The 48,277-nt window shown below is 57.8% G+C and carries 44 protein-coding genes and 1 pseudogene; 22 read left to right on the top strand and 23 right to left on the bottom strand.

Translation table 11 applies throughout. The features are described 5' to 3' along the window. Together VJ956_RS08755 and VJ956_RS08760 are read left to right on the top strand one after the other, a co-directional pair. Window positions 1-379, top strand: a pseudogene (locus VJ956_RS08755) (FAD-dependent oxidoreductase); the annotation flags it as partial. Window positions 380-419: 40 nt separating this feature from the next. After that, window positions 420-1,277 carry an acyl-CoA thioesterase II gene (locus VJ956_RS08760; RefSeq protein ID WP_324083881.1) on the top strand — a complete coding sequence of 286 codons (858 nt, stop codon included), beginning with the start codon at window positions 420-422 and terminating at the stop codon, window positions 1,275-1,277. Window positions 1,278-1,329: 52 nt separating this feature from the next. Here the strand turns inward: VJ956_RS08760 and VJ956_RS08765 are convergent, their stop codons facing one another. After that, window positions 1,330-1,776: a flavodoxin domain-containing protein gene (locus VJ956_RS08765; RefSeq protein ID WP_324083883.1), complete on the bottom strand. Its 447-nt coding sequence runs from the start codon at window positions 1,774-1,776 to the stop codon at window positions 1,330-1,332. Between the two features lie 363 nt (window positions 1,777-2,139). Between VJ956_RS08765 and VJ956_RS08770 the strand changes: the two genes are divergently transcribed. Next, window positions 2,140-2,406, top strand: a complete 267-nt coding sequence (locus VJ956_RS08770; protein WP_324083885.1) for a hypothetical protein — start codon at window positions 2,140-2,142, stop codon at window positions 2,404-2,406. Window positions 2,407-2,431: 25 nt separating this feature from the next. Here the strand turns inward: VJ956_RS08770 and panP are convergent, their stop codons facing one another. The 4 genes from panP to VJ956_RS08790 all read right to left on the bottom strand — a co-directional run bounded on the left by panP (window position 2,432) and on the right by VJ956_RS08790 (window position 6,953). Continuing rightward, window positions 2,432-4,108, bottom strand: a complete 1,677-nt coding sequence (gene panP, locus VJ956_RS08775) for a pyridoxal-dependent aspartate 1-decarboxylase PanP (RefSeq protein WP_324083887.1) — start codon at window positions 4,106-4,108, stop codon at window positions 2,432-2,434. Window positions 4,109-4,276: 168 nt separating this feature from the next. Continuing rightward, entirely contained in the window at window positions 4,277-4,615 is a 339-nt protein-coding gene (locus tag VJ956_RS08780) for a DUF503 domain-containing protein (protein WP_324083889.1), read from the bottom strand. A gap of 32 nt (window positions 4,616-4,647) precedes the next feature. Continuing rightward, a complete protein-coding gene (locus VJ956_RS08785; protein ID WP_324083891.1) occupies window positions 4,648-6,318 on the bottom strand; it encodes an acyl-CoA dehydrogenase family protein in 1,671 nt (556 codons plus the stop codon). Window positions 6,319-6,320: 2 nt separating this feature from the next. Continuing rightward, window positions 6,321-6,953 carry a TetR/AcrR family transcriptional regulator gene (locus tag VJ956_RS08790; protein ID WP_324083893.1) on the bottom strand — a complete coding sequence of 211 codons (633 nt, stop codon included), beginning with the start codon at window positions 6,951-6,953 and terminating at the stop codon, window positions 6,321-6,323. A gap of 255 nt (window positions 6,954-7,208) precedes the next feature. Between VJ956_RS08790 and VJ956_RS08795 the strand changes: the two genes are divergently transcribed. The 4 genes from VJ956_RS08795 to VJ956_RS08810 all read left to right on the top strand — a co-directional run bounded on the left by VJ956_RS08795 (window position 7,209) and on the right by VJ956_RS08810 (window position 12,126). Beyond that, on the top strand, window positions 7,209-7,430 hold the full coding sequence (locus VJ956_RS08795) for a hypothetical protein (protein WP_324083895.1): 222 nt from the start codon (window positions 7,209-7,211) through the stop codon (window positions 7,428-7,430). Window positions 7,431-7,564: 134 nt separating this feature from the next. Then, window positions 7,565-8,575: a porphobilinogen synthase gene (hemB, locus tag VJ956_RS08800; protein WP_324083896.1), complete on the top strand. Its 1,011-nt coding sequence runs from the start codon at window positions 7,565-7,567 to the stop codon at window positions 8,573-8,575. 78 nt (window positions 8,576-8,653) lie between these two features. Next, on the top strand, window positions 8,654-10,798 hold the full coding sequence (ppk1, locus tag VJ956_RS08805) for a polyphosphate kinase 1 (protein ID WP_324083897.1): 2,145 nt from the start codon (window positions 8,654-8,656) through the stop codon (window positions 10,796-10,798). 32 nt (window positions 10,799-10,830) lie between these two features. After that, window positions 10,831-12,126 carry a DUF945 family protein gene (locus VJ956_RS08810; RefSeq protein WP_324083900.1) on the top strand — a complete coding sequence of 432 codons (1,296 nt, stop codon included), beginning with the start codon at window positions 10,831-10,833 and terminating at the stop codon, window positions 12,124-12,126. Here VJ956_RS08810 and coaD read toward each other — a convergent pair. Next, entirely contained in the window at window positions 12,109-12,609 is a 501-nt protein-coding gene (gene coaD / locus VJ956_RS08815) for a pantetheine-phosphate adenylyltransferase (protein ID WP_324083902.1), read from the bottom strand. The genes VJ956_RS08810 and coaD overlap by 18 nt on opposite strands. A gap of 129 nt (window positions 12,610-12,738) precedes the next feature. Then, complete coding sequence (locus VJ956_RS08820; protein ID WP_324083966.1) at window positions 12,739-14,187, bottom strand: coniferyl aldehyde dehydrogenase; 1,449 nt, start codon at window positions 14,185-14,187, stop codon at window positions 12,739-12,741. Window positions 14,188-14,348: 161 nt separating this feature from the next. Between VJ956_RS08820 and VJ956_RS08825 the strand changes: the two genes are divergently transcribed. Continuing rightward, the gene (locus VJ956_RS08825) at window positions 14,349-15,038 is read left to right on the top strand and encodes a TetR/AcrR family transcriptional regulator (RefSeq protein ID WP_324083904.1); all 690 of its coding nucleotides are present in this window, start codon (window positions 14,349-14,351) and stop codon (window positions 15,036-15,038) included. A 201-nt stretch (window positions 15,039-15,239) separates the two neighbouring features. On the opposite strand, the gene yihA is transcribed toward VJ956_RS08825, so the two are convergent. Continuing rightward, complete coding sequence (gene yihA, locus VJ956_RS08830) at window positions 15,240-15,860, bottom strand: ribosome biogenesis GTP-binding protein YihA/YsxC (protein ID WP_324083906.1); 621 nt, start codon at window positions 15,858-15,860, stop codon at window positions 15,240-15,242. A gap of 172 nt (window positions 15,861-16,032) precedes the next feature. Between yihA and VJ956_RS08835 the strand changes: the two genes are divergently transcribed. From VJ956_RS08835 to VJ956_RS08845, 3 genes are all read left to right on the top strand, one after another. Continuing rightward, a complete protein-coding gene (locus VJ956_RS08835; protein ID WP_324083908.1) occupies window positions 16,033-16,641 on the top strand; it encodes a c-type cytochrome in 609 nt (202 codons plus the stop codon). Between the two features lie 161 nt (window positions 16,642-16,802). Continuing rightward, a complete protein-coding gene (locus VJ956_RS08840; RefSeq protein ID WP_324083910.1) occupies window positions 16,803-17,426 on the top strand; it encodes a thiol:disulfide interchange protein DsbA/DsbL in 624 nt (207 codons plus the stop codon). Window positions 17,427-17,455: 29 nt separating this feature from the next. Continuing rightward, entirely contained in the window at window positions 17,456-18,316 is an 861-nt protein-coding gene (locus VJ956_RS08845) for an endonuclease/exonuclease/phosphatase family protein (RefSeq protein ID WP_324083912.1), read from the top strand. A gap of 81 nt (window positions 18,317-18,397) precedes the next feature. Here the strand turns inward: VJ956_RS08845 and rpmG are convergent, their stop codons facing one another. The 3 genes from rpmG to radC form a co-directional block, all read right to left on the bottom strand. Further along, on the bottom strand, window positions 18,398-18,553 hold the full coding sequence (rpmG, locus tag VJ956_RS08850) for a 50S ribosomal protein L33 (RefSeq protein ID WP_324083914.1): 156 nt from the start codon (window positions 18,551-18,553) through the stop codon (window positions 18,398-18,400). Between the two features lie 11 nt (window positions 18,554-18,564). Further along, complete coding sequence (gene rpmB, locus VJ956_RS08855; RefSeq protein ID WP_324083916.1) at window positions 18,565-18,801, bottom strand: 50S ribosomal protein L28; 237 nt, start codon at window positions 18,799-18,801, stop codon at window positions 18,565-18,567. Window positions 18,802-19,002: 201 nt separating this feature from the next. Then, complete coding sequence (gene radC, locus VJ956_RS08860; protein WP_324083917.1) at window positions 19,003-19,677, bottom strand: RadC family protein; 675 nt, start codon at window positions 19,675-19,677, stop codon at window positions 19,003-19,005. 194 nt (window positions 19,678-19,871) lie between these two features. On the opposite strand from radC, the gene coaBC reads away from it, so the two are divergent. The 7 genes from coaBC to argA all read left to right on the top strand — a co-directional run bounded on the left by coaBC (window position 19,872) and on the right by argA (window position 29,027). Next, the gene (coaBC, locus tag VJ956_RS08865) at window positions 19,872-21,104 is read left to right on the top strand and encodes a bifunctional phosphopantothenoylcysteine decarboxylase/phosphopantothenate--cysteine ligase CoaBC (RefSeq protein WP_324083918.1); all 1,233 of its coding nucleotides are present in this window, start codon (window positions 19,872-19,874) and stop codon (window positions 21,102-21,104) included. Window positions 21,105-21,120: 16 nt separating this feature from the next. Beyond that, window positions 21,121-21,582 (top strand): dUTP diphosphatase, encoded by a 462-nt coding sequence (dut, locus tag VJ956_RS08870; RefSeq protein ID WP_324083922.1) that lies wholly within the window; start codon window positions 21,121-21,123, stop codon window positions 21,580-21,582. Window positions 21,583-21,664: 82 nt separating this feature from the next. Next, window positions 21,665-24,292 (top strand): phosphomannomutase/phosphoglucomutase, encoded by a 2,628-nt coding sequence (locus VJ956_RS08875; protein ID WP_324083925.1) that lies wholly within the window; start codon window positions 21,665-21,667, stop codon window positions 24,290-24,292. A 30-nt stretch (window positions 24,293-24,322) separates the two neighbouring features. Beyond that, window positions 24,323-25,219 carry an acetylglutamate kinase gene (argB, locus tag VJ956_RS08880; RefSeq protein ID WP_324083927.1) on the top strand — a complete coding sequence of 299 codons (897 nt, stop codon included), beginning with the start codon at window positions 24,323-24,325 and terminating at the stop codon, window positions 25,217-25,219. Window positions 25,220-25,268: 49 nt separating this feature from the next. Next, window positions 25,269-26,492 carry an acetylornithine deacetylase gene (locus VJ956_RS08885; protein WP_324083929.1) on the top strand — a complete coding sequence of 408 codons (1,224 nt, stop codon included), beginning with the start codon at window positions 25,269-25,271 and terminating at the stop codon, window positions 26,490-26,492. Between the two features lie 33 nt (window positions 26,493-26,525). Further along, window positions 26,526-27,686, top strand: a complete 1,161-nt coding sequence (gene argE, locus VJ956_RS08890) for an acetylornithine deacetylase (RefSeq protein ID WP_324083931.1) — start codon at window positions 26,526-26,528, stop codon at window positions 27,684-27,686. Window positions 27,687-27,701: 15 nt separating this feature from the next. Next, window positions 27,702-29,027, top strand: coding sequence for an amino-acid N-acetyltransferase (gene argA / locus VJ956_RS08895; RefSeq protein ID WP_324083933.1), 1,326 nt, complete (start codon window positions 27,702-27,704; stop codon window positions 29,025-29,027). Here the strand turns inward: argA and VJ956_RS08900 are convergent. Next, complete coding sequence (locus VJ956_RS08900) at window positions 28,983-30,065, bottom strand: aminopeptidase (protein WP_414674413.1); 1,083 nt, start codon at window positions 30,063-30,065, stop codon at window positions 28,983-28,985. The two genes, argA and VJ956_RS08900, sit on opposite strands and share 45 nt — an antisense overlap. A 150-nt stretch (window positions 30,066-30,215) precedes the next feature. On the opposite strand from VJ956_RS08900, the gene VJ956_RS08905 reads away from it, so the two are divergent. Next, window positions 30,216-34,022, top strand: a complete 3,807-nt coding sequence (locus VJ956_RS08905) for a DUF1631 family protein (protein ID WP_324083936.1) — start codon at window positions 30,216-30,218, stop codon at window positions 34,020-34,022. 30 nt (window positions 34,023-34,052) lie between these two features. Here VJ956_RS08905 and VJ956_RS08910 read toward each other — a convergent pair whose 3' ends face one another. The 3 genes from VJ956_RS08910 to VJ956_RS08920 form a co-directional block, all read right to left on the bottom strand. Next, window positions 34,053-34,910, bottom strand: a complete 858-nt coding sequence (locus tag VJ956_RS08910) for a pirin family protein (RefSeq protein WP_324083938.1) — start codon at window positions 34,908-34,910, stop codon at window positions 34,053-34,055. A gap of 150 nt (window positions 34,911-35,060) precedes the next feature. Beyond that, window positions 35,061-35,852, bottom strand: coding sequence for an adenosylmethionine decarboxylase (gene speD, locus VJ956_RS08915; RefSeq protein WP_324083940.1), 792 nt, complete (start codon window positions 35,850-35,852; stop codon window positions 35,061-35,063). Window positions 35,853-35,952: 100 nt separating this feature from the next. Next, window positions 35,953-36,375 (bottom strand): OsmC family protein, encoded by a 423-nt coding sequence (locus VJ956_RS08920; protein ID WP_324083942.1) that lies wholly within the window; start codon window positions 36,373-36,375, stop codon window positions 35,953-35,955. Window positions 36,376-36,631: 256 nt separating this feature from the next. Between VJ956_RS08920 and crp the strand changes: the two genes are divergently transcribed. Continuing rightward, complete coding sequence (gene crp, locus VJ956_RS08925; RefSeq protein WP_324083944.1) at window positions 36,632-37,273, top strand: cAMP-activated global transcriptional regulator CRP; 642 nt, start codon at window positions 36,632-36,634, stop codon at window positions 37,271-37,273. Window positions 37,274-37,306: 33 nt separating this feature from the next. Here crp and VJ956_RS08930 read toward each other — a convergent pair whose 3' ends face one another. The 5 genes from VJ956_RS08930 to VJ956_RS08950 form a co-directional block, all read right to left on the bottom strand. Further along, a complete protein-coding gene (locus VJ956_RS08930; protein WP_324083946.1) occupies window positions 37,307-38,044 on the bottom strand; it encodes a glutathione S-transferase family protein in 738 nt (245 codons plus the stop codon). 119 nt (window positions 38,045-38,163) lie between these two features. Next, on the bottom strand, window positions 38,164-39,024 hold the full coding sequence (locus VJ956_RS08935) for a substrate-binding periplasmic protein (RefSeq protein ID WP_324083948.1): 861 nt from the start codon (window positions 39,022-39,024) through the stop codon (window positions 38,164-38,166). Window positions 39,025-39,146: 122 nt separating this feature from the next. Beyond that, window positions 39,147-40,205 (bottom strand): betaine/proline/choline family ABC transporter ATP-binding protein, encoded by a 1,059-nt coding sequence (locus VJ956_RS08940; RefSeq protein WP_324083951.1) that lies wholly within the window; start codon window positions 40,203-40,205, stop codon window positions 39,147-39,149. A gap of 11 nt (window positions 40,206-40,216) precedes the next feature. Beyond that, window positions 40,217-41,251, bottom strand: a complete 1,035-nt coding sequence (locus tag VJ956_RS08945) for an ABC transporter permease (protein WP_324083953.1) — start codon at window positions 41,249-41,251, stop codon at window positions 40,217-40,219. Window positions 41,252-41,352: 101 nt separating this feature from the next. Beyond that, on the bottom strand, window positions 41,353-42,321 hold the full coding sequence (locus tag VJ956_RS08950) for an ABC transporter substrate-binding protein (protein ID WP_324083955.1): 969 nt from the start codon (window positions 42,319-42,321) through the stop codon (window positions 41,353-41,355). Between the two features lie 292 nt (window positions 42,322-42,613). Here VJ956_RS08950 and VJ956_RS08955 point away from each other — a divergent pair, with 292 nt between their 5' ends. Both VJ956_RS08955 and VJ956_RS08960 read left to right on the top strand, forming a co-directional pair. Next, window positions 42,614-43,231, top strand: coding sequence for a glutathione S-transferase family protein (locus VJ956_RS08955; protein ID WP_324083957.1), 618 nt, complete (start codon window positions 42,614-42,616; stop codon window positions 43,229-43,231). 2 nt (window positions 43,232-43,233) lie between these two features. Next, window positions 43,234-43,845, top strand: a complete 612-nt coding sequence (locus VJ956_RS08960) for a DUF4202 domain-containing protein (protein WP_324083958.1) — start codon at window positions 43,234-43,236, stop codon at window positions 43,843-43,845. Between the two features lies 1 nt (window position 43,846). On the opposite strand, the gene VJ956_RS08965 is transcribed toward VJ956_RS08960, so the two are convergent. From VJ956_RS08965 to trpD, 3 genes are all read right to left on the bottom strand, one after another. Next, window positions 43,847-45,934, bottom strand: coding sequence for a TonB-dependent siderophore receptor (locus VJ956_RS08965; protein WP_324083960.1), 2,088 nt, complete (start codon window positions 45,932-45,934; stop codon window positions 43,847-43,849). A 129-nt stretch (window positions 45,935-46,063) separates the two neighbouring features. Further along, entirely contained in the window at window positions 46,064-46,876 is an 813-nt protein-coding gene (gene trpC, locus VJ956_RS08970) for an indole-3-glycerol phosphate synthase TrpC (RefSeq protein WP_324083962.1), read from the bottom strand. A gap of 173 nt (window positions 46,877-47,049) precedes the next feature. Continuing rightward, window positions 47,050-48,078: an anthranilate phosphoribosyltransferase gene (gene trpD, locus VJ956_RS08975; RefSeq protein ID WP_324083964.1), complete on the bottom strand. Its 1,029-nt coding sequence runs from the start codon at window positions 48,076-48,078 to the stop codon at window positions 47,050-47,052. Window positions 48,079-48,277 lie beyond the last annotated feature (199 nt).

The raw sequence follows: 48,277 nt of genomic DNA on the forward strand, positions 1-48,277 counted from the left end.
TGTGGTGAACCGGGCACTGGAAACCTCGGCACCGGATGTCTACGCTCTGGGCGATTGCGCCGAGGTTGACGGCATGGTGCTGCCTTATGTGATGCCCCTGATGGCCTGTGCCCGTGCCCTGGCCAGAACTCTGGCTGGTGAAAGAACCGAAGTGGCCTATGGCGTCATGCCGGTTATCGTCAAAACTCCCTGCTGTCCTGCCGCCGTTTATCCCCCGCCTGCTGACGCAGAGGGCGAGTGGGAAGTGGAAACGGACGGCGAGAATGTACAGGCCCTGTTCAGAGCCGGCGACGGACAACTGCTGGGGTTCGCTGTGACCGGCCGTTACGTTTCGGAAAAACAGGCGCTCGCAAAGGAAGTACCGCCGATCCACTGCTAGGCGGAGCTGGCAAACAATCGTGTGCTCAACAGGAGAAGTAATGCTCGACGTAACCCGCAGGCTGGTGGAATTACTGGACCTTGCCGAAACCGGCAACGATCACTTTCAGGGTGACAGTGAAGACCTCGGCTTTCCCAATGTGTTCGGCGGCCAGGTACTTGGCCAGGCGTTGATGGCGGCCAGCCGCAGCGTTGAAAATCGCGGGCCGCATTCAATGCACGCCTATTTTTTGCGGCCGGGTAACCACCAGCTGCCTATTGATTACGAAGTCCAGCGGGTACGGGATGGCGGCACTTTCTCTGTGCGCCGGGTGATCGCCCGTCAGCGGGGAAAAGAAATCCTCACCGGCTCGATGTCGTTTCAGGTCGCGGAGGAAGGCTTCGATCATCAGTTTGATAAACCGGAAACGCCGGGGCCCGAAGAACTCGGGTCAGAGCAGGATTACGGAAAAATTCTGGCGCCGGATGTGCCCGAGCATAAGCGGGCAAAGCTTACCCGCAACCGCCCGATTGAAATCCGGCCTGTGAATCCTGTCAGTTCGCTGCAGCCGGATCCGCGCCCGCCTTACCAGCAGAGCTGGTTTCGCGCCCGGGGGGAGCTGCCGGATGACCCTATGCTGCACTGCTGTCTGCTGGCCTATGCCTCGGACTTTGAGTTTCTGGGTACCTCGCTCGGCCCCCACGGGGTAACGATTCTGAGCCGGGGGCTGCAGCTGGCCAGCCTGGATCACGCCATCTGGTTCCATCGCCCGTTCCGGATGGATGAGTGGCTGCTTTATGACATGGATAGTCCCAGCGCCTCTGGTGGGCGTGGTTTCAATCGTGGCAGCTTTTACGATACGGCGGGCCGGCTGGTGGCGTCCACCGCCCAGGAGGCCCTGATCCGCAAGCGCGGCTAGCCCGGTTGCCGGAGAGAGCCTTCAGCGCTGTTAAGAGAGCCTTCAGCGCTGTTTACAGCTGCGCCAGCCACGTCCTCAGCCATGGCAGAGCTTCGTCAGCGGGTTCCGGGGTTTCCAGGGCATCGATTTTCAGAGTATCGCCGGTTTTGCGGGCACCGGTCTCCAGCAGTGCCTCCTCGAGAAGATCGCCCGCGCCACAGAAGGTGTCGCCATAAGAGCTGTCGCCCAGCACGATGACACCGAAAGGGCGACCGGGTTGCTGGGGAAGGGTATCACGCAGTTCCAGGTAGAATGGCAGAAGGTTGGGCGGTACCTCACCCTGACCGGTCGTCGATGTGCAGACAAGAAGCGGGTCCGTATTGTTGGTGATGTCCGACAGCTCCGGCTGCTCGTTGATTATCAGGGTGTGGCCTTCGGGTTCGAGGCTCTTTTTCAGTTCTCTGGCGGTCATCAGCGCAGTGCCGTAAACGCTGCCCACCAGAATCCGGATTGAGGCCATATTGCATCCTTAGATCGCTTTTCTGGTTTGCTTGAAATTCGTAGGCATACTAATGAATAACAAAGTAAGTGGACAGGTCTTTTCAGGACCTTAGGCGCGGCGCAGGAACAATAAGCGCTAAAGGGCGGAGGCCGAGCGTACGGGGATCTGTCCGATAGCCAGAGGCAATCCGGGAGTCATTCAGAGGCTCCTTAACGCAAAAGACAGGTTATTGTAGTGGCTTTGAGCACTGGCGTGCCCTGGTCCGGTTTTATCAGGCGGGCGACAACAGGGTCTGGCACAGGTTGGGGCATTTGGCCCATACTAGGGCATGTCAGAGCGGGGCTGTTTGCTTCGAAATGCTTTTTGCAAGGGGATGGATAAATGAGTTCAGCTTCAGAAAGCCGTCAGTCAAAAGTCATTGGCGAGCTCAGGGTGTTTATCAAGAAGGTCCTCAGCGATCCCACGATTGCGGTCAAATCCGTTGAAATTGCCCGTAAATATCGTGACCAGCAGGACGCCGACGAGAAAATTGCGCGGGAAATCAGCGCCAACACCACCATCCGGATTCCGGAAAACTGGAGCGACGCTGATCGCATGTTTCTGGATATTCTGGACGAGGTGCTGGACGACGAGGAAGCGCTTTACTGAGCCTGTCTTACGCTACATCGGGGCCTCAGGCGTGCTTCAGGCCATGCCCGGGACCCTGCAGAACAGCCTCTGCCATTTGCTGAAGGATGGTGATTTCGTCCTGAATACTCTCTTCTTTTGCCAGTTCCCGCTGCTCTGCCAGAATGTCCGTCAGGATATCGGGGGTGGTCAGCGGATTGGCGAGAACCACCCGGAATACGATACACGGGAAATGGCTGTAGCGGGCTGGTTCCAGTCGGGTCCGTGAAACGAAGGCCTTGCCGCGTTCCCGCTGGGTTTTCTGGAGGAACTTGGTGATGCGGTTCAGGCAGGTGTTCAGCTTTTCCAACTGGTCTGGGGTGGCACTTTGCAGCGCCTGCTGCACGTTTTCAGGACAATAGCGATAGGTCAGAATGTTCAGCTCCGGCCGGGTAACAAGCTCGAAATCCGGTTCGTCGTCAATCATTTCCGCAAAGGTCCGGGCCTTTTCTATGCCCTGATCAATCAGGATTTCGTAGCCTTCCCGCGCCAGAATCTTGAGGCCGGAATGGATCAGCATGCACATACCGGGGCGGGAGCCTTCCAGCGTGTTGCTGCCCAGATCCCTTGAGCCCTTGCGGATTATGTACTGGGCATGGTGCTCCACTGCGCTTGCCAGCGCCGGATCCCGGAATACCACCAGGCCCGCACCCATGGGAACGTAAAGTTGTTTGTGGGCGTCAAAGGTTACCGAGTCGGCCCGCTCGATGCCCCGCATCAGCCCGCGGTAGGTGCGTGAGAACAGCGTCGGGCCGCCCCAGGCCGCGTCCACATGGAAGTGGGCGCCAAATTCCTTGGCAATGTCTGCCATCGCGTCCAGTGGATCTATATTGCCGGTTTCGGTGGTGCCTGCGATGCCACAGATGGCCATCACCCGGATTTTCTGGCGGTGCAGTTCGAGGCATTTTTTCCGCAGGGCATCGGTATTGATCCGGTTGTCATGGTCAGTGTCAACCGCCACCAGGAATTCACGGCCCAGGCCGAGTACATCCGCCGCCTTGCGGAGCGAATAGTGGCCCCGGCGGGACACCAGAATGGCGGCGCCCTCACAGCCGTAGTAACGCAGGGCCCGGAACAGGCCTTCCTGATGGATGCCCCGGAAACTGCCTTCTGCGGGGAAGGCGTTATTGCGGGCAACCCAAAGGGCTGTCAGGTTTGCAACAGTGCCGCCGGAGCACATGGCGCCGAGAGCATGGCCGGGGTCATGCATCCACTTGCGGTAAAAGGCACCGTCCTGCTGGTAGACCAGCCGGTGAATCATGCCCAGCACCTGTCTCTCCATGGGCGTGAAGGCCTTGGAGGTTTCGGTTTTCACCAGATTCTGGTTAAGGGCAATCATTATCTTCGACAGCGGCAGCATGAAATAAGGCAGTGCCGACGTCATGTGGCCGAGAAAGCTCGGGGACGCAGTGTGAACCGAATTGGCCACCAGTTTTTCCAGCAGGAACTGCGCCTGCTCCGAGACGAAAACGGGCTTTTCCGGGATGTCGTATTCGGAAAAGTCTTTTTCAACCTCGGCCAGGTCCCGTTCAACCGCGACAATGTGTTCCTGAAGAAACCCGGCCAGATTGCGGGAGATGTTCTGATCGATGCGGCTAAGGGTTGATTCCGGGGCTTCAGGCACCGTGAACACGCGATGCATGGCTTCAACCGAGGCCTGGGCTGACTTTTTCTTTCCGTTCATAGGGGCCACACACTTTGAGTGGTCAACCACAGGCCCATCCCGGGTGCCTTGTGGAAGGTAAATGCAATCTGTTGTTGACCGGCGGGCATGGACGCCGCTCTCCCTTGAGGGCCCGTAGTATACGGCGCCACGCGGTCAGACGCCACAGCGAGCCGGGCCGGCACAGGATCAGAGAATTTCCCGGTGTACATCGAGAATAGCCGCGTCCACCCGTTCTTCGATGGCTTTTTCAACCTGATCCAGACGCTCGGAAATTTGCCGCGAGGACCCGCCCAGTGCGGCAATGGTCCAGGTGGCGCAATCCAGCGCTTCCTGATCCGCTGTTTCGGCAACGGCCAGGTCGGGCTCTTTGCCCCATATTGCTTTCAGTGCGGTGAAAACCTTGCGCTTTGCCTTCAGATCCTCACATCCATAAAGCTGAAAATGCAGGGTGAGAACGCCCACATGGGGAGTAATCACCGGCGGGGAGTTTTCGGTGTTCAGAAGCTTGCGCAGCGCATCGGACATGAGCGTTCACTGTGTTGGAAGGTGCCTTTCGGTCAGTCTACTACAGGAGTTGCCCGGCGGATAATGCGCAAAGTGTCCAGCCCCGGGGGAAGGTTGCCATAGTTCAGTCCGCCGGTGTAAGCCAGTCGCGAAGCACAGAAAGCGTCGGCCGCCGCAGGGTCGGAATGGCGCAGCATCAGGGCAGCCTGCATCAGCAATGCCAGCCGGTCTACCAGATTGCGGGCCCGGTACTCGAAGTCGCCGATATCGGTAAAGTCGTGCTTCAGCCGGGCCAGAAACCGATCAAAGTGCGGGTCGGTACCGCTGGCGATGCTGGCCTCGCTGAAGAAGGCGTCCAGGGTGTCCGGCTCTTTCTGTAATGCTCTCAGAGTATCCAGACACTGCACATTGCCACTGCCCTCCCAGATGGCATTTACCGGTGATTCCCGCAACAGCCGTGGCATGATGCAATCTTCGATCACGCCGTTGCCACCCAGGCACTCCATGGACTCATAGGCATGATTGGGGGTGCGTTTGCAGATCCAGTATTTGCCGACGGGGGTGGCCAGTCTTGCCAGCAGGCGTTCGTGTTCCAGATGCTGGTTGTCGAGCGCGCGGGCAACTCGCAGGGTGTAGGCCATCGCCGCTTCGCTTTCCAGTGCCAGATCGGCCAGTACGTTCTGCATCAGCGGCTGTTTGTTCAGGTGTTGACCAAAGGCGCTGCGGTGGCGGCAGTGGTGTGTTGCCTGCGCCAGGGCCTGGCGCATGCCTGCTGAACTGCCGATCATGCAGTCGAAGCGGGTCATGGCGACCATTTCGATGATGGTGGGCACGCCACGGCCTTCTTCGCCCACCATCCAGGCCAGCGCACCCCGCAGTTCGGCTTCGCTGGAAGCATTGGCCACATTGCCCATCTTGCTTTTCAGGCGCTGGACCTGCCAAGGGTTCTTGCTGCCATCCGGACGCCAGCGGGGCATCAGGAAACAGGACAGCCCGCCGCTGGTCTGGGCCAGCACCAAAAATGCATCGCACATCGGGGCCGATACGAACCACTTGTGGCCGACCAGTTCATAGGCCTGACCGGGGCCGCTGGTTCCGACCGGGTAGGCCTTGGTGGTGTTGGCGCGCACGTCACTGCCGCCCTGTTTTTCGGTCATCGCCATGCCGATGGTGACCGACTGCTTTTTGGTGTCCGGGCAGTTGGCCGGATCATACTGGTTGGCCAGGATTTTCGGTTCCCAGAGTGCCGCCAGTTCCGGCTGCTTGCGGATCGAAGGTACGGCTGCGAAGGTCATGGTAATCGGGCAGCAGTGGGCGGCTTCAACCTGGGAATGCATATAGTATTTTGCGGCCCGTGCTACGTTGGAGCCCTCGCCAGGGTGAGTCCAGGGACTGCTGTGCAGACCTTCCTCCACGGCTTTTGTCATCAGCTGATGGTACGCCGGATGAAAGTTGACCTGATCAACCCGGTGGCCAAAACGATCGTGGGTATCGAAGCCGGGCTTGCTGGCATTGGCCTGGAATCCCAGCTCAATGGCGCCTGCCGAGCCTGCCCAGGCGCCAAAGCGGTCGAGGTCCGCAATGGCGGCCACTGCGCCCTCACGGGCAACCGCTTCCTGTAGGGCCGTATCCTGTTTGAACAGATTGTAGTTTTCCAGGGCCGGAGGCTGATTGAGTACCTCGTGGGTCTGGGCATAGCCGGGCGCTGGCTGGCGGGCGTTCATATTTACCTCCGATTGCCAGTCAGCCCCTGCATGCAAAAACATATGATGGAGTCGACCAGCGGCTGACTGTCGTTATTACTGGCCAGGGATTGTGCATTCGCCACTGACGGCGATAACGGCCCTACCAGACTTTCGGCGATTGCGCCTACCAGGCAGGCACTGCTCCGGGATGCCTGTTGCTGCGGCAGACTCCCTTCGGCCATGCCCTGTTCGATGGCGCTTTCCAGTAACTCCGCGTAAGCGCGGCGGAATTTGAGTCGCTCTTCTTCAACTTTCGGGTCGACCGGCTCGGCAATCAGTGCCCAGGCGACGGTCGGGCTTCTCAGGGCTCTGACCGCAAACTGACGTAAAGCTCTTTCCAGCCTGAGGACGGCGTTGCCCTCGCTCGCCAATGCTTCGGCTACCTTGTCGACTTCTATCTGGGTCGCGATGCGGAAGATTTCGGCAAACAGGTCTTCCTTGGACTCAAAGTGCCGGTATATGGTCCCGGTGGCCACCCCGGAGCCTTCGGCAATGCTGGTAACGCGGGCATTGCGAAAGCCGCCTTCGGCAATGCATTGCTGCGTACATTCGATGATGCGCCGGCGAGCCTGAGCTTTGCGATTGCGCATCTTTTCAGTTTCACGATAGGGCATCCTGCATTCCTGTAACTAGTGAACCATTATTCATTTCTTCCGTCAACGCATGAATTCAGTCCAGAGCTTCGGTTTTATCTTTTTAAAACAGTTTCATGAAACATGTTACAAAAAATTACAAAAAAGACTTCGGGAGGAAATAGCGCCGTCACTGAAACCGCATTATAAAGATGCCAAGACGGGGGTTGTACAGGATTTCCGTTGATTCGGGCGTAAAGACGCCCGGTTTACTGTTTTCGTTGCAGGAGAGACGCCATGAGCGAGTTCGACGAAAGCAATCTGGAGCATTCCGGAAACTGGTTTCTTGACAGTGAGGACACTCATACCGTTGCCGGTCGCGCCCGTATCAGGGCCCAGCTGCAGCGTGACATTGAGGCTTTTCTCAGTCGGGGCGGCAGGATTGAGGAAGTGAACACGGCTTTCAGAAACGACGCACCCAGAAAGGTCGAGATCAGTTTTAACAGCCATTCGCTATAACCAGCCGGCTACCGCTGGAACCCGCTCCGGCCCGACGGAACCATTTGAGGGAACCGGTTGACTGGCCTGCCCTGACTCCTTGTGGCCGTGTATGATGGAGGTAGAGACTTTCATCAAGGCAGAGGAGAAACTGTGTGAGTTCACCGGTCAACCGTCGTTACCCCGGTACCCGTCTACGTCGAAACCGTGCTGATGACTTTTCCCGCCGAATGACCCGGGAGAACCGGCTGAGCGTCGACAACCTGATTTTTCCGGTGTTTGTGCTTGAGGGGGAAGAGCAACGGGAAGCCGTGGCATCCATGCCCGGTGTCGAGCGCCTGAGCATTGACCTTCTGCTGGAACAGGCGGGTGAGCTGGTGTCGCTGGGGGTTCCGGCGATTGCCCTGTTTCCGGTGGTAGCTGCCGAGCGCAAGGACCTGTCCGGCTCCGGCGCCTGGGATCCGGAGGGCCTGGCGCAGCGCGCTGTCAGAGCGCTCAAGCGTGCGTTTCCGGACCTTGGCGTAATCACCGATGTGGCACTGGACCCGTTCACCACCCACGGCCAGGACGGCATTATCGACGATCAGGGCTATGTGCTGAATGATGTCACGATTGAGGCGCTGGTTCGTCAGGCTCTGTCCCATGCGGCCGCCGGTGCGGATGTTGTGGCGCCGTCTGACATGATGGATGGCAGGGTGGCCGCCATCCGTGAAGCGCTGGAAAATGCAGGCCATGTAAACACCCGTATTCTTGCCTATGCTGCGAAATACGCCTCCAGCTACTACGGGCCCTTCCGCGATGCGGTCGGCTCGGCAGGCAATCTGGGCAAGGGCAACAAGGCGACCTACCAGATGGACCCGGCCAACAGCGACGAAGCGATTCATGAAGTTGCAATGGATATCGCGGAAGGTGCCGACATGGTCATGATCAAACCAGGCATGCCTTATCTGGATATTGTCCGCCGGGTGAAACAGGAACTGCAGGTTCCGACATTTGTCTACCAGGTCAGCGGTGAATACGCCATGCATATGGCCGCAGCGGAAAACGGCTGGCTGGACGGTGATGCGGTGATGATGGAAAGCCTGATAGCCATGCGAAGAGCCGGTGCTGATGCCATCCTGACCTATTTTGCGGTAAGAGCAGCCCGGCTGATGAAATCAACCTGAGCAGCCTGATATCGAAAGCTTCAGGCCAGGCCCTCCCCGGTAAGCCGGAATGCGGAGCAACAGTGGAATGAATGAGCAATGACGACGGAATCAGCGAATCAGGACAGCGCATCCCGGCCCGATAGCGTGCCGGCGCCGGTAGAACTGCCAGAGCCCGGTGGTGACGTTAACGTGTCTGCCCGGCAGAATTATTTCAACCGGGAACTGAGCCAGCTCCAGTTCAACTACCGGGTGCTGAAACAGGCCCTCGATACCACACACCCGCTACTTAACCGGCTGATGTTCTGCTGCATCTTCAGCAGCAACATGGATGAATTTTTCGAAATCCGGGTGGCGGGGCTGCGCCAGCAGATCAAATACGGCCGTGAAACCCTGGGTTCCGACGGCATGATGCCGGAAGAGGTGCTTGGGGAAATCAGCCGGGTGGCCCACGAGTACATCCGCGAACAGTACGAGATTCTGAACGATATTCTGATCCCGGAAATGGAGCGGGAGAACATTCATTTTGTCCGGCGCCGGGAATGGACCGCAGAGCAGGCCGAGTGGGTGCGCCACTACTTTGAGGACGAGATTCTGCCAGTGGTGAGCCCGATCGGGCTGGACCCGTCCCATCCATTCCCGCGACTGGTGAATAAAAGCCTGAACTTTATTGTCGAGCTGGATGGCAAAGACGCCTTCGGCCGCGAGACCGGTATGGCAATCGTGCCGGCGCCCCGTTCCCTGCCGCGACTGGTGCGGCTGCCGGATGATATCTGCAGCGGCGGCGAGAACCTGGTGTTCCTGTCGTCGATGATTCACGCCCACGCCGAAGAGCTTTTCCCGGGTATGGAAGTTAAGGGCTGCTATCAGTTCCGCCTGACCCGGAACGCCGACCTCGAGCTGGAGGACGACCTGGAAGATCTGGCGTCCGCCTTGCGGGGTGAGTTGCTCAGTCGTCGCTTTGGTGATGGTGTGCGACTGGAAGTGGCGGATAACTGCCCGGAAGAACTGGTGCGTTTCCTGTTGCGGGAATTCGGCCTGACCGATAGGGATCTTTACCTGGTTCATGGTCCGGTAAACCTGACGCGCCTGATGGCGGTCGGTGGCCTGGTGGACCGGCCGGACCTGACCTATTCCAATTTCTCGCCGTCGATACCCCGGTCTATCCGCAGCAAGGACTCCATGTTCGATGCGATCCGCAAACGGCCTTTGTTGCTGCTGCACCCTTATGAAAACTTCAGTCCGGTGGTGGATCTGTTGCGCCAGGCCGCCAAGGATTCCCAGGTGCTGGCCATCCGCCAGACTCTTTACCGTACCGGTGCGGATTCCGAGATCGTCGAGGCATTGATGGATGCCGCCCGGCGCGGCAAGGAAGTGACGGCCATCATCGAGCTCAGGGCAAGGTTCAGCGAAGCCGAAAACCTGGAGCTCGCCAGCCGTCTGCAGGAGGCCGGGGTGATCGTGGTTTACGGTGTGGTGGGCTACAAGACACACGCCAAGATGATCCTGATTGTGCGACGGGAGGAAGGGCGTCTGCGCCGGTATGTTCACCTGGGTACAGGCAACTATCACGCGGGCAATGCCAGGTTGTACACGGACTACAGCTTCATGACCTGCGACGAGTCCATCAGCGATGACGTGAACAAGCTGTTCCAGCAGCTGACGGGTATGGGCAAGGCTCTGAAAATCAAGAAACTGTTTCACTCGCCCTTCACGCTTCACGCTCGTCTGCTGGCGCTGGTGGATCGCGAAGCCGAACTGGGTGACAAGGGCCGGATCATTTTCAAGTTCAATGCCCTGACCGAACGTGAACTGATCAAGGCGCTTTACCGCGCCTCCCAGGCCGGGGTCAAGATTGATCTGATTATTCGCGGCGTGTGCTGTCTGCGACCCGAAGTGCCGGGTCTGTCCGAGAATATCCGGGTGCGTTCGATCATTGGTCGTTTTCTGGAGCATACGCGGGTCTATTATTTCGGCAACGATGGCCATCCTGACGTTTATTGTTCAAGCGCCGACGGCATGGAGCGGAATCTGCTGAGCCGGGTCGAGACGGCGTTTCCGATAGAAGATCCGTCGCTTTCGGCGCGACTGCGGGAGGATCTGGACACTTACCTTGCGGACAATTGCCAGTCCTGGATCCTGCAGTCCGACGGCAGTTACATTCAGAACCGGCCGGCGGAGGGCGAGGAGCGTCTGGCGTCGCAACTGGTTCTGCTGGACCGGCTGACCGGTACATCACAATAACCGACGGCCGGGCGCTGCAGGGAGAACGGAATTTGAAAACACGATGGCTGGTGGTCGGCATTTTAACGCTGGGAGTCGCTGCTGCCGCCCCCTGGGGTGTTGGCTATTATACCGAGCGCCAATGGCAGGGCGTGGCGACCGGGTTCAATAGCGCCCAGGATGTTCTGCGGCTGGAAACCCGGGACTACGACCGTGGTTATCTTGACGCCAGTGTCCGTGGCTATGTCACGCTGGTGGTGCCGGACAGCGGGGAAATCCGGCGGATTGAGTATCAGGCCCGGGTCAGTCACGGTGTTACCGGTAGCCTGATGGATTTTTCCACTGCGGACAGTGCGACAGCCGATGTCGAGAAATTCTTTCCCGATGAAAAACCTCGCCTGACTCTCGAAACCCGCATCTGGGGCACCGCAACTGTGGAAATAACAGTGCCCGCGGTAGACGTCGCTGACCGGGACACCGATGAGACACTGACCAGTGCCCGGGCCTATGGTCGTGCCGATATCGGCTCGGCGGGCACTGAAGTGGATATCCGGGTGCAGTGGCCGGGCCTGACCCTGGCCGGGCCCGATGTAAAGATTGCCATGACCGATTTCCGGGTGGAACAGACGATGGAGCGCCTGACAGGCAATCTCTGGCTCGGCAGCGGCAGAGTCGAACTGGCCGGCCTCGGTTTTGAGCTGCCACAGCAATCCCCTGTACGTTTCGAAGGTTTGTCTGTGGTCAGCAGTTCCGATGTCTCAGATGCGGGCGCGCGGCTGAACGGAGAATCCAGCATCCGCCTGGACAAGCTTACCGTCGATGACCGGGATTCCGGCCCGCACGAAATTCAGGTCATGTTCGACGGTCTGGATGTGACAAGTCTTGATGAAATCTCATCGGCCGTTAACGACATGCAGCAGGCGGCCGTGAACCCGGCAGCTGAGACGAATCCCCGGGCCGTGATGGAACAGCAGATGCAGTCCTTTCAGCGGGTCAACGCTGCCATCCTGGGGCTGGCAGCGGAAGGCTTCAGTTTCGGGTTGCCGACGATTGATCTGAGCACGCCGGAAGGACCGGTCAGGGGTGAACTGATGATTCGCCATCCGCAACTGTCGGAGCAGGAAAAATCCCGGGCGATGATGGTAATGCAGGGACTGACCGGCAATTTCGATATCAGCATGCCGGCTGCTCTGGTGGACAATAATCAGGCCCTCGCTCTGCAGATAGCTCCCCTGGTCGAGGATGGCATGGTGGTGCAGGAAGGGAATCGTCTGCGCATGGCCGGCACGCTGGAGGATATGGCGCTGACCATCAACGGAAACGTGTTGCCACTACCGCCCATCTTCTGAGGGGCGGTCGGCGAATTTCTTCCGCAGGGCTTGCTGAACCGCCGGGTCGACAAACTCGGAGACATCGCCGCCCAGAGAGGCAATTTCGCGGATCAGCGTCGAGGAGATGTAGGACAGGTGATTGGCCGGCGTCAGAAACATGCTCTCGACCTCTGGTGCCAGCCGGCGGTTCATGTCGGCGAGCTGGAATTCAAATTCAAAATCCGAGACCGCTCTTAACCCACGCATTATGACGGTCGCGCCCTGTTCCCGAACGAAATCCGCCAGCAGGTTGCTGAATCCGGTCACGGTCACATTGGGCAGGTGGGCGGTGGCGGTTGCCACCAGTTGGCAGCGTTCATCCAGGTTAAGAAGCGGGGATTTTTTCGGATTGTAGGCAATGGCAACGACAACTTCGTCAAAAAGCCGGCCCGCACGCTCAATCAGGTCCGTATGGCCGTTGGTGATGGGGTCAAAAGTGCCGGGGTAGATGACTTTTGTCATTTGGTGCTCCTTGTTCATCAATACCGGCAGGATAGCACCCCTCCCCGCGAACCAAAACGACGATGGCAGCTTCCCGGGCAGGGTCGTCTGTACTCCGCATTTCCCTTCCCCTTGTTGCCGTGCCGGTATTTAGCGGATAAACAGCTTGTATATCAACTTGTGGGCAGCCGTACCATGCGGTGCGTAAACAAATTTGCCACTGTTGAAACGTTGTTTGCTGAAAATGGCCCGATGATGGGAAAAGGTCATGAAACCTTCCTTGCCATGATAGTGGCCCATGCCGGAATCACCCACGCCGCCGAAGGGCAGGTCGTCCTGGGCAACGTGCATGAGTGCATCATTGATGCACATGCCTCCGGAGTGGGTGTTGTTGGTTACGTATTCCTGATGTGACCGGTCATAGCCGAAGTAGTACAGCGCCAGTGGGCGGGGCCGGTCATTGATGTAATGAATGGCCTCGTCCAGGTTGCCGTAGCTGATGACGGGCAGGATCGGCCCGAAGATTTCATCCTGCATCAGCTTCATGTCCGCCGTGGTGTTCAGCACCAGAGTAATCGGCATCTTGCGGGTGCCGTCCTTCATATCTTCCTGCGCCGGGTTTATCTCGATCAGCTCGGCACCCTTGGCTCTGGCATCTTCCAGGTACCCCTGGAGCCGGCTGTACTGCCGCTCATTAATAATAGCGGTGTAATCATCGTTATCCCGCAGGGTCGGGTACATGGCAGTGAACTGGTTGCGGAATTCGTCCACGAAGGCCGGTATCCGGTCGGTGGGACAAAGTACGTAATCCGGCGCAACACAGGTCTGGCCCGCATTCAGCGCCTTGCCGAAGCCGATACGCTGGGCAGCATCTTCCAGGGGCACGTCAGCGGCAACAATCGCCGGTGATTTGCCACCAAGCTCCAGGGTCACTGGTGTGAGGTTTTCCGCCGCGGCCTTCATTACCAGTTTGCCCACGGTCGTGGAGCCGGTGAACAAAAGGTGGTCGAAGGGCAGGGCCGAGAAATCCGCCGCAACGTCTGCCTCACCAATGACGGTGCTGACCAGGTCTTCCGGGAAAGCGGACTCAATCAGTTCGCGGAACAGGGCCGAGGTGTGTGGCGTATACTCAGACATCTTGATCATGGTGCGGTTGCCGGCTGACAACGAAGCGACCAGGGGGCCCACCGCAAGGTACAAAGGATAGTTCCAGGGAACAATCACACCCACCACACCTTTAGGCTGGTAATGTACCTGATTGCTGGCGGGCTGGAACAGCATGGAGACATGGCGTTTGGAAGGCTTCATCCAGCCCCCCAGATTTTTCAGGGTGTAGTTGATACCCTGAATCGAGGGCATGACCTCCGCAATCAGCGATTCATCTCTGGAGCGGCAACTGAAATCGTGGTCCATGGCCTCCAGCAACCGGTCCTGATTGGCCAGCAGCACGCGTTTGAGGCGTTTCAGGTTTTCCTGCCGCTCGGTCAGGGAAGGCATGGGATGATTGCGGAATGCCTTCTTCTGATCATCAAAAATGCGGTGATTGTGCTGAATCTGTTTTTTGCTTTCGGTCAGTTGCACAACGGTGGCAACCATAATCGGATTCTCCGTGCGATGCTCCGGCCTTGCAGCGCCCTTGCCAGGTTTTGCAATGGGGTCTGCCAGGCCTGTCGGCAATGGTGAAAAAATGCGCAGTTTGCACTATGCGGTATTATTAGAGTATATACTCTAGGCAGTCAAGTCCGCAGGGAGCCGAGCCCATGAAAACCAGAGACCGGATTCTGCTCTCCAGTCTGGAACTTTTTAACGAGCGCGGAGAGCGCAATGTCACCACCAACCACATTGCGGCGCACCTTGCGATTTCGCCCGGTAACCTCTATTACCATTTCCGCAACAAGTCCGACATTATTTACGAGATCTTTCTCGAGTATGAAAAGCTGGTGGATTTCTATCTCGAAATTCCGGAAAACCGGCCGCTTACTCTGGACGACCTGACCTTCTACCTGGAGTCGGTGTTTGACGGGCTCTGGAGTTACCGTTTCTTTCACCGGGACCTGGAATATCTGCTGGACAGCGACCGGCGGCTGCGGGAGGACTACCGGGAATTTACCAACCGCTGCCTGGCCGCGATCAACCGCATTTACGAGAAACTCGCAGAGGCCGGCATTATTTACCTCCAGCCTGAAGATCTGAGGTCCGCGATGTCGCTGAACGTCTGGCTGATCATCACCAACTGGATGGCCTATCTGAAAACAGCCCGCGCCAGTGAGGGCGACGGCAGCCTGTCGCTGACGCATCTGAAGCAGGCCATCTATCAGGTGCTGACTCTGGAAATTCCCTATCTGACTCCGGAATACCGGGAACGGGTCATGATCCTGCGGGAAAAATACCGTCCCGAACTGCAGGAGCAAAAGCGCGGCGTTGCCCTGGTGGCGGGAGACAGACACTAGTGTGAGATAGCAGGGAACTCCGGCGGAATGTTGCTGTCACAGGTGCAGGACGTCGGCAATCCGGACATTGCGGGCGTCTTCCTGAGCGTGATCTTTGCTACAGATATCAAAGAGGGCTCAGGTTCTAGTGCGTCTTAAACCCTGACGTTTCGCGGCCTGTCGCCTTGGCAGGCCGTTTTTTTATTGGCTGGCCTGATCCTGTCACTCCTCAAACCAGCCAGCCAGTGCTTCTCTCGTTTCGTCCAGCCCCTGTTTGGAAGTTGCCGAGAACATCACCAGATGTTCCAGACATTCGACAGCCTCCAGTTTTCTGGCGATACCGAGCATGGCGGTTTTGGCCTGACCAAACTTCAGTTTGTCTGCTTTGGTGCAAAGAATCATCAACGGCAGCTTGTTATGATCGCACCATTCCACCATCATCTGATCAAAGTCGGTCAGCGGATGGCGGATATCGATCACCAGAACCAGACCACGCAGGCTGCGGCGATCATTAAGATAATGGCCAAGGTGCTTCTGCCAGTCGTCTTTCATGTCCCGGGATACTCGGGCGTAGCCATAGCCGGGCAGGTCCACCAGGCGGCAGTGGTCCCGGTTCAGGGAGAAAAAATTGATCAGCCGGGTACGGCCCGGGGTCTTGCTGGTCCGCGCCAGCTTGCCATTGGTGGTGATCGTATTGATGGCGCTGGATTTGCCGGCATTCGAGCGTCCGGCAAATGCGACTTCCGCGCCATGGTCGGCCGGACATTCTTCCAGCACCGAGGCGCTGATCAGAAAACGGGCGCTGTTGAAGGAAAGGCTTTTGGCCGTCGCGTCAGAGGTCACGGAGATTGGGTCTCCTATTGGATTTCAGTTGTCAGGGATTAATGTATAATGCTACACCAATTCCTGGTTAAACGCCTTGGGTAGCCGCCATCAGCCTCGGTTTGTGTGTTTTGATCCGTGCCTGCCGGCTGCATAACGAAGAATACTTTTGGATGAGAGAAGCGGAGCTAGCATGAAGAAACTGATCGCAGGAGTTGTTCTCGGTGTCGGCCTCACGGCGATCGCACACGGGGCCGGAAATCCTGAAGCAGGCGAGGCGAACGCTCAGGTATGTGCGGGCTGTCACGGGGCTGGCGGAGCCGAGCCGATTGCACCGAATTACCCGAAACTGTCCGGGCTGGGTGAGAAATACCTGCATCAGCAACTGGTCCTGATCAAGGAGCAGGAGCGAATGATCCCGTCCATGACCGGGCTGCTGAACAACAACTCCGATCAGGACCTGCAGGACCTGGCCGCATATTTTGACAGTCAGTCCATGCCCATAGGCCAGGCCGATCCCGACCTGGTGGATCAGGGCGAGGCACTGTATCGTGGCGGCAACATGGCTTCCGGTGTGCCCGCCTGCGCCGGTTGCCACAGCCCCGATGGTTCTGGTATCGAAGCGGCCGGTTATCCGCGCCTCAGTGGCCAGAGCGCTGAATATGTCGCCGCGCAACTGAAGGCCTATCGCGTTGGTGAGCGCGACGCGGGGCAGAATGCGTCGATCATGATGGACGTCGCGGCCAAGCTGACCGACCAGGAGATCGAGGCGGTCTCCAGCTACGCGTCAGGCCTCAACTGAGCCGGGTATCCGTTACCGCCAACAAACCCCGCTTCGGCGGGGTTTTTATTTTGGCGGAAAAGACCGGCGCTTAACCGAGCTTTAATCTGCCGGTGGTGGAACTTTTTGCCAACACTGAGTCATAATCAAGCCAGATTTCCTTAACAGACCGGAGAACAGTAATGATCCGAAATGTCCAAACACTTGCCGTATTGATCTTCGCACTGCTGTTTCTGTCCCAGGCCAATGCCCAGTCCTATCAGGAAGGGCAGCATTATGAAGCTATCGAAATGCCGGTAAGAACGGCCAGTGACACCGGCGTCGAAGTGGCTGAAGTGTTCTGGTACGGCTGCCCTCATTGCTATTCGTTCAAGCCTTTCGTTGAAAGCTGGGCTGAAACCGCCCCCGATTATGTCAACTATGTGAAAATCCCGGCCACGCTGGGCGCTTCATGGCAGCCCCACGCGAGAGCATTTTACGCGGTTGAGGCGATGGGTGAGCTGGACAAGGTCCATGATGCTTTTTTTGAAGCACTGGCAGGCGAGCGGCGGCAACTCGACTCGGGCGAAGCGCTGGCAGATTTTGTTGCCGAGCACGGTGTGGATGCGGAAGCCTTTCTCAAGAACTACAACAGCTTTGGCGTGAACGCACGACTGCAGCAGGCGCACTCCAAGGTTCGCGGTGCAAGGGTGACCGGCACCCCGACCATGCTTGTTGCGGGCAAGTATCGGGTAACCGCCCGTATGGCAGGCAGCCATGAGGCGGTTCTTGATGTGGTCGACTATCTGGTTGAGAAAGAAAGATAGACGCGCACTGCTGAGCAGAGATGCCACTCATGTACAGTCGCATCAAAAAGCAGCTGCAAACTATCTTAAAGCCCTCTGACGTGGTCAGGGGCAGCTGCTCCGGAGATGATCATGTGCCGGATTTCGAGCCTGACCGGCAAATCCGGTTACTCACCTTTAATATCCAGGTGGGGATCAACACCGCCTCTTACCGACATTACCTGACCCGAAGCTGGCAACATCTGCTGCCCCATCGCAAACGGATTGAGAATCTTGACCGGATTGCCGCACTGTTACGCAACTACGATGTCGTTGCCCTGCAGGAATGCGATGGCGGCAGCCTGCGAAGTGGTTACATCAACCAGGTCCAGTACCTGGCGGAAGCGGCGGGAATACCCTATTGGTATCAGCAGCTCAATCGGAATATGGGGCAACTGGCACAGCACAGCAATGGTTTGTTGAGCCGTTACAAGCCTTTAAGTGTGGACGAGCACAAGTTACCGGGGCTGATTCCGGGGCGCGGGGCAATTGTTGCCCGCTATGGTTCGGAAGACGATCCCCTGGTGCTGGTGATGCTGCACCTGTCATTAAGCAAGGCAGCGCAGCAAAAGCAGCTCGGATTTATTCGGGAGCTGATTTCAGATTATCAGCACGTGGTTTTGATGGGAGACCTTAATAACCACGCTGAACAACTGTTGAGCAACACACCGCTGAAACACGCCAATCTGGTTCCCTTGCCTGCAACGGCCCACAGTTTTCCAAGCTGGCGGCCCGAGCGCGCGCTGGACCACATCCTGGTGAGCCCCAGTCTCGAAATCAGCCGTTCCGAGGTGGTCCGCTTTCCGGTTTCAGACCACCTGCCTGTCGCCCTGGACATCAAACTGCCCAAAGGTTACTTGCGGACTTTCTGACTGATTTGCAGCATATCACCCTGTCCTCAGCCATAAAAAAAGCCTGGCAGGTGCCAGGCTTTGCGGATGACCAGACCAGATTTACTTGATCTTGGCTTCCTTATACGAAACATGCTTGCGGACAACCGGATCGTACTTCTTGATCTCGATTTTTTCCGGGGTGTTTCGCTTGTTTTTCTTGGTCGTATAGAAGTGACCAGTGCCTGCTGATGAAACCAGCTTGATTTTTTCGCGCATGATGCGGCTCCTTAGAATTTCTCGCCGCGGGCACGAAGATCGGCCAGCACAGCGTCAATGCCTTTCTTGTCAATTACACGCATACCTTTGGTAGATACGCGCAGCCTTACAAAACGCTTCTCTGTCTCAACCCAGAAGCGGTGGTGCTGCAGGTTGGGCAGAAAACGACGACGAGAGTGGTTCATCGCGTGAGAAACATTGTTACCGGATACCGGTCGCTTACCGGTAACCTGACAGACTCTGGACATACTTGCCTCCGACCTGAGCTAGGGTCCTGAAAATACGTTTTAAATTCGTTCAATCGCGTTTCTGGTGTTTTGCTTGTGCCAAGAAATGCACGCTACTCGCCAGACGCCGCCAGAAAGGGACGCTTTTATACCAGAATGGAGCTCTCAACGCAAAAAATTGTTGGGATTCCGGCCGGCTTTGCGGGTAGCCGGCAACCCGATTCACATCAGACCCCGTTCGGCAAGGGATATTATGTCCCCGTGGCCAACCACCATATGGTCAAGGACTCTGATATCCACCAGCCCCAGTGCTTCTTTCAGCCTGCGGGTCAGCGATACATCGGCCTGGCTGGGTTCGGCCACTCCGGATGGGTGATTGTGAGCGAAGATCACCGCTGCGGCATTGACTTCCAGCGCCTGGCGGACCACCTCCCGCGGATAGACCGCGGCCCCGTCAATGGTGCCCCGGAACAGCTCCTGATAGCGGATCACCCGGTGCCGGTTGTCCAGAAACAGGCCTGCAAAAACCTCGTGGGGATAGGTTGCCAGCCGGATGCTCAGGAACCGTCGGGTATCCTCGGGGGATCGCAACGGATCACCCTGGCGCAGGGGCTCGTCCATCACCCGCCGGGCCATTTCCATGGCCGCCTGCACCTGCGCGTATTTGGCGTTGCCTAGGCCTTTGATGGCACAGAACTGGCTTCGGGAGGCCGTCATCAGGCCGCGGAGACCGCCGAATTCGTCGGTAAGGTGTCTTGCCAGTGCCATTACCGGCATTCCGGCTGTGCCGGTTCGCAGAAATATGGCGAGCAGTTCCGCATCTGAAAGGCTGTTGGCACCGTGGGCGAGCAGCCTTTCGCGGGGGCGCTCATCTTCGGGCCAATGAGTATCTGCCATGACCGATTCCTTTCGTGTGGCCCGCACATCCTGTGGGGCATGTTTCCATTTGTCAGGGCGCAGTCTACCACACCACCCGGGCTGTCCGAAGTGCGCGGACGTGCTATTCTACAGCCCTTTCATTTGTATAGTGTAGAGTCCGCTGCTGCCTGCGGTGAAAACTGTCGGCGGCCACTATCTTGCTTGGAGCCACTATGGCTGTTCATCGAATCCTGCTGGGTATAACCGGGGGCATTGCTGCCTATAAAAGTGCGGAACTTGTGCGCCTGCTGAAAAAGTCGGGGCGGGAAGTCCGGGTGGTAATGACCCGTGGTGCGGAAGCGTTTATCACACCGCTGACCTTCCAGGCCCTGAGTGGCGAGCCGGTAAGAACCTCGCTGCTGGACCCGGAAGCCGAAGCAGGCATGGGCCATATCGAGCTTGCGAAATGGGCAGATCAGATTGTGGTTGCGCCGGCATCGGCAGATTTCATGGCGCGACTGGCAAACGGCCTTGCCGATGATCTGCTGACCACCCTGTGTTGTGCCACGGAAGCGCCGATTGCGCTGGCGCCGGCAATGAATCAGGCGATGTGGAGTAATCACCGGACCCGGCGCAATATCGAGATGCTGGAAGCCGATCCACAGGTTCAGTTATGGGGGCCGGATCAGGGCTTCCAGGCCTGTGGCGACACCGGGCCGGGCCGGATGCTCGAACCCACTGCGCTCTTTGCGCTGATTGCCGAGAGCGTGGTGGCAGACCAGAGCGAACAAAAGCAACCGGGCGGGCCCCGAGTCCTCAATGGCAAGCGTGTGGTGGTTACCGCAGGCCCGACCCGGGAGCCCATAGATCCGGTTCGTTATATCAGTAATCACAGTTCCGGCAGGATGGGCTATGCCCTGGCCGCCGCCGCCCAGGCTGCGGGCGCCGAGGTTGTCCTGATCAGTGGCCCGGTGGCTCTTGAGGCTCCAGCCGGTGTCGAACGTCGCTTCGTCACCACGGCCCAGGATATGCTTGACGAATCAAACCATGCGGTGGATGAGGGCTGTGATCTTTTTATTGCCACCGCAGCGGTAGCAGATTACCGGCCCGACACCTGCGCCAGCGACAAGATCAAGAAAACCAACGATGCAATGAATGTGGCCCTGGTGCGCAACCCGGACACTCTGGCCACCATTGCTGCGCGCGCTGATGCGCCTTTCAGCGTTGGATTCGCCGCCGAGACCCGTGACGTCGAACACTATGCACTCGACAAACTGTCACGCAAAAACCTGGATATGATCGTGGCAAATGATGTGTCCACCCCGGGGCTCGGTTTCAACAGTGAAGACAACGCGGTCACGGTGTTCTGGCCTGGCGGCCGCGAAAGCATCGGGCCGGATACCAAAACCAACCTGTCCCGGCGACTGATTTCGCTGATCGCCGGTCAACTTACCGATAGCAAATGACATACAGGCAGACCTCATGACCCGCCAGACTTTTCAGGTACGGATCCTGGATGAACGGATCGGGCAAAGCGTCCCGTTCCCGCAATACGCCACCGAAGGTTCCGCGGGGCTGGACCTGCGCGCCTGCCTCGACAGCCCGCTTACGCTGAAGCCGGGCCAGGCCGAGCTCATCAGGACCGGACTTTCGATTCACATTGCCGATCAGTCCCTGGCAGCGATGATCCTTCCGCGCAGTGGGCTCGGGCATAAACACGGCATAGTGTTGGGCAACCTGGTGGGTCTGATCGATTCGGATTACCAGGGTGAGTTGATGGTTTCCTGCTGGAACCGTGGCAGCACGGAATTTACCATTGAAGTCGGTGAGCGCATCGCACAACTGGTTCTGGTTCCGGTGGTGCTGGCAGACTTTGAAGTCGTGTCCGAGTTCGATCAGAGTCAGCGGGGCGAGGGCGGATTCGGCTCAACCGGCAGTAAGTGACTCGCCTGCTACAGATTTGCCTAGAGGGTCTATACTCTCGGTTAAAGGATAAATACAGGCGCTTATACCAGCAGGATGGGTTATGAAGCTTGGGAAAAAGAAGAAAACGGACGAAGAAGCTGCTGATTCCGGAACGGATGCCAAATTGGCGAAAAAACAGGGCCGGAGCAAGAAAGACGCGGTCAGTAAAAAATACAGGAAGCTTGGTTCCGTTGCTATTCAGCAAGCACTGGTTGTGTTGGTGGCTGGTGCGGCGGCGGTTTTGCTTGTGTACCTGATGCTCATCGTGCCCGCTGAATCACGCCGGCAACAGATGCAGGCGGAGGTGGCCGCAGATACAGCCACCGCCCGGGTCAACCAGCGGCTGAGCCTGATGCAATCGGTTATTGCCGGGCTGGGCCGCCAGGATTATGTGCGGGAGGCGCTCGAAGGCGCCGGGTCATTACCGGTTGCAACAGCCTCGGCAACGGCTGCGTTGCCCGAGGTTCAGGCGCTGTATCTGTTTCCCTATGGCGATATCCCCCGCACGTCCAGCGAGCCGACTCTGGGATTTTCAGGCCTGGAACTGGCACGGCGGGCGGAAACCGGGCGTCCGATCTATCCGGACGCCTTTCCCCGTGAGGACCGGTGGTTGTTGCAGCTCGCTGCACCGGTTCGCAATGAAAATGGCAACGCGGTCACAGGTAGTATTCTGGCGGTTTTTGATGTCGACGGACTCAGACCTCTGCTTTCCAGTCCTAATGATCAGCTTCAGGGCCGGTATGCGATTGTCAGGGCGGTGAACGGAGCCGAGCGGATAATTGTCAGTGCCGGGACCGGTCACGGTAACGTGGTTGAGCGAAGGTTGCTGAATCCGGACTGGAAACTGACCTATCAATCGGCGGCGCCCCCCGCGCCCGTCATCAGTATCGTCAAGCTGGCAGCGCTGGTTGTTGGCCCGGTACTGCTGGCATCGATACTGATATGGGCACTGCTCAGCGCAGCCCAGCGCAATCTGCGCCAGGAAGTGGCTGTACTGGTTCAGTGGGCCCACAAAGCTTTTGGCGGCGAGAAGATCAAGCCCCCCACGTTTAAATGGGAGATGGTTGCCTCCACCGCCGAAGTCATGTCCCGGCTTGTCCGGATCGTCGACAAGCGGGTTGCCAAACAGGCTGAATCCGCGTCGCCCGGGAAAAAGCCAAGCTCAGGTGCGGTACCGGGCGATGAACCGCTGTTCCAGGACAAGAACATGCTCGATATCGACATGCTGGACGGCGACGAAGACGTACTGGGTTTTGGTGGTGGCCCCGGCGGAACTGCCGGCGCTCCCGGTGTCGAGGAAGTCGAACTGTCAGAGCTGGAAGTATCCGCGACCATTTTCCGCGCTTACGATATTCGCGGCATTGTCGGCGAGACTCTCACCACAGACATCGTTCAGCTGATAGGGCGTGCCATTGGCAGCGAGGCCATCGCTCGTGACGTCGACAGCATTTGCATAGGCTACGATGGCCGCCATTCCAGCCCGGACCTGGCCGCTGCCCTTGGTCGTGGCATCATGGCAACCGGGTGCGATGTAATCAATGTCGGCGCGGTGCCAACGCCCGTGCTTTATTTTGCCACCCATGAACTGGGCACAGGCTCAGGCGTGATTGTGACTGGCAGCCACAACCCGGCCAACTATAACGGCCTGAAGATCATGCTTGGCGGCGAAACCTTGTCGGGTGAAACCATTCAGAAGCTGTGGCAGCGGATTCAGACCGGCGATTTTGCCAGCGGCCAGGGCAGCCAGTCCTCCCAGGATGTTCGCCGGGCCTATCTCGACCAGATCGTCGGAGATGTTGCCGTGGCCGCGCCCCTGAAGGTGGTACTGGATGCAGGCAATGGTATTGCTGGCGGATTGGCTCCGGTGCTGGTGGAAGAGCTGGGCTGTGAAGTTGTGCAGCTGTATTGTGAAGTGGACGGTGACTTCCCCAATCACCATCCGGACCCCGGTAAACCGGAGAATCTTGAAGATCTGATTGCCGCCGTGCATTCGGAAAAAGCAGACCTTGGACTGGCTTTCGACGGCGACGGCGACCGCCTGGGGGTAGTCACCAACACCGGTAAAATTATCTGGCCTGACCGGCTTATGATGCTGTTTGCGCGGGATGTCGTCTCCCGCAATCCCGGTGCTGATGTCATATACGATGTAAAGTGCAGTCGTCGCCTGGCTGGCGTGATTTCAGAAGCCGGTGGCCGGCCCATAATGTGGAAAACCGGTCATTCGCTGATGAAAGCAAAAATGAAGGAAACCGGGGCACTGCTGGCGGGCGAGATGAGTGGCCACATCTTCTTCGGGGAACGCTGGCCGGGATTTGATGACGGCCTTTACGCGGCCGCGCGGCTGCTTGAGATTCTCGGCATTGAAGACCGGGACAGCAACGAAGTGTTCGCGGAATTTCCGGAGGATATCAGCACGCCGGAACTGAATGTGGAAGTCACTGAAGAGACCAAGTTCACAATTATTGAAAATCTGGGGCAGAAGGGTGACTTCGGTGATGGCAATATCAACACTATTGACGGTGTCCGCGTCGAATACAGTGATGGCTGGGGGCTGTGCCGGGCCTCCAATACCACGCCCATGCTGGTGCTTCGTTTTGAAGCTGAAAGCGACGAGGCGCTGGAACGTATAAAAGCCGTGTTCCGGGAGCAGCTGGCCAAGGTAGCGCCGGATCTTGTTGCGGATTTCTGAACACCTCTTACTATTTTCAGGACAATCTGAATGGCTCTGGATCGTGAAACAGCAATGCAGGTTGCAGCAGTACTCAGCAAGGGCCTGCCCTATATTCAGCGTTTTACCGGCAAGACCGTGGTGATCAAGTACGGCGGCAATGCCATGGAAAACGGCGAGCTGAAAAGCAGTTTCGCCCGCGATGTCGTGCTGATGAAACTGGTGGGCATCAACCCTATTGTGGTTCACGGTGGCGGCCCGCAGATTGGTGAGCTGCTGGAACGGCTGAATATCCAGTCCCGGTTTGTAAACGGTATGCGGGTGACCGACAGCGAGACCATGGACGTCGTGGAGATGGTACTTGGTGGCCAGGTGAACAAACAGATTGTGTCACTGATCAATTCCCACGGTGGTGCGGCGATCGGGCTGACCGGCAAAGATGCCAACCTGATCCGGGCGCGGAAGCTGGAAGTGATGGACCGCTCACCGGAAGTGGAGCGCCCGGAGATTATTGATATCGGCCACGTAGGCGAGGTGGCCAGCGTGAACGTCGACGTTATCGACATGCTTACCCGCAGCAACCTGATTCCGGTGATTGCACCTATTGGCGTGGGGCCGGACGGAGCATCCTACAACATCAACGCCGACCTGGTTGCAGGCAAGGTAGCGGAAGCAATGAAAGCGGAAAAGCTGATATTGTTGACCAACGTATCCGGTCTGAAAAGCAGGGAGGGGAAGGTGCTGACCGGTCTTACCGCAATGCAGGTCAATGCCCTGATTGAAGATGGCACCATCCATGGTGGCATGCTGCCCAAAATCCGCTGTGCCCTGAATGCAGTGGAGAACGGCGTACGCACCTCACACATCATCGACGGCCGTGTTGCCCACGCGACCCTGCTGGAAATCTTTACCGATGAGGGTGTGGGCACCCTGATCTCCCGGACCTGATCTCCCGGATCTGAAGCCAGAAGCCCTGTAGTTGTAAAAGGACAGAATCATGAAGCGTTTGCTGACCTTACTGGTTTTTCTGGCCCTGGCCGGCTATGTCGCTTTCAAGGGAGGTGTCTGGTGGCTGACGGATCAGCGTTTCTCCGAAGCAAACCAGACAGTCAGTGATGTTGGCGTTCTTGACCACGGCTGGATCCGCTCCGGTATCGGCGGCTCGCTCACGCTGGTTGACGGCGCCTACGAGGATTTCCGCCTGTCCCAGAGCCTCACTGTCGGGCGCCTGCAATTTGATGCCGGCTCTCCCATTGCATTGATCAGAGCATTAATTGATCCCTCATCTCTGCCTCCACAGTGGCTGTTACAGGCCGAACAGGTTGCCATGGCGCTTGATAGTGCGTTATTCCGCAACTGGGTAACGGCCTCTGATGAGAACCGGACGCCGGCGCTTTTTGCCCCGGTCTGTGGTCCGGATCATCGCCAGCAACTGGGCAGCGGGGATCTTTTGCGCATGGGTATTTCCGGTATTGCCGGCGAGGTGCTGGTCCGGCAGGATGCTTCAGAACTTTATGGGGAACTGACAACAGTTGAAACCGGCAGCGTTGAGCTGGTCTGGCCTGGCGCCCGCTTCAATCCCGTTGACCCGATCGCTGTGATCCATTCCGGCGCCCGGCCACTGACCATCACTCTCCGTGACGGGGGGCTGATGCGCCGGGTGTCGGCTTACTGTTCCAGAGAAGCCGGGCTTGAAACCGGCGAGTGGACCCGGGTTGTGATGGAGTCATTCCGTTCGGCGCTGGCTGCCCGTGGGTTCGGTGCCAGCGACCAGCTTATTGCACTTTACCGTCAGTGGCTGACCGAGGGTGGCGAGCTGGGTCTGGAACTGGACCCGGGTCAGCCATTCTGGGGCGTTCCGGTCAGCGCTTCCGCGCCCTTTGTGACCTACAACGGTGCCAGGGTCCCGGACGTCTACCTGGTACCGATAGCACCAGAACCGGAGGATGTACCCGTTCAGGCCATGGAACCGATTGTCGACAGCTCCGGGCCGGAAAGGCCGGGCTGGGAGCCTGCCGATCCCGCCAACGCCGAAGCGCTGCAAGGGCAGACCGTGAGAGTGACCCTCACCAATGGCAATCTGGTGGAAGGTCGTCTGGCGGAGATTGGTGACAAGCGCCTGGAAGTCGTGCGTCTGGTTAATGGCGGTGAGGTGGCTTACCCTATCGTTATCCAGTTGATCGAAAGTCTTGAAGTCTGGCGTCGTGGCCAGAATCCATAGCCTGGCTCCGGTCAGGGCACGGAGGTTCGTTTAATGTCAGGATCCACACAGCATCTTCCCGGTGTTCAGAGTATGCTGGCGCAGCTGGTTGCCCAGCCATCCATCAGCAGTGCGTCGCCCGAGTGGGACCACAGCAACGAACCGGTGGTTGGCATCCTGGCGGAGTGGCTTGAACCCATGGGGTTCGAGGTGGAAATACTGGATGTGCCCGGCATGCCCGGCAAGGTCAACATGATCGCGACCCTTGGTCGCGGATCAGGCGGGCTGGTGCTGGCCGGCCATACCGATACGGTACCATTCGACGACAAGCGCTGGCAGAGTGACCCCTTTCAGCTGAGCGAGCGGGATAACCGCTGGTATGGCCTCGGCACCTGCGATATGAAAGGCTTCTTCCCGCTGGCCATCGAAGCGGCAAAAGCCTTTGTCGGGCAGAAACTCCAGCAGCCGCTGATTATTCTGGCGACCGCCGATGAAGAAAGCTCGATGAACGGTGCCCGTGCGCTGGCGGAAGCCGGACGACCAGAGGCGCGCTATGCGGTGATTGGTGAACCCACCGGTCTGAAACCAGTGCGCATGCATAAAGGCATCATGATGGAGCGGCTGGTATTTGAAGGCCAGTCGGGGCACTCCTCCGACCCCGGCCTTGGTCGCAATGCCCTGGAAGGCATGCACGAGGCGCTTGGGCATCTGCTGGCGCTGCGCAGCGGCTGGCAGGAACAGTACAGCAATCCCAACTTTCGCGTGCAGGTCCCTACCCTCAACCTGGGCTGTATCCACGGTGGCGATAATCCCAACCGTATCTGTGCCCGTTGTGAACTGCAATTTGATCTGCGACCGCTTCCCGGCATGGATATGGATGCGCTGCGGCAATCAATTCTGAAAAGCCTTCAGCCAGTGGCTGACAGCCGCGGATTGACCATGGAGTTTGCGCCCCTGTTCGATGGTGTGCCGCCGTTCGAGACCGCCGAAGATGCCGAACTGGTGCGGGTCTGCGAAAAACTGACCGGCCATACTGCCGAAGCAGTGGCTTTCGCCACGGAAGCGCCCTGGCTGCAGAAACTGGGCCTGGAGACCCTGGTGATGGGGCCGGGGTCGATCGACCAGGCCCACCAGCCCGACGAGTTTCTGGCATTGTCACAACTCGACCCTGCGATCAGCATCCTCCAGGGTCTGATTCGCAGGTTTTGCCTCTAAGCTGGAGAGAGCAGGTTGAAATCCAACGACTGGCTGCACGGGTTCCGTCATTCATCACCCTACATCAACGCCCATCAGGGCCGCACGGTGGTGCTGACCATTGGTGGTGATGCCATCGCCCACGGCAATCTGATCAACATCATTCATGACATTGCCCTGCTGAGTAGCCTGGGTGTGAAGCTGGTGGTCGCATTCGGCGCGCGACCCCAGATTCAGGCCCGGCTGGATGCCATGGGTGTCGAGTCAGTGTTTCATCGCGGCCTGCGGCTAACGCCGGAAAGCCAGTTGCTGTCAGTGCTGGAAGCCATCGGCGGCTTGCGGGCTCATCTGGAAAGCCAGCTGTCCATGGGCCTGGTGAATTCGCCCATGCACAATGCCCGTATCCGGGTCAGCAGTGGAAACTACGTCACTGCGCGCCCGGTCGGCGTTCTTGACGGCATTGATTTTGGCCACACCGGCCGGGTCAGGCGCGTGGATGTGGCGGGCATCGAGAAACTCCTGGAGCTGGCTCACATCGTGCTGCTGCCGCCGCTGGGTTATTCGCCGACGGGGGATGCCTTCAATCTTTCCTATGAAGATGTGGGTGGCCAGGTGGCCGCCGCGCTGAAGGCGGAAAAACTGATCATGTTCACCGCACGTCAGGGCCTGCCAGCAGACGACGGCACACTGATCAGGGAACTGACCGCAAAGCAGGCCACCGAACGGATGTCGGCGGGCAAAGTGGAAGGCCATGACGGTGACCTGCTCAAGGCCGCCTGCGACGCCTGTGTAAAGGGTGTCCGCAGGGCTCATATCATCAGCTATGTTGAGGACGGTGCCCTGTTGGAAGAACTGTTCACCCGTGACGGTTCCGGCACTCTGGTCAGCGGCGACAACTACGAACAGATCCGCAAGGCGCGGGTAGAGGATATCGGCGGCATACTCGGCCTGATCCAGCCATTGGAGGAGCAGGGCGCGCTGGTTCGCCGTTCCCGGGACATGCTGGAAACCGACATTGACAACTATGTCGTCGCCGAAAGGGATGGCACTGTTGTCGGCTGTGCCGCTCTGCACCATTACCCGGAAGAAGGTGCCGGCGAGCTGTCCTGTTTTGCGGTTGACCAGGCCTACCGCCGGGCCGGACGCGGTGACGAAATTCTGGTGATGATCGAAAAGCTGGCCCGCGGCCATGGCATCCAGCGCCTGTTTGCGTTGACCACCCAGACCGAGCACTGGTTCCGTGAGCGCGGGTTCATGCCCTCGTCTGTTCAGGAACTGCCGGGGCCGAAGCTGGCCTCCTATGACGTTGAGCGTAAATCAAAGGTGTTCGTGAAACCGCTTTCCCAGGGCAGTCAGACGTAGTTCCCGCGGCTGGGCCTCAAGCCTGGCCAGGGTTTCTACCGCATCATAAAAGGTCTTGAAATTCTGGTCCGAGTCCCGGAACAGTTGCCGGAACGCAGGCACGTACTGGTTGTATTGGCGGAACAGCGCCAGGTTGGCATTGTTGAGTCTATCCGGTGCCGAACCCAGGGGCCCCGGCTGGTCCCACTGTTCCGCCAGGGCCAGATAATCCTGTTTCAGCCGATCAAAGATGTCAGCTTTCAGTTGCCGCATTCTGGTATCCGTCAGGGTCTCGTGCTGGCGGTACAACTGGCGCAGTTCCGCCGTTGTCCGGTCGGTAAGTTCCAGCGTTTGCCGGCGCTGGCGAAGGCGTTGCAGTGCCTGTTCAAAGCCCGTGGTGTTGCCCTGTTCCTGCAGCCATAACCTTAAGCCCTCAAGCTCGACGGAGGTTGCAAAGCTTTCATTGAACGCCGTGTCCCCGTCGATATAGACGACCTGATGAGCCAGTTCATGAAACATCAGAGCCACCATTCTGGAACCAGACAGGCGAGTGAACCCGGTGTGGAGCGGGTCGTCGAACCAGCCCAGGGTGGAGTAGGCAGTCACTCCGCCGATGAAGGTATCGTAGCCTTTATCCGCGAAAAGCCTGGCTTCGGCCCGGGCATCGTCAAGTTCATAATAGCCCCGGTAAGCCTGGCAGCCGATCAACGGGTAACACCATTGCCTGGGTTTGAGGGAAAATTCCGGCACTGCCACCAGATTCACCAGAACCCAGGGACGCTCCAGCTCGGCATATCCGGAGAAGGCGTCGCCGACCGGCAAATGCAGGCGCTCCTGGGCGAAGCGGCGGGCCTGTTGCGACAGCCTGAGTTTTGCCTTCAGTGGCTCTGGCGTACCAGGGGCTGCCAGCCAGTCCGTTACCGGTTCAGTGGCCATCATCAGTGAAAAATGACCTTTTGCAGCCTGATGGTAATAGCTGAGGGAAGAACAACCGGCTAGAATTGTGGAACTCATTACCATAATTAGCGTAACAGGGAAGATCTGGCTAAGCTGTTTCATGTTTCCGGCTATTCGTGTGTGCAGCTCGCCGTGCGAGCAGGTGAGCAGAAAAATAGAGTTGCACTATACACTAGTCCGGCAGCACTGACCGGTGATCAGAAGCCTGACTCCTGAAATGGGTCATCGGTATTATCAATAATCAGGTAATTCATGGATTTGAAAGAGCGTCGTTCCAGCCCCCGTAAGGCCATCAAACTTGCGGCCCAAATGGACATCGGTAACGGTAAAACCCTGCCTTGTCAGATTTCAGACTTCTGCGCAGAAGGTCTGTTTGTGCGCTATTCCAGCGACACTTCCAGAAAACTCGACCAGGTGCTTGGCAGCGAGCCGGGTAAAGATCTGAAAGTCTGTTTCCGTAGTGTCGACGGACTCAGGCGTTACGAACTGTATGTTGACATCCGGCGGCGCATTGATGGCGCCATGGGGGTCAGCTTCACCCGGCCCAATCCTGAGGCCTTTGATGCCATGCTTGCCCAGGTCGGCGCCAGCCGGGACCAGGACCGGGTATCGCTGAAGGCCCCCAACGACCGCGTCCAGTTCGTGCTGCACCAGTGCGCCAGAGCTGTGGTCCAGCACATTGAACCATTGATGGATGATGCTCTGGTGGAGATGATTGCCAGCCTGAAAGCGTCCGCCCAGAAAGCCGGAAATAACCAGCAGGCTAATGAACTGATGGATTCCTCCGCCCAGGTTGAAGCCCGTCAGCGGGTGATCTGGCATCAGATGGCGAAAAATCTGGAATCACCGCTGAAACCGGCCCCCCGGGGTGGGGTCGCCGAGCTGTCCGTGGTCGACAAAAGCGAATTTGAGGACTGGCTGACGCTGAAGGTGATGGTGACCAAGGCTGACACCCAGTATCGCGGTGATTTGCTGCAGCTGAAACTGCGGCTCGACAGCCTGGGTGTTCCCAATGCCACCGGGCACCATAACCCGCTTGGGCCGGCACTGGTCTGCGAGGCCTTTCATTCAGGCCTGAGCCAGCTCAGGGTCAACCGGGAGGTGGAAAAGATCTGTCTCCGGGTGTTTGACCAGACCGTACTGGTGAATCTGGAGCCCATGTACCGGGAGTTGAATAATATTCTGGTGCGTCACGGTGTGCTTGCTGACCTGGACCTGAGCAAGTACCTCAACGAACAGCCCGCCGCAAAAGCGGAACCAGAGCCCGAACCAGAATGCCCGCCCGGGAAAAGCTCCACAACTGCCAAAAATGATGAGTCGCGGGAGTCAGAACCGGAGAACCCTGACGTCGCCAAAACTCCGGACCAGACCTCCCACAATGCCTCCGCCAGTGGAAAAGTGTCGCGCCAGAGATTCCCCGGGCAGTATTCATCCGCACAGTTCGATAGCCATTCAGCAGCGGCCCAGACCGCCTTTGCCACGGTTAAAAGCCTGCTGAACACATTGACCTCGAGCCGCATTGCCCGGGGCGATTCTGAACCGGTTACCTTTGCCCCCGATGCCCGCGAGCTATCGCCGGGAGAGCTTCATACACAGCTGCAGCAGATGCAGTCAGAAGCCGCCATGGTGGATGACGACACGACCCTGCGGGAAAGAGTGGTAGAGCGGGTAAAAGAGAGCGGCAAGCACGCGCTGGGACAGGAACAGCAGACGACCCTTGACGTGGTGGACAGATTCTTCGGCAGTGTGGGGGAGAGTCCCAGGCTGAGCGACGATGCCAGAGAGCGTATGCGTGCCCTGGAGGTGCCGGTGCTGAAGGTGGTGATGCGCGACCCGGAATTCTTCGAGGACCGCAGTAGTCCGGTGCGCGGCGTGATGGACCGTCTGGCCCAGCTGGGCGTCAAGGGCGGGCGCATCAATCCCGCCGTTCAGCGCCGCATTGATGAATTGATTGAGCGGATCAACAGGGATTTTGATCAGGATATCGGAGTTTTTGAGGACGCCATTGGTGACCTGGATACATTGATCGACCGCCAGAACCTGGTTTATCGGCGCAATGTGGAGCGGGTGACCGCGGCGGCCGAGGGCGCCCAGAAAGTGGCGGAATCCAAGCGGGCCGTGGCCAGGGTTCTCGATCACAAGCTCGGTGGACGGAAAATCCCCCGCGCTGTCATCAGTCTGCTGGATAGCGGCTGGCGTGATCTGTTGTCCCTCACCTGGATCCGGCAGGGGGAGGAAAGTCCTTTCTGGCAGGACTACCTGTCGGTAATTGATTCGTTGATGGCGTTCGCCGAAGACCCGCAGAGTAACGTCAATCTACCCGAACTGTTGCGGGTGATTCAGGACGGCCTGGCCTCCATTTCCAGCAATCACATGCCGTCCTCCCAGATTCGTGATGAGCTCAAGCAGTTTCTTTTGCGCAGTCCGGTCGAACCGCCGGAAATGGTTGAGATGCCGGTTTCCAGAGCGGATGAAAAGAATGAAAAAGCGGTTTCGGAACGGGAGCAGCGCAGCCTCGAGCGCTGGACCAATCGTGCCCGGCAACTGCGAACCGGCGACTGGATGCGGGATCAGGACAAGCCTGATGATCCCCAGTACATTCGTCTGGTCTGGGTGGCCCGGGAGTTCAGCCGGTTCGTGTTCGTCAACCATCAGGGTATGAAAGTGGTCGAGCTTGAACTGGAAGCACTGGCCCGGCACATGCGCAAGGGTATTATTGTGCCGGACAGCCAGTACGAGCGGCCGTTGGTGGATGAAAGCATCGACCGCATGGTGAAAAAGGTCTATGACCAGCTTTCCTGGGCTTCGACTCACGACGAGCTTACTGGCCTGCTGGGGCGTCGCGAGTTTGCGCGAATACTGGAGCAGCAGCTTGCCATTCGTGAAGACGAGCGGGCTTTGGTAAGGCTTGATCTGCGGCAATTCCGGCTGTTGAATGACACCGCCGGCTACCAGGCCGGTGATCAGGCACTTAAGCAGGTCGCTGACATTTTACGCAGTCATGTGGGTGGTGGCATGCCACTGGCACGTCTGGCCGGCAATGAGTTCGCGCTTCTGCTGCCAGCGGAAAATGCGCTTGAGGCGGCCCGTGAAATAGTGGAAGCCATCGAGAAAACAGAATTCAACTTTGAGAGCGGCACCTATCATCTGTCTGCCAGTGCCGGACTGGCACCTGAACTACCGGGTCTGGCAGACGCCGAGCGCTGGCTGAAAGCTTCGGAAGATGCCATGAAAAGGGCGAAAAAGCGGGGTCATGGCAAAGTCATTGAGTATTCGCTGGACGCTCATGACCAGGCGCGTCAGGATCAGATTGCCGCCAAGGTCGCCAGCCTGGGTGATCTGGACGAGGAACGGATGCTGCTGCGATGCCAGAAGATGATCCCGCTGCACGCGCGCACATCCATGGCGCCTCAGTACGAAATACTGATCAGTATGTATGACGATACCGGTAATCTGATTACCGGTAAGGATTTTGTGCGTATGGCAGAGCGCTATGATCGTATGCAGGCGGTAGACCGCTGGGTGGTTGGTCAGGTGCTGGACTGGCTCAGAGACAACTCGCCGGACCCGGCCCATATCGGGGGTATCTGCATAAACCTGTCCGGCCATTCGCTGAACGACCAGTCCCTGATGGAATTCATCTACGACAAACTCAGCCAGGAAGACGCCCCCATTGAACGGCTCTGGTTCGAGATTACCGAAGCCTCCGCCATCAATGATCTGCAGAGTATTTCCGAGTTTGTCGAGGAGATGAGGGAACTGGGCTGCCGGTTCTGCCTGGACGACTTCGGCAGCGGGCCCAGCTCTTTCCAGTTTCTGCGCAGCCTGCCTGTCGACCTGATCAAACTGGATAGTGCCTTTACCCGGGAGCTCGACAGGAACGAGACCGACCGCGCCATGGTCAAATCAATGATCGATATGGCTCATTATATGAACCGCGAGGTGATTGCGTCTCAGGTTGAAAACCGTACCGTGCTGGATATGCTGACAAGCCTGGGCGCGGATTACGCCCAGGGCTTTGTGATTGAAAAGCCCAGACTGCTCAGCAGCCTGGACTGATTTCCCCGATGGATAAACGGCACGCCTGTTTCAGGCAGTGAGTCGACCTTCCCGGAAGTCCTGCAGGGCCTGCTCGATCTCCTCGCGGCTGTTCATTACGAAGGGGCCGTACTGAACCACTGGCTCCCCGATGGGGCGGCCGGCAATTAACAGCAGCCGGGCGCCGTCCTGGCCTGCCTGAAGCCCGATATGGTCACCATCGGACAGAATGTGAGCGCAGGAACGCATAAGATCTTCCATTCCCGATTCTGTTTTTAACCCGGCACTGCCTTCGTACAGGTACACCAGTCCCGACAACCCTGGTGCAACCGGGATACTCACCGTGCCGCTGGCTGGCAGATGAATATCTGCGTAGAGTGGTTGCGTCGAGCCCCCGGACACGGCGCCCTCATGGGTCTGCCTGTCAACAGTGAGTGAGCCCGCCACAAGTTTCACCCTGGCGTCGCCCAGCCGGAACTCGGGAATCCCCTCGGGCTGAATATCCCGGTACCCCGCCGGTTTCATTTTTTCGGCGGCGGGCAGGTTCAGCCACAACTGGAAGCCACGCATACGGCCGGATTCCTGCTGTGGCATTTCCGAGTGCACAATGCCCCGCCCGGCGGTCATCCACTGCACGCCGCCATTTTTCAGGTCGCCACGATTGCCCAGATGGTCTTCGTGCAGCATGTGTCCCTCGATCATGTAGGTGACCGTTTCAAAGCCGCGATGGGGGTGAGCCGGAAAACCGGCGATATAGTCCTGGGGCCTGTCCGAGCCGAATTCATCAAGCATCAGATAGGGATCAAGCCTGGTATGGGGATTTTGACCGAGGGAGCGTTTGATGCGGACACCGGCGCCATCGGAGGTTTCCATGGCGGCAATTCGGCGGGTTACGGATCTGAGTGACATAACAGCCTCCTGATGCTGGGAATGAAGATATTAGAGGCTAAAAAGGGGGCGTTATAAAACGGAGAATTCTGGCGGGAGCCATCAAAAAAACTGACGGTTCCGGCCGGGAGAAATTGGCCGGAACCAGCCTGGAGGGGTATGGCCTGACAATTACTGGACGTTGCGGGAGTAGAAGATTTCCAGCATCTCCCGGCGCAGACGGTCCTCGATGGACTGGGCTTCCGCAGATTCCAGTTCGTCGGCGTCCACCCCGAATACGTAGTTATCCAGCTTGAAATTCTTGAGCATCATCTTGGTATGAAACAGGTTCTCCTGGTACACATTGACGTCAATCATCTGGTAGGCGTTCTGGGTGTCTTCGGTCAGGTAGTTCTGGATCGAGTTGATGTCGTGATCAATGTAGTGCTTTCTGCCATCTACATCACGAGTGAAACCGCGCACGCGGTAATCCACCGTGACTACGTCTGAATCGAAGCTGTGAATCAGGTAGTTCAACACTTTCAATGGCGAGATCAGACCACAGGTAGATACGTCGATATCCGCGCGGAAGGTGCTGATGCCCTCGTAAGGGTGGCTTTCCGGGTAGGTGTGAACCGTCACATGGCTTTTGTCCAGGTGCCCGAGAATGGTGTCGGGCAGCGGGCCGGGAGATTCTTCGTTGTCCGGTTCACCCTCGCTGATTTCGTGCTCGGCAATCAGCATGGTCACGGAGGCCCCATGGGGATCATAGTCCTGACGGGCGATGTTCAGCACATTGGCGCCGATGATCTTGACCACATCGGTCAGAATCTGAGTCAGGCGTTCCGCGTTGTACATTTCATCGATATAATCAATGTAGGCCTTGCGCTGCTCTTCGCTCTGCGCATAACAGATATCGTAGATATTGAAGCTCAGCGATTTTGTCAGGTTATTGAAACCGTGAAGTTGTAATTTGGGTTCCATGTTCAGCCTCCCTCCAGAGGTTCGGAATAGACCGGCGCAGAAAGCTGCGTATTATGCCTACTGCCGGAGTAGTTGGGTAGAGGGTAACCGGCTTGCAGCTTCAGGACGCTGCCCGGATTTCATAGCTATGGGTGATTTCAACCCCGGCCTTTTCGAGCATGATAGACGCTGAACAGTATTTTTCTGCAGACAGGCTGACGGCGCGTTTTACCAGGTTCTCTTTCAGGTTGTTACCGGTCACTACAAAATGCAGGTGAATCCTGGTGAACACTGATGGCACGGTATCGGCCCGCTCCGCTTCCAGCTCGGCATGGCAGTCAGTCACATCCTGACGGCTTTTCTGGAGAATACTCATTACATCGAAGGACGAACAGCCTCCCATGCCCATCAATACCAGTTCCATGGGGCGGGGCCCCTGATTCTTTCCGCCGTGGTCCGGCGGGCCATCCAGTTGAACAGAGTGGCCGCTGCCGCTGGTGACCTTGAAGCCGGCATCACCGGTCCAGTCAATGGTCGCTTTCATGGGTCTTGACTCCGGTCCGGTCACGATTGTGGCCCGATTTATTGAAACCGGATGCTAGCACATCGGTTGGCTGCCGGGGAGTGGGGCGGGGAGTGGGCGAGGCGGGATAAAAGGTCTGATCCATGCTGATTAAGTTGCCGATGCGCGGCCTTCTTGTTATAACGACCCTCGATACATGAAATTCCCGCAAGGAAAGCAGGGCCAATAACGATAATACCTGAATCCCCGCCAGTACTACGGAGGTATGTCGCGCGCTATGACCACTATCGTCAAGCCGATCGAACAAAAGACCAAACATCTGGATTATTTCCTGTCACAGTGCCATCGTCGGCGTTACCCTGCAAAAAGCACTATTATCTACGCTGGTGACAAAAGCGACTCGCTGTTTTATATCATCAAGGGGTCAGTCACCGTCATCATTGAGGACGACGATGGCCGCGAGATGATCATGGCCTACCTCAACGCAGGTGATTTTTTCGGCGAAATGGGGTTGTTCGACAACATGGATTCCCGCAGTGCCTGGGTCAAAGCCAAGACCGAGTGTGAAGTAGCCGAAATCAGTTTCACCAAGTTTCGCGAGATCGCCCAGGAGGATCCGCGGGTATTGTATTTTATTGGTGAACAGATGGCGTCACGCCTGCGCCAGACCACGCGGAAGGTAGGCGACCTTGCGTTTCTGGACGTAACAGGCCGGGTCGCCCGCACACTTCTCGACCTGTGCAAGGAGCCCGACGCCATGACCCACCCGGATGGCATGCAGATCAAGATTACCCGCCAGGAAATCGGCCGCATTGTGGGCTGCTCCCGGGAGATGGTGGGGCGGGTTCTGAAGACGCTGGAAGATCAGGGGCTGGTTCGGGTAAAAGGCAAAACCATGGTGGTTTTCGGGACTCGCTGAGTCCTGGACACTGCCCCCTGCCCGGGGTTCAGGTCATCGATTGGCGCTATAAAGGGTTTCGAGGGTCTGTAGTTGCGGCTGCCATTGCGCCAGCCAGTTGCGGACCGGCTCGGGAATACGTTTTGGTTCCGGCCAGGGTACCGGATACTGGGGCGGCTGAAACATGGGGGCCAGGAACGCAGCGGCCGTCAGGTCGGCCCGGCTGAAAGCGTTGCCGGCCAGGTAGGGTGATGCTTCATAGGCCTGTGCCAGTTCAGTCAGAAAGCCCTCCATGGTCTGGCGTGACCTGCTCGCGGTTTTTTCGTTGATCTTCATCCACTCGCGCATGATTTCCTCAACCCGGCTGAAGGCCAGGCGAATGATATATCGGTTATAGAAGGGGGTGCCGGCAGTCAGCATCGGCACCACAAGCTTCGGGCGCTGAAGAAAATAGTGGTAGGCAAAGCAGCGAACCGCTGGTCCCAGTTCATCGTCCAACCGCCTTTCCCAGTCCAGAGCCAATTCCCGTGCGGCAGGATCTGCCGGCGTCAGCGGATGATCAGGAAAGGTCTCGTCCAGATAGTCCAGAATGTCCGCGGAGCCCTGCACGCAGATGCCGTCGTGGACCAGAACCGGTACAGAGGATACCTTTGCGCCCAGTTGCCGCACTGTTTTTATATGCTGTCCGGGAAGCAGGTTGACCGTCTGGTAACCAAGTCCTTTATAGTCCAGCGCCCAGCGGACCTTTTCGCAGTAATGGGAAATAGCAAACTGGTAGAGTTTGAGGGCCATGACAGCGAGCCTTTGATTGAACGGAAATGGATCAAGCGTAGTCCTTTCCAGCGGCGAATGGTATGGAATCTTCGTTAGCCCGGGGTGGACTTCCGGAGCCCTGAGATTCCGCCACCCGCTCAGTGCTGTTCCTGGACACTGGGCAGACCGTAACTTTCGAGGATGGCGTTTACTCTGCCGTTGTCAATAAGCTTTTGCGTACCCTCTGACAGGATGCGGGCAAGGTCCGTCGAGTTTTTAAGGGCGGGCGAGAAAGCGACGTAAGACAGGGTTTCCCCAACCTGACCCGCTCTGCGGGGGCGTTTAAGGCCCGGGTCGTTACGAATGGACCAGGCCATGACATAATCGTCCGCCACAAACACATCGGTTCGCTGTCTTGCCAGCAGGCCCAGAGAGCGGTTAAAAGGTCGGGGACCAGAAAGAATCGCGATTCTGTCCGGGTTGTCCTGATTTGTAGCGATGTAGCTGTCCAGCTCTGCCGTATACGAATAGCCATTGATGGTCAGCAGTGTCTGGTCTTCCAGGGAAGCAATTCCGTTGTAGACCCATTTGTTGTCAGGATGGGTGAATAACGAGATCGAAGCGCGCCCCTGGGCAACCTCCGGAAAAACAAAGTCGGGAGCATCGGTTCTGAAGGCACCGACAACAGCGTGGAACTGGCCCTGACGGGTCATTCTGAGAGCTCTTGCCCAGCTCAGATTCCGGTAGTCCAGCGTGTAGCCCGACGCTGCCAGTGCTTCACGGGCAATGTCCACCATGTAGCCCTCCTGGGCGGCGCCCGCTATGCAGTTATGCGGGCACCAGGGATCTGCAGCCACGATGATGCGGCTGTCGGAGTCCGTGGAGTGGCCCCCTGCAACGTAAGCGTCTGCGCTGACACTGGCTTCAGGCAGCACTGGCGGAAGGGCAGTCGGGGTTTCAGCCTCAGAACAGCCCCACAGTAACCATGCGATGATGAGAAACGTAGCCAGTCTGGACATGATCTTTGTCGGTAGTGCTTCGAATTTGAAGCCGGATTATCAGTTTAGACCAGGCCCGGGTTTCCGGCCAGATAGTCGGGTAAATCTTACGGCTGTCCGGTTGCTGAGCTCGGTCTCCTGGCTTACAGCTGAGCGCGTTCGCTGATGTCTGATCCCTGAATAGGCACCAGTGCTTTTACCAGTTCCTTCATATCGAGCACCCCGACCTGCTTGCCCTTACGGGTGACCCGGTAGACAAGGTCGGTGTTGCCGTCGGATTTGGCAATGACCGATTCCAGATTGTCATGTTCGGACAGATCTCCGGCTGACTGTTCCGGTGCCTCGCTGGTTTTCTCCATGATTGAGCGCACACGCAGGACCCTGGCCCGGTTGATATCAGCGATAAAATCAGTGATATAGGAATCGTTAGGGTTCATCAGGATTTCCTGCGGTTCTCCCTGCTGGACCACACGGCCCTCATTGAGGATAACCAGGTGGTCAGCCAGCTTCAGGGACTCATCGAGGTCGTGGGTGATAAAGACGATGGTTTTCTGAAGCTCTTCCTGCAACTCCAGCAACAGGTCCTGCATGTCTGAACGGATCAGCGGATCCAGCGCAGAGAAGGCCTCGTCCATCAACATGATCGGGGAGTTGGAGGCCAGCGCCCTGGCGATACCGACCCGCTGCTGCATGCCGCCGGAGAGCTCGTGGGGATACTGGTCGGCATTGCCTTCCAGACCAACACGGGCCAGCCATTTCCTGGCCTCCGACTCATAATCCTCGACCTTGAAGCCTCTCACCGAGAGCGCCATGCCGGCGTTCTGCAACACTGTCCGGTGGGGCAGCAGCGCAAATTTCTGAAATACCATGGACATGCCTTCCCGGCGCAGTTTGCGCATTCGCTCCTCGTCAAAATCCAGCACATTCTCGCCGTCGATCAGGATCTCGCCGGTCGTCGGTTCAATCAGACGGTTCAGGTGGCGGATAAGAGTGGATTTGCCTGAGCCGGAGAGGCCCATAATCACCGTGATTTCGCCTTCCTGCATGTCCACATTGATGTCTTCCAGGCCGAGCACATGCCTGTGCTTTTCAAGCAGCTCGGGCTTGCCCATGCCTTTTCTTACATATTCCAGCGCCACTTCAGGCGTGCTGCCGAAAATCTTGTAGAGGTTCTTGATGGATATCTTTATGTCCCGGTCCACGGTTCGCTCCATTATTGACTCTGCGAGGCGTTGATGCGCGCCAGTGATGCTTTGGTGACCCGATCAAGAATCACCGCCAGGATAACAATGCCCAGACCGGCAATCAGGCCAACGCCCAGTTCCAGATTGCGGATGCCCTGGAGCACCAGAACACCGAGCCCCGGAGCAGATACCAGAGAGGCGATTACAACCATTGCCAGACTCATCATGATGGTCTGGTTAACACCGGCCATGATGTTGGGCAGCGCCAGCGGAATCTGGACCTGAAACAGTTTCTGATTACTGGTCATGCCAAAGGCATTGGCGGCCTCCATCACGTCTTTGTCTACCAGTCGGATGCCAAGATTGGTCAGGCGGATGACGGGCACGATGGCGTACAGAATAATGGCAATACCGTAGAGCTTGGATTCGGTCACGCTGAACAGGAAGATCAGCGGAATCAGGTACACGAAGGGCGGCAGTGTCTGCAGCATATCGAGCACGGGAACTGTCAGTCTCTGCATGACGTCACTGCGCGACATGGCAATGCCTATGGGCACCCCGAACAGCACGCAGAGAAACGCACAGACAAAAATGATGGCCAGAGTCTGAATGGCGTATTCGTAGTAGTTGATAAAAGCAAGCAGGCACAGGCTGAAAGCCACGAAGCCGACCAGCTTCCATGACTTGGTCACGAAAAGAACGACTGCCAGCAGAACAGGTATGACGATCCACCAGGGGGTGTTCAGCATTGCGTAAAGGGTACCGTCCAGAGCCCAGCTCAAAGGCTGGGTGATGGGGTCCAGTACAATGCTGAGATTATCCTTTACCGCAAGAAAGCCTTCCTCGAGTCCCTTGGTCAGTTCGCGGGACTTCGGAAAAGCAGCACAGGATTCGTTGAGTGCATCCATGGATGGAAAAGGCAGTTCCCAGATAGTTGTTTCCTGTGATTCAGTGCCTTTTGACTTGTTGAGCAGCGCGGCCATGGTCATGGGCGCGTCGCTCATGCCTTCGGCGCACCACTCCTTGAGCCCGAGCGATGAAAATACAAAGTCATAGGTAGCCATGAGCGTTCAATATCCCTTGTGCATTCAGAATGAGTATCGTGTATGACCTTTTTATGGCCAGATAGAAGAAGAGCCGGCGGACCGGCTCTTCTCAGGGACTGTTACTCTCCCAGCACATTGGCAAGTCGTTTGGTCGCTGACTCATTCAGCCAGGTTGACCACTCGTCCGAGTTGTTGCTCAGGAAGTACACCGCCGCCTCTTCGGCAGAGGCGTTATTCGAGTCCATCCAGGCCAGCAGGGAACTCATGGTAGAGGTCTTGAAGGTCATGTTGCTCAGCATCTCGGCCACTTCCGGCTCGCGGTCACTGAAATCAGTGGTGATCGAGGTCAGGATGGTGGCGGCCGGGAAATCGGAAACGCCGGGATTCTCGACGTCCTGGGTCTGGTTGCGCTGGTGTACATCTGGCTTGACCTCGCCCAGGTCAACACGGGTCATGTCGTACTTGCCGAGAGGCACCGTCGGTCCCCAGTAGTAACCGAACCAGGGCTCCTTGCTCTGCACGGCAGATGCCATGGATGTGGCCAGGGTTTCGCCGGAACCGTGGTTGAACACTTCAATGCCAGCCTCTTCCAGGTCCAGAGCACGGATCAGATTGTCACTGACTACACGACAGCCCCAGCCGCTCGGGCAATTATTGAACCGGCTATCGACCAGTTCCGGGTTCGCCATGACGCCTTCAATGGTTGTCAGCTCGGGATGTTCCTCGGCGAGATAGGTAGGAATCCACCAGCCCTCAACACCGCCCGGGTCCAGCACTTCGGCGACACGCTCGATCTTGCCTTGCTCTTCGAGCTCAAGATAGGCCTCGCCGGCAGAGTTCAGCCACAGCTCGGTGACGATGTCCGGCTCGCCGTTTTCGGCGACAGAGGTCACCGCAGGCACGGTATCGGAGGGAACGACGGTGACGTCGCAGCCATAACCCTGCTCCATAAGGAACTTGGCGACGCCGGTAACAACGGCGTTGGAAGCCCAGCCCATTTCAGTGATCGACACTTCGCCACATTCAGCGGAAGCCAGCGAGGGTGCAGACAGGGCGCACAAAAGCGCCACGGGCGTTAGTTTTCGCATGAAAGTACTCCTTTCGACGGGTCTTTGTGACGGCCGCAGGCCGCCGCAGAAGCGGATTGCTCCTGGCTCAATTCGGTCAAGGTGTTGTTATCGGGGAGAAAGTTAGAACTCAATTCGTCTGTTTCCGGTTATAGTTTGTCTTTTACCATAATGATCCTGACAAGAGTTACAAGCCATTCATGTAAATCGTTACTACAGAGGTGCGCCTTATTCCTTTTGCTTGACGCATCAGGACTACAGCGTCAGTCTTTTGCGCAGCCCTTGTTTTCTTTCTGTTCCGGAGTCCATAACAATGAAAATATTCGAAACCAGTACCGCGCCGAATCCCCGTCGTGTCCGCATGTTCATGGCCGAGAAAGGCCTGCTGGAAAAGGCCGAATTCATCCAGATTGACCTGGCAAAAGGTGAAAATCTGACAGCGGAATACGCTGCCAGGAACCCGATGAAAAAGGTACCGGTGATGGAACTGGACGATGGCACCTGCGTCGCAGAAACCATGGCCATCTGCCGTTATTTCGAGGAAAGCTATCCGGACTCGCCTTCGCTGCTGGGTGATACGCCGGTTGAGAAGGCGGTGGTCGAGCAATGGCTGCGCTGGATCGAGTTCTCTTTCTTTTTGCCCACCGGCATGTGCTTCCAGCACACCAGCGGCTATTTCAAGGACCGTATGAATCCGATCAAGGAATGGGGCGAGGAGTGTCGGAATTCGGTCGAGAAGTTCATGCACTTTCTTGATAAGCAACTGTACGGCAAGGAGTATATCTGCTGCGACCGCTTCACGGCGGCCGACATCAACGCGTTTACCACCGTGGCGTTCGCCCGGGTGGTGGACATTCGCATCCAGCCGGAGCAGGAAAATCTGAAATCCTGGTACCAGCGGATCAAGACACGGGATTCGGCCGGGGTCTGATAATGAGTTTCGAACAACCACTTGCCTGTGCACTCACGGCCATTGATGAAGCAAACAGGGCCGACCCGAACCGGGAGCAGGTTGACGGTGAGTCTCTGCCCAAGGAGTACGCCTACAGTCTGCACATGACTCGCTGGTTGTTCGAGCTGGAAACCCACCCTTCACCGCGCATGCAGATTGCCTGTCGGGCCCAGCACATCGAGCGCTGGACGATGCCGCGGAGTGAGTTTGCTGAGGGCCGTAAGGCCTATTACCAGTGGCGCCAGGCATGTGGCCGGATGCACGGTCGCCGGGCAGCGGAGATTATGGCGGAATGCGGCTTTCCGGCTGCGGAATGTGAGCGGGTGGAAACCATTCTGACCAAACGGCAGTTGCGGCAGGACGAGGATACCCAGCTGTTGGAAGATGTGGCCTGTATGGTGTTTCTGGAGCGCTACTTTTCCGATTTCTACGACAGAAATGTCGATTACGACCGGGACAAGTGGCTGCGCATTGTTGGCCGGACCTGGGGCAAGATGTCCGGTCGGGGACATGAAGCGGCCCTCAAGCTGGCGGAGGGGATGCCTCCGCACTTGCTTGAGCTGCTTGAAGAGGCGCTGGCGGACCGGCCGTGAGCTACCAGCGGTAACTGATACTGCCTACCACACTCCGGCTTGCGCCGTAGTAACACCAGAAATCGCAGCTGGCGACGTATTCGCGGTCTGCCAGGTTGGTGACGTTGAGCTGAGCCTGCCACCGCGGCGCAAAGGTGTATTGGGCCATCATGTCGAATACCGTGTAGGACGGTACCTCAATGGCGCCATCGCGGGTCTCGCCGACGTAGCGGGCGCCCGCACCGACTTTCAGGCCCGGCGCCAGATCGGTAAAACGATAGTCCAGCCATGCTGAAGACTGGTGGCGGGGAATCAGGGGCGCCTGACGTTCGCTGCCGGCGGTGGCCTGTTCACGAACCTTGGCGCTGTTGTAGGTATAAGCTGCGGTCAGCTCCAACTGATCGGTGAGGTAGCTTACGCTTTCCAGTTCAAAGCCCTCGGTGGTGCGCTCGCGGTCCTGGATCTGGAATCCCCCCTGGCTGGTTCCCAGGGAATTTTCCTCTTCAATGCGATAGACCGCAGCGGTGACATAGCCGTCCAGGTTCCGTGGTGCGATTTTGACGCCAAGCTCGGTTTGCTCGCCGGTGCGGGGCTCATAAAGATCGCCGTTGCCATCGGTACCGGCAATTGGCTGGAAAGATTCGGTATAGGACAGGTAAGGCGAAACGCCGTTGGCTGCCAGGTACATGATACCCCCGGACAGCGACAACTGGTTGTCGTCGGCCTCCTGCCGGGTATTGGCATCGCGGTTGATATTGTCCACCTCGGCCTGATCGTAGCGGGCGCCGGCCAGGAATACCCAGCGGTCATCCAGGCGCAACTGGTGCTGCAGGTAGTAGCCTGTCTGCTGCTTGTCGATCTCGGTGACGATCAGATCGGCGGCCGTGACCGGCGTGAAATTTCCATACTGGGGATCGAACAGATCGATGGGGTCACCAAAGAAGGTGAATCCGCCAGCCCCATTCTGCTGGCCTTTGTTGTTGAGGTCCTGATAATCCACCCCGAACAGCAGCGTGTTTTCGGTGCGTTCGGTAAACCAGTTGCCTACCAGCCGATTGTCCACGGTCCAGCTGTCGATTTCGCCGTCACGGTACACCAGGCCCCGTTGGCCCTCCCGCGGATTTGCCTGGGTCTGGAAGAAAATAAAGCTGCTGCGCAACAGCAGATCCAGTCGGCTGTAACGCAGATCCTGCTCAAACCGCCAGACATCGCTGATCTGATGCCTGAGGGCATACCCGAGCGAAGACTGGGTGCGCTCGTTGGTGTCATACCCGGGCTCACTGTAGTTGGTAGACGGATCCACCTTGCCAAAGGGCGTACTCTGCACCGTGCCAAAGGGTAATTTGAACGGGTTGATGGGGATGGCATCGTCTTTCTGGAAACTGGCGAGCAGGGTCACAGTGGTTCGGCCGGTGATGTCCCATTCCAGGCTTGGCGCCAGGTAGTAGCGTTCGTTTTCGGTGAAGTCCAGGTTACCCTCACCATCCCGGTACAGCCCGACAAGACGGTAGCGGACATCACGGCTGTTGCCCACCGGACCGGACGTGTCCACGCCCAGCTGACGGTGTGCGTCGGTGCCTGCCTGAACCTGCACTTCGCCCTGTGTCTCATCGGTCGGTCGCTTGCTGATGGCGTTGATTACGCCTCCCGGGGGCGCCTCGCCGTAGAGGATGGAAGCCGGTCCCTTGAGCAGCTCTACCCGCTCCAGGCCATAGGTCTCCGGCAACCACTGATAGAAACCTTCCCGGTAGATGCGGAGGCCGTCCTGATAGGTGGCCTGATCGAAGCCACGAATCTTGAACCAGTCGGTGTCGTTGTCATCTCCAAAGTGGCCTGACCGAACACCCGCGCGGTAACGGAAAGTCTCGTCCAGGGACTGGACGTTGCGCTCTTCCAGCTCTTCCTGCGCCACCACTGAGGCGGGGCGAGGGGTTTCTACCAGAGGTGCTTCCACCTTCAGGGCAGTGCCGGACACGACCAGTTCACCCAGGGTCGGGGCGTTGGTTTCATCATTCTGGGCCTGGCCCAGCGCAAGGCTGGACAGGCCCAGCAGGAATGCCGGGCAGGCAAGTCGTACGGCCCGGGACAGGGGGCTGACAGAAAACGGCATGAAGGAACCTCAAACGGATAGGGAGTGGCTGGGAAATGAACACACGTTCGTCGTTTGAGGCGATGTTAATATTTCGTTAATTAAAATACAAATCAATTGCATTAACGTTAACTTCTGGCGAAGACCAGGTCAGTAAAACAGCTCCCGCAGTTTGTCGCCGGGCTCGTCCGCCCGCATGAAGGATTCACCCACCAGAAATCCATAAATGCCACGTCCGGTCATGGTGGTAACGTCGTCCCGGGTCATGATACCGCTCTCGGTAATGGTCAGGCGTTCGGCAGAAATCCGTTCGTGCAGTTCGAAAGTGGTATCGAGTGACACCTCGAAGGTGTGCAGGTTGCGATTGTTGATGCCGACCAGAGGCGTTTTCAGGGTCAGGGCATCATCCAGTTCCGCACCATCGTGCACCTCCACCAGCACATCCAGTCCGATGTCGTGGGCGATGCCTTCCAGTTCCTGCATCTGGTCTCTGGTCAGGCATGCGGCGATCAGCAGGATGCAGTCAGCGTTCATGGCCCGGCTTTCGTAAACCTGATAGGGCGCCACCATGAAGTCCTTGCGAATCACCGGCAGTCTGCAGGCACTGCGGGCGGCCTTCAGATAGTCCTCGTGACCCTGGAAAAAGTCCCTGTCAGTAAGCACTGACAGGCAGGCGGCGCCGCCTTTTTCGTAGCTTTCGGCAATCACCGCCGGTTCAAACGGATCGCGCAGAATGCCTTTGCTGGGGGATGCCTTTTTGATTTCGGCGATCACCGCAGGCGTCCGGGCGTTGATTCGAGAGCGCATAGCAGCGGCGAACCCGCGAGCTGGCGGTTGGTCCGCCGCCATGGCTTTTGCGTCTGCAAGAGAAACCGTACGTTTCCGCTCGTCAATTTCTCCCCATTTACGGTCAACTATCTTCCGAAGAATGGTTGGTGTCTTGTCCAGGTGTCTGTCGGTCATTGTTGGCCTAACTGTTTGGGTGCATGGGCCGGTGGCAGGGACCTTTCCAGAACACGCCCGTGAATACGTCCCTGTAGGGCTTGGCGTCAGCCATCCATGGCTGACGACAGTTCTGGAAAGATCCCTGCCACCGGCCCTTCAGGCTTGATTCGTGCCTTCGGAGTCGAAAAAATTCAGAAACATTGCGAGAAATCGGCCAGTTCGGACATTTTGCCTGCCGCCAGCCCGGAACCCATGGCATCAAGGGCCATTTCTACGCCGGCGCTCGGGGTTTTCGCCAGACCGGCCACATAGATTGCGGCTCCTGCGTTCAGGGCAATCAGATCTCTGGCTTTCTCCGCCATTTCATCGTGACCGCGGCCAAAGGCGGCCCGGATAAGCTTCAGCGAATCCTCGGCAGTATCCACCGTCAGGCCGACCAGTGACTGGCTTTTAATGCCTAAATCCTCTGGTGTGATGTCGTATTCGGTGACCTCACCGTTTTTCAGCTCGGCCACATGGGTCGTGCTGGCCAGGCTGATTTCGTCCAGGCCATCTTTGGAGCAGACCACCATGATGTGTTCGGCACCCAGGCGGTAGAGTACTTCGGCCATCGGTCGGCAAAGTTCACGGTTGAACGCGCCCACCAGCTGGCGCTTTACACTAGCCGGGTTGGTCATCGGACCGAGGATGTTGAAGATGGTTCTGCAGCCAAGTTCCTTGCGGGGGCCAATGGCGTGTTTCATGGCGCCGTGGTGGGCCGGGGCGAACATGAAGCCGACGCCGATCTGTTCCACACAGCGGGCAACTTCTTCCGGGGCCATCTGCAGGTTGATGCCGAGTTTTTCCAGCAGGTCCGCGCTGCCGCTTTTGGAAGAGACCGCCCGGTTGCCGTGCTTGGCGACGAAGCCGCCTGCTGCCGCCACGACAAAAGACGCCGCCGTGGATACGTTGAACAGGTTGGCACCGTCGCCGCCAGTGCCGACGATGTCTACCAGCGGCTCGGCGTTTACGGTCACTCTGGTGGCCAGCTCCCGCATCACTTCGGTCGCCCCGGTAATCTCGTCGATGGTTTCACTCTTCAGGCGCAACCCCATGAGAAAGGCACCGATCTGCGCGTCAGTGGCTTCACCTTTCATCACGATCCGCATGATGTCCTTCATTTCCTCCGTGGACAGGTCCAGGTTGGAGGCAATGCGGTTCAGTGCTTCTTTCATGTCCATCTGTGGGGCCCCTTCGGTTTTGTCCGATTTTTATATTCGGTGTTTCGGTCTAGCTTAGCAATTTCCTGGTCGGTGTTGGGGTTCTTGCCTCGGTAGCCCGCGAGTTCGGTGCATGCGGTAAAGCTGGGGAACCCTCTTTCCAAACACGCTGTAAATACGTCCCTGTACGCTCGGGCTCCGCCATCCATGGCTCCGCACG

It is taken from the genome of Marinobacter sp. (assembly GCF_035268745.1).
In the GTDB taxonomy this organism is placed as follows: Bacteria; Pseudomonadota; Gammaproteobacteria; order Pseudomonadales; family Oleiphilaceae; genus Marinobacter.

Excerpts from the sequence above, each read along its gene's own strand:
- VJ956_RS08760 (WP_324083881.1), top strand. The coding sequence starts at position 420 with ATGCTCGACGTAACCCGCAGGCTGGTGGAATTACTGGACCTTGCCGAA.
- VJ956_RS08765 (WP_324083883.1), bottom strand. The coding sequence starts at position 1,776 with ATGGCCTCAATCCGGATTCTGGTGGGCAGCGTTTACGGCACTGCGCTG.
- VJ956_RS08770 (WP_324083885.1), top strand. The coding sequence starts at position 2,140 with ATGAGTTCAGCTTCAGAAAGCCGTCAGTCAAAAGTCATTGGCGAGCTC.
- panP (WP_324083887.1), bottom strand. The coding sequence starts at position 4,108 with ATGAACGGAAAGAAAAAGTCAGCCCAGGCCTCGGTTGAAGCCATGCAT.
- VJ956_RS08780 (WP_324083889.1), bottom strand. The coding sequence starts at position 4,615 with ATGTCCGATGCGCTGCGCAAGCTTCTGAACACCGAAAACTCCCCGCCG.
- VJ956_RS08785 (WP_324083891.1), bottom strand. The coding sequence starts at position 6,318 with ATGAACGCCCGCCAGCCAGCGCCCGGCTATGCCCAGACCCACGAGGTA.
- VJ956_RS08790 (WP_324083893.1), bottom strand. The coding sequence starts at position 6,953 with ATGCCCTATCGTGAAACTGAAAAGATGCGCAATCGCAAAGCTCAGGCT.
- VJ956_RS08795 (WP_324083895.1), top strand. The coding sequence starts at position 7,209 with ATGAGCGAGTTCGACGAAAGCAATCTGGAGCATTCCGGAAACTGGTTT.
- ppk1 (WP_324083897.1), top strand. The coding sequence starts at position 8,654 with ATGACGACGGAATCAGCGAATCAGGACAGCGCATCCCGGCCCGATAGC.
- coaD (WP_324083902.1), bottom strand. The coding sequence starts at position 12,609 with ATGACAAAAGTCATCTACCCCGGCACTTTTGACCCCATCACCAACGGC.
- VJ956_RS08825 (WP_324083904.1), top strand. The coding sequence starts at position 14,349 with ATGAAAACCAGAGACCGGATTCTGCTCTCCAGTCTGGAACTTTTTAAC.
- VJ956_RS08835 (WP_324083908.1), top strand. The coding sequence starts at position 16,033 with ATGAAGAAACTGATCGCAGGAGTTGTTCTCGGTGTCGGCCTCACGGCG.
- VJ956_RS08840 (WP_324083910.1), top strand. The coding sequence starts at position 16,803 with ATGATCCGAAATGTCCAAACACTTGCCGTATTGATCTTCGCACTGCTG.
- VJ956_RS08845 (WP_324083912.1), top strand. The coding sequence starts at position 17,456 with ATGTACAGTCGCATCAAAAAGCAGCTGCAAACTATCTTAAAGCCCTCT.
- rpmG (WP_324083914.1), bottom strand. The coding sequence starts at position 18,553 with ATGCGCGAAAAAATCAAGCTGGTTTCATCAGCAGGCACTGGTCACTTC.
- rpmB (WP_324083916.1), bottom strand. The coding sequence starts at position 18,801 with ATGTCCAGAGTCTGTCAGGTTACCGGTAAGCGACCGGTATCCGGTAAC.
- radC (WP_324083917.1), bottom strand. The coding sequence starts at position 19,677 with ATGGCAGATACTCATTGGCCCGAAGATGAGCGCCCCCGCGAAAGGCTG.
- coaBC (WP_324083918.1), top strand. The coding sequence starts at position 19,872 with ATGGCTGTTCATCGAATCCTGCTGGGTATAACCGGGGGCATTGCTGCC.
- dut (WP_324083922.1), top strand. The coding sequence starts at position 21,121 with ATGACCCGCCAGACTTTTCAGGTACGGATCCTGGATGAACGGATCGGG.
- VJ956_RS08875 (WP_324083925.1), top strand. The coding sequence starts at position 21,665 with ATGAAGCTTGGGAAAAAGAAGAAAACGGACGAAGAAGCTGCTGATTCC.
- argB (WP_324083927.1), top strand. The coding sequence starts at position 24,323 with ATGGCTCTGGATCGTGAAACAGCAATGCAGGTTGCAGCAGTACTCAGC.
- VJ956_RS08885 (WP_324083929.1), top strand. The coding sequence starts at position 25,269 with ATGAAGCGTTTGCTGACCTTACTGGTTTTTCTGGCCCTGGCCGGCTAT.
- argE (WP_324083931.1), top strand. The coding sequence starts at position 26,526 with ATGTCAGGATCCACACAGCATCTTCCCGGTGTTCAGAGTATGCTGGCG.
- VJ956_RS08900 (WP_414674413.1), bottom strand. The coding sequence starts at position 30,065 with ATGAAACAGCTTAGCCAGATCTTCCCTGTTACGCTAATTATGGTAATG.
- VJ956_RS08905 (WP_324083936.1), top strand. The coding sequence starts at position 30,216 with ATGGATTTGAAAGAGCGTCGTTCCAGCCCCCGTAAGGCCATCAAACTT.
- VJ956_RS08910 (WP_324083938.1), bottom strand. The coding sequence starts at position 34,910 with ATGTCACTCAGATCCGTAACCCGCCGAATTGCCGCCATGGAAACCTCC.
- speD (WP_324083940.1), bottom strand. The coding sequence starts at position 35,852 with ATGGAACCCAAATTACAACTTCACGGTTTCAATAACCTGACAAAATCG.
- VJ956_RS08920 (WP_324083942.1), bottom strand. The coding sequence starts at position 36,375 with ATGAAAGCGACCATTGACTGGACCGGTGATGCCGGCTTCAAGGTCACC.
- crp (WP_324083944.1), top strand. The coding sequence starts at position 36,632 with ATGACCACTATCGTCAAGCCGATCGAACAAAAGACCAAACATCTGGAT.
- VJ956_RS08930 (WP_324083946.1), bottom strand. The coding sequence starts at position 38,044 with ATGGCCCTCAAACTCTACCAGTTTGCTATTTCCCATTACTGCGAAAAG.
- VJ956_RS08935 (WP_324083948.1), bottom strand. The coding sequence starts at position 39,024 with ATGTCCAGACTGGCTACGTTTCTCATCATCGCATGGTTACTGTGGGGC.
- VJ956_RS08945 (WP_324083953.1), bottom strand. The coding sequence starts at position 41,251 with ATGGCTACCTATGACTTTGTATTTTCATCGCTCGGGCTCAAGGAGTGG.
- VJ956_RS08950 (WP_324083955.1), bottom strand. The coding sequence starts at position 42,321 with ATGCGAAAACTAACGCCCGTGGCGCTTTTGTGCGCCCTGTCTGCACCC.
- VJ956_RS08955 (WP_324083957.1), top strand. The coding sequence starts at position 42,614 with ATGAAAATATTCGAAACCAGTACCGCGCCGAATCCCCGTCGTGTCCGC.
- VJ956_RS08960 (WP_324083958.1), top strand. The coding sequence starts at position 43,234 with ATGAGTTTCGAACAACCACTTGCCTGTGCACTCACGGCCATTGATGAA.
- VJ956_RS08965 (WP_324083960.1), bottom strand. The coding sequence starts at position 45,934 with ATGCCGTTTTCTGTCAGCCCCCTGTCCCGGGCCGTACGACTTGCCTGC.
- trpC (WP_324083962.1), bottom strand. The coding sequence starts at position 46,876 with ATGACCGACAGACACCTGGACAAGACACCAACCATTCTTCGGAAGATA.
- trpD (WP_324083964.1), bottom strand. The coding sequence starts at position 48,078 with ATGGACATGAAAGAAGCACTGAACCGCATTGCCTCCAACCTGGACCTG.